The organism is Nocardia carnea NBRC 14403 (assembly GCF_000308515.1).
Classification (GTDB): Bacteria; Actinomycetota; Actinomycetes; order Mycobacteriales; family Mycobacteriaceae; genus Nocardia; species Nocardia carnea.
This window is the reverse complement of sequence record NZ_BAFV01000065.1, coordinates 57672-106950: the sequence shown is the minus strand read 5'-3', so window position 1 is coordinate 106950 and position 49279 is coordinate 57672. Positions and strand designations below refer to the sequence as shown.

Below are 49279 nucleotides of genomic sequence, written 5' to 3'. Positions count from 1 at the left end.
GTACTCGAGGGCCCGGTCGGTGATGTCGACGCTGAGGTGATAGCCCTCCTCCGGCGTCGAGGGCTGCTCGACGGGGTGATTGTCGTGCACCAGATCCGGATACCACTGGTTGGTCTCGGCGCCGAGGAAACCGTAGAAGCGCTCGAAACCGCGACCGACCGGCCAATTACGTTTGGTGGAAGCGAGATTCATCTCGTCCTCGGCGCACAGATGCCATTTGCCGACCATCGCCGTGCTGAAACCCTGCTCCACCAGAACCTCGGCCAGGGTCGCGCACTCCGGAGGAATATGGCCGTTGGCACCCGGGAATCCCACCGCGCACTCGCTGATGCACGCCATGCCGTTGGTGGTGTGATTGCGGCCGGTGAGCAGACACGAGCGGGTCGGCGAGCACAGCGCGGTGGTGTGCCATTGGCTGTAGCGCAGGCCTCTCTCGGCGATCCGATCGATATTCGGTGTCTCGATCGGGCCGCCATAGCAGCTCATGGCACCGAACCCGACGTCGTCGAGCACGATGTAGACGACATTCGGTGTACCCGGCGCTGCTTTGGGCTGTTCGTAGGGCCCCCAATCCGGGACCGAATCGCGGATATCGAGATTGACCACACCGCGGAATGGCGTTGCCATGGGCGCTCTCCTCACAGATGGACCCCCGTATGGATGGACCCCCTCGAAGAGTGATAACTGATAGTTATCTGATTCTTGACATACTGTCGCTGAGTTGTTGCCGAAGCTAACCGAGCCTCCGGGCCGGCGCGTATATCGACACCGTGCGACTACGACGTCGCGCGCGCGGTCGGGTCGTGCCCGAGTAGCGATATCGGCACGATATGCCGACCCTCTGACACGTTCGACCATACGCCTCAGCCGTGGCAAATACCGTGATAATTCTGAGTATTTCACCTTCGCTGGAGGAAAATCGGCATCACAGCAGTGTGGAAGATCTACGTAGATACGCGATACTCGTCGACGGATGGAGAGTGGGAAGTATGAGTGGTCGACCCGCGAACGGACTCCGAGGTAGCGACCATCGTCCGGCCACGATCAGCACAACCGGCGGTGATGCCGATAGTTCGCCAGCGGCCCCCGTCGAAGCTCGGACACTCGGTGGGCACGAGCAGATGGTGTGGATCGAGGGCGGCACGTTCACCATGGGCTCGGACAGCCACTACCCCGAGGAGGCACCGGCGCACCGAGTCTCGGTCAGCGGATTCTGGATCGACCCGCGCCCGGTGACCAACAGTGAGTTCTCCCGGTTCGTCTCCCGCACCCGCTACGTCACCGTCGCCGAGCGGACACCCACGGCCGCCGACTACCCCGATGCCGACGCCGATCAACTCGTCGCGGGCTCCTCTGTATTCGTCAAGCCGGATCGCCCGGTGCGCATGGACCACCCGTATCAGTGGTGGCATTGGGTTCCGGGCGCGGACTGGCGGCATCCGCAGGGGCCGGGTACCTCGGTCCGCAAACGGCCCGACCATCCGGTGGTGCATATCGCATGGGACGACGTCGTGGCCTACGCCGACTGGGCAGGAAAGCACATACCGACCGAGGCAGAATGGGAGTACGCGTGCCGAGGGGGCCTGGAACGCGCCGAATACGCGTGGGGTGACGACTTCGAGCCGGGGGACACGGTGATGGCCAACACTTGGCACGGCGAGTTCCCCCACCACCACATACGGGCCGACCGATACGAAGGGACCTCGCCAGTCGGTTCCTTTCCCTCGAATGGATACGGGCTGGACGACATGGTCGGCAACGTGTGGGAGTGGACCCAGGACTGGTACACCGCCCACCAGGGCCAAGAACATGCCTGCTGCGTCAACGTCGATCCGCGCGGCGGCACCGAGGAAGGCAGCCGCGATCAGGCGCAGTCGCTGATCGGGCGCCGCGTCATCAAAGGCGGCTCGCACCTGTGCGCCCAGAACTACTGCCGACGGTACCGGCCTGCGGCCCGCATGGCCCAGGCCGTGGAGACCTCGACTTCACACCTGGGTTTCCGGTTGATCATCCGGCCGTGAATCCACGGGGTCGACAAACCGGAATTCACATTCACTCGCGCACGCTGTTCAGCGCGAACTCGGTGATCCTCCGGCTGGGGGTCGCCGTAGTATCGGCCGAATTTCGGGCGGATATGGCGGAACCCGCTGTTAGTGGTGGGGTTTGAGGTTGTCGCGCTGCGGGATTGGGTTGTTGGTGCTTTGCTGGCTGGCGTCGTGGTCGGTCGGTGTGGTGGAGGGTGAGAGTTCGTGGCGACGCGGGTGTTCGCGGACGAAGAGTTGGAGCGTCTGCGGGAGTTCCCGGAGATCGGTCGGGAGGAGTTGTTCCGGTTTTTCACGTTGACGCCGGCGGATGTGGCGTTCGTGGATCCGGGGCGTGGTCGGGGGCCTGCGGATCGGTTGGGGTTGGCGATCGCGTTGTGCACGTTGCCGTGGCTGGGGTTCGTTCCGGATCGGCTGGTCACGGCGCCGCCGGTGGCGGTGGCACGGTTGGCGGGGCAGTTGGGGGTCGATCCGGTCGAGATCGGCTCCTACGGCCGTCGCGCGAAGACCCGGACCGAGCATGTGCGGTTGGTCGCGCGGTATCTGGGCTGGCGCAGCGCGGGGGCGATGGAGTTGAAGGAACTCGACGAGTTCCTGCTGGCGCGGGCGTTGGAGCACGATTCCCCGACGCTGTTGTTCCGGTTGGGGTGCGAGTTCCTGGTGGCGGCGCGGGTGATCCGGCCGGGGCCGGTGACGGTGATCGAGCGGGTCGCGCACGCTCGCGCCCAAGCCCAGGCCGAGACCTACGATCGGCTCGCCCACGAGTTCACTCCCGAGCGGTGCGCGCAGTTGGACGGGTTGCTGGTCAACGACGCTTCGATCGGGATGTCGCGGTTGCGGTGGCTGTCGACCGGGCCGGTGGAGGCGTCCGCGTCGGCGGTGCGCGCGGAGGTGGACAAGCTGGGTTTCCTGCGCGGTCTCGGCGCTGATGAGCTGGATATGTCGGTGCTTCCGGCTGAGCGGCGCCGGTTCCTGGCCACGATGGGGCGCCGGTTGACCGGCCAGGCGCTGGAGCGTCGTGACCCGCAGCGACGGTATCCGATCCTGCTGACGGTGCTGGCGCAGTCGGGCACCGATGTGCTCGATGAGGTGGTGGGGTTGTTCGATCAGGCGATCTCGGCGAAATTCGGTGCCGCCGAACGCCGGATGCAGCAGGAGCTGGCCGAACGCGGCAAGACTGGCGAGGACCGCCAGGCCCTGCTCGACGATCTCCTGGCGATCGTCACCGACCTCGGGATCGGTGACGAGCAGATCGGCGGGCTGATCCGCGGTGAGCGTATCGGGTGGGAACGGCTACGCGCGGCGATCGCGCAGGCCAAGCCCCGACTTCCGCGTGATCACGGGCATCTGGCCGCGCTCGACGCCTCGTATTCGTATCTGCGCCAGTTCACTCCGGCGGTGCTCTCGACGGTGCGGTTCGCGGGCGGGACCGCGGCGACGGAGTTGCTGATCGCGGTGCACATGCTGCGCGAGTTGAACGCGACCGGCGCCCGCAAGGTCCCCGCGGAAGCCCCGACCGGGTTCGTGCCCACGAAATGGCGCGGCTACCTCGACGAAGCCCGCAAATCCGCGAGCGCCACCGCGTATCGGCACTATTGGGAGCTGTGCGTGCTGCTCGGGTTGCGCGACGGGCTGCGTAGCGGGTATGTGTTCGTGCCCGGCTCACGCCGCTACGCCGACCCGGCCGCCTACCTGCTCACCGCCGAGCAGTGGGAGCCCCAGCGGGGCGAGTTCTGCCATCTGGTCGGCAAATCCGCCGACCCCGCCCAGGCGTTGGCGGCGGCGACCGACGAACTGCACACCGCGGTCGCCGAGCTGGAGGTGGTCCTGGCCGGCGGTGACGGCCCGGTCCGCCTCGACGAGGCCGGGGATCTGGTGATCTCGCCGCTGACCGCCGAGGACGTCCCGGCCGAGGCGATCGCGTTGAAGGCCGAGCTCACGGAAATGCTGCCGTTCGCCCCGATCGTGTCGCTTCTCATCGAGCTGGACAAACGCACCCGCTACCTGGACTGCTTCACCCACGCGAGCGGAAAACAGGCCCGCACGCCGGAATTGAAACGCAACCTGATCGCGGTCCTGCTCGCCTATTCGACCAACCTCGGACTCACGCGGATGGGTGAGGCGTGCGGGACCACCTACGACATCCTGGCCTGGACCAACGCCACCGATCTGCCGATCACCGAGCACGCGACCGACACCCACGGCGTCACGCTGGTGAACTTCGGGCTGTTCGACCTGCTCGGGATGCAGCTCTCGCCCCGGATCCGGGACCTGGGACGCATCACCCTCTACCGGCCGGGCCCGCGCGCCGACGCCGAGGCGCGGTTCCCGCGCACGGGCCCGTTGATGACGCGCAAGCTGAACACCGAGTTGATCGCCGAACACTGGGACGACCTGCTGAGGTTGGCGGGATCGCTGAAGTTCGGGCACGCCACCGCCTCGCTGCTGGTCGGAAAACTCTCGGCCTCGGGCCGCCAGAACGCCCTCGCCGCGGCGCTCAAGGAATACGGGGCGCTGCGGCGCACGATCTACGCCGCGAAATACCTCGCCGACCCGGACTACCGGCGCAAGATCTCGCGCCAGCTGAACAAGAGAGAATCCCTGCACGCGCTGCGCCGCGACCTGCTCTACGCCCACGAGGGCATGATCCGGGCGCGACACCTCGACGGGCAGACCGAACAAGCCTGGTGCCTCACCCTGGCCACGAACGCCGTGATCGCCTGGACCACAGAGTATTACGGTCTCGCCGTGGAGCAGATTCGGCGGTCCGGCCGCCGAATCGATGACGATGTGCTTGCCCAGTTCTCCCCGGCGCACAGCGAGAACATCAATTTCTTCGGCGCGATCGAGGTCGACATCGACGCCGAACTCGCCGCACTCGGCCCAACCGAATATCGGCCGTTGCGGGTCCGCGACACCCTGTTCTGATCGCCGCCGCGGGCGGGATTCACAGGGCTTGCAGGGTGTAGAGCGCGGCCGTGGTCACGACGGTCGCGCCGAGGGCATAGCGCAGTGTCGGCGTCCATCTCGGGCATCGGCTCCGGATCCGACTGGCGAGCCCGACATATGCAGAAGTCAGGACTTACTGCGTGCGAAAAGAATCGCTTGCTGAGCTTTCGCATCCGGGTCGAGCAGCATCTGGGCCTCGACCACGAATCCGGCCTCGCGCAGCCAGGACGCCACCTGGTCCGGCTGACGGCGGTGGACATGGACCTTCATCGGGTGACCGCCATAGCCCTCCGTCTTCAACAGCGACTCGTCGCCGACGTGAAACAGGAGTTGCAACGGTCCGCCGGGACGCAATGCTCGGTGGAAGCGCCCGAATACAGTCGGCACCTCGTCGTCTGGGATGTGGATCAACGACTGCCAGGCGAGCAGGCCGGCCACCGAAGAGACGGGCAGGTCCAGTTCCGTCATCGAGCCCACCTCGAACCGCAGGCCGGGGTGGTCGCGCCGGGCCACGTCGATCATCGCCGGGGAGAGGTCGATACCGAAGGCGTCGACACCGAGCTCATGCAGGTGGGCGGTGACTTCACCGGGGCCGCAGCCGACGTCCGCGACCGGTCCGCCGCCGGCGGCCCGCACGCTGTCGGCGAACAACGCCAGAGCCGCGCGAAGGTACTGGTGTCCGGCGAGGGCGCCGCGCACTTGGTCGGCATAGCTGACCGCGACCGTGTCATAAGAGGTTCGGGTGTCGGCCAACCAGTCATCCGTGGTCATGACCGGCACGATATTCCATGATCACGACCTCGTGGACGGCCGACGCAGACAGACCGATCATCGGCCCGCCGAGTGGCCCGGAACTCCGCCGCGTTTCCGCGGACCGCAATGCAGGAGAGCGGGGGTCGAGGAGCATTTCCGCCCGATCCGGCGCTAAGGAGTTACCGCAGACAATCGCCTATTATCTGCGGTAACCTCGGTGGCGGGCTGGCGCTATATCCGGTAGTGAGCGGGGTGACTCCGTAAATTATCTGCGGTAGTGCCGATCGGGGTCCGTAGACTTGGCGGAAGGGCTGATCGTGGGACAGGTGCGGGCGCTGCCGGCGCGGGGTGTGCGGTTGAAGGACGCGGTGGCGAACTACCTCGCGACGGTCCCGAGCGCCAACACCCGTCGCGGTTACGCGATTGCCCTCGACCAGCTCGTGCGGGATTTCGGCGCCGATTCCGATGTTGGGCTGTTGGAGGCCGAGCGGGTCGGCGGCTGGTTCACCTTCAAGTGGGGTGGCCGCTCGGCGCAGACGTTCAACGTGCGCCTGGCCTCGCTGCGCGCGGCGTGCGAGTATTGGCGCAAGCAGGAGTGGCTGGTCGGTGATCCTCTGGTGCGGTTGGTACCGCGGAAGGTTCCGCTGGATCATTCCCGGGCGATGACCCGCGATGAGGTCGCACAACTGCTGGCGGCCGACGTGCCGCTGCGTGAGCGGGTGTTGTGGACGATGCTGTACGAGACCGCCGCCCGCGCCGATGAGCTGCTGATGCTCGACATAGGAGATCTGGACACCGCCAATCGGTGCGGCACCGTCACCCGTAAAGGCGGAGCCCGCGATATCGTGGCCTGGCAGAGCGGCACCGCCCGCCTACTGCCCAGGCTCCTCGCGGCCCGGAAGACCGGGCCGGTGTTCCTGACCGACCGCAAAGCCAAACCCGGTGTCGCCGCGGGCGATATCGACCCGGCGACCTTGCGCGGGCGGTTGTCGTACCGGCGGGCATTGGAACTGTTCGAGCATCACACCAGCGACTTCCCACGAGGACCGTTCACTCTGCACCAGCTGCGTCACTCCAAGCTCACCCACGCCGCCGAGGACGGGGCGTCCACACCGATGCTGATGCGGATGAGCGGGCACACCTCGATACGGTCCCTCGGGAAATACTCACGCCCGTCGGCCGAAGCGCTGATCCGCTGGCAAGCCCAGACCGACCCCGCTGCCCGCCGCCGACGCTGAGGTCGATGGCGAGGTCTTCGAGCATCCAGCCGGGCGTCTCGTTACCGCGTTGTTCGTTTCAGCTGTGCTCGTCTGTCGTGGCGGAACGGAGAGTGTCTGTTCGGAGCCGGAAGGGAGCGGCGCCTGAGGGGTTGAGAAGAACATCGGCGGCGGGCGGGATGATGTCGGTGAGTTTGCTGCCGTGGACCGGAGTCCACCGGTCGACGTCGATGTGTGCTTTCTGTGGCTCGGCGGTGGCGACGACGACGCAGGGTGTCTTGTCGGGGGCGGTGCCCAGCAGTGGCTGGTTGTGCACGTCACAGCCGATTTCCACGAGCGAGTCGCGGATGGTGTTGACGAGTTCGGTGCCGAGTTGTCCTCCGGCGGCGATGCGGCGTAGTAGGGCGTCGATCGGATCGGTCGGCACGGTCGGGGCGCTGGGGCGGTAACGCGGATTCGGCCGAAACGGTCCCGTGCTGCCGTCGTCGTGTAGCTCCCAGCCACCCACGATGACATCTGCGGGCGGGGAAGCGCCCGGGCCGGCCTGGTCCCATCCGGGATCGATCAACACGAACCAGTTGTTGTGCCGGACAGCTTCCGGTGGCGGATTCCCCACAGTTCATCGTCCTTATCTCGGTTCCAGGTCCTGCACCGCCACTGTCTCATGACATCCTGCCCGGTGAGCCGGACCAGGCGTTGCCCGACGCTGTCTGAACGGACCGGCACCCGATCTCTCGACAGCCCGGCGCATGAGCCGCGGTCGGTCACTCGACGCGACTCCAGCACCCGACCTACGATTGCGCGCCCGGACGTTGCGCACGTAGCCTGAGGCAATGCCCAGGTGGTGCCTGATTTCTGCCTTTCGTGTGAGTCGGTGACGCGGGTGCGATCGTCCCATGGTGTGCGGAGGGTGGAGGCCATGGCATTCTTGCCCAATCCCCAGACCACACCGTGAGCGGTGTTGCCGGTGGGCTGTCGATCGGCGCGGAGCCGGCCCGAGTGATGGTCGAGGCGACCGAGCTGATCGCACGATCGATCAATGACGGCGCTCGTGCCATACACAACCGGGCCGGCGGTCTTGCAGCCGGGGTCCGCGGTGCTGCGCACGGCCCTGAAAACGCCGATGCAGTCGGCGCCCACATCATCAACCGGTACAGTTTCAGCTCCACTGACGACCAGGGCGCCACCCACTACTTCCAGGACATACGTGTCGAACCGTTGGTGGATCACGAGGGCAGAACGGTCGGAATTTCGTTCCCGACCAAAAGCGCAGCGGAACAAGGCGTTTCGGACGAGGAAGCCTATTCGACGTGGGCGCGGATGCCGAACCAGCTGGCCGAAACCGAATTCTTCCCCGGGCACCGGGTCACCCCAGCTGACGGGGGTGAACCCTATTGGGAGGACACAGGACCTTCCCAGCGGGCCCCATGGGCCGATGACGCCAGGGACGGGATGCTGTATGTGCACGCGCACGCAGGCCCGGACGGGTTCAGGATACTGGCCAACGCCGGTACCGAAACCGATCCCGACTGGAAACTTCTGGCACTTCCCGGGGGATCATTCGGGCAGTTCCTTGCGGCGAACGAGGATCTGCGAGCCGCTTCCCTCGCAGGACCGGACAAACCGCTGATGATGCTGGCCTGCACTGTCGGTAACCCGGTATACGCTCACGCCGAGCAGGCGGCAGAAGTCATCCACCGCGCCGGTATGAACCACGACGTGTACGCCATGGTCGGCATCAACTCTATTCGCTACAAAGCCGAAAGAGGCACAGCGGAAATCGGTGCGGAAGTGCCGGACGGCACCATGCCCTCCGATGCCATTACCGTCATCCGCGCCCCGAACCGGCCACCCGCGCCCTGACGAAAACCGGAACGTTGATAGGGCACGCTGGGCAGTTTCCGCGGCCCTCGTCGCCGGCATCCCCGCCGCAGTGGCAGCCCTGGCTCCCACTCGCAGTCCGCCCCGAGCGATCGCTACCCTCTCGGCCACTTCACCTCGCCCAGCGGTGGTGAGGCCGTGACTCAATCGTCCCGCTCGGGCGCATTGGGATCCCGTAGCGGCCGGTGGGTGCCGCCGAGGTCGGGTAGGTGGAAGGCATAGTGGCCGTCGATGCCGATATGGGTGCGGATGAACGCCGACAACCGGGCCGAGTCCTCATCGCGCACCGGATGAGCCCGTTCCGGGAAGTTCGCTCGGCTTTCTGGTCAACGCGGGCCTGGAGGCTTTCGTGCAGGCGGCGGCGACCGAGATGCTGCGTGGCGTTCGCCTGAATGCGGTCAGCCCCGGTTGGGTGCGCGAAACCCTGCTCGGCTCGGGTATGGATCCGGCTGACGGTATCTGTCGCCCGGGTATATCTGGACGCCGTGGAGGGCATCGTCCACGGTCGTGTGCTGTCCGTGGGCATGCCGTGACCGCACCTGCTCCTCCACCGCGGCCCACCCGGCAGTGACGTGACAAGCCCCTCGGCAGATTGCTACGGCAAGGCCGAATCGGCCAGAGGGGTTGCGGTAGCGATCGCCGGTAGCTTGTCGAGTATGGATATCGAGGGACCCAGCCGGACAGCGCTCGTGACTGCCTACGCTCGTGCCTATCATCAAATTTTCGACCGGCCGAGGATTCTCACCGATCCACTGGCGACACGTCTGCTGGGTGTCGGTGTGGACGAGCTGGCCGAATTGGGCCGGCCGGCGGCCGATCGTGCTGGTGGCGGCGGTCTGGGTGTCCTGCGGCTGGGTGTCGGTGATCGGCCGCGCCGCCTGTTCTTTGCTGCTCGTGCTCGTTTCGCCGAGGATCGTGTGGCCGAGGCCGCCGCTGCCGGCGTGGAACAGGTCGTTGTCCTCGGCGCGGGCCTGGACACTTTCGCTTACCGCAACCCGCATCCCGGTCTGCGTGTCTTCGAGGTCGACCACCCCGCTACTCAAGCGTGGAAACATCAACGCCTCGCCGAATCCGGTATCGACCTGCCCGAGCGGGTGACTTTCGTGCCGGTCGATTTCGAAACCGACACACTGGCAACACGATTGGAGGACACCGGATTCAGCCGGACCGATCCGGCCGTTTTCGTGTGGCTCGGTGTCGTCTACTATCTGACCCCGGACGCCGTTCGCACCACCCTCGAATACATTGTTCGCCAATCCGAGCCGGTCGAGGTGATCTTCGACTACCTGCAGGCGGCAGATACCAACAAGGATCGTGCACAGCTGCAGGCGCGCGCCCATCGAGCGGCCGCTGTCGGCGAACCCTGGTTCAGCTATTTCACTCCTGACGATATCGCCGCACAGCTGCGCACGCTCGGCTTCACCGACATCGAAGACCGCCCCGCCACGGACCTCATCACTGGTTATCTTGATGGTTCCACGGAATTCGCGGGTGAACCACCCGAGGCACTGCGCCCGGTACGCGTACTGCGGGCGAGCCGCTGAGGGTTCCCCGCCAGTTTCTTGCCGGCACGGCGTCCGGCCGACCGGTCGCTGGTGATTCTGGAGACTCTGAGTCGTTCGCGCCTGCTGTTCGGGCGGGCCCTGCTCCGTCGGTATCCCTGTCAGAGTCCGAGTTTGGTGACGGCGTTGTCGGCGAGGGGGTCGGCGGTTCTGATGTAGCGGTGGACGGTGCGGGGGTTGCTCCAGCGGCCTTGGCGCATGATTTCACGGTCGGCGGCGCCGCCGAGGGCGGCTTGGGTGGCGAATCCGGCGCGCAGGGAGTGGCCGGAGAAAAGGGTGGGGTCGAGTCCGGCGCGGGCGGCGTAGCGTTTGACGATTTCGGCGACGGCGCGGCCGGAGAGTGCGGTGTCGCCGAGTCCGCCGTGCCGGTTGACGGCGGGGAACAGGGGTTGCGCGGCAGTGAGCCGGGGGTCGGGGTGGTAGCCGTGGCAGCGGTGGATGTGGGGTTCGGGCGCGGGTAGTTCGTCGATCCAGGTGCGGACGTTGTGGGGGTTTTCGCTGTGCACGGCGAGTAGGCGTAGCCAGTCGGCGCAGGCGCAGATGGGGCAGGTGTGTGCTTGGCTGCCGCGGGGCAGGGCGACGTGTTGTTCGGTGATGCCGGTGGGGTCGGTTTTGGTGGTGGGCAGGTGGATCAGCAGAAGTGGTTCGCCGGTGGCGTGGTCGGTGCCGAAGTGGATATCGGCGATGCGGAGGGCGGCGAGTTCGCTGCGGCGGAGGGCGCCGGCGAAGCCGAGGAGTAGGAGCAGGGTGTCGCGGCGGCGGGCGGGTTCGCCGGGCCAGCCGGGTTCGGGGAGGCCGGTGAGGAGTTCGCCGAGGGTGTGCAGCAGGATCGGGCGTTTGCGGTGGGGCCGGGTGCGGCGGGTGCGGCGGATTCCGCGGAGGGTCAGGCGGACGACGTCGCTGCGGGTGGGTGCGGGGAGTCCGTTGGCGGCGTGGACGGCGGCGATGGCGGCGGATTTACGTTCGAGGGTGGCGGGGCTGTAGGCGTGGCGGCCGTTCGCGTTGCGGGCGTCGGCGGCGGCGGCGAGGTAGACGGCGACGTCGAGGGGGTCGGCGGGGAGGGCGGTGCGGTTTTCGCGGGTGCACCAGGCTGCCCAGGCGATCCAGTCGGTGCGGTAGGCGCGCAGTGTGTTGGGGGATTGGGAGGCGGTGAGGTAGCGGCCGAGTGCGGTGGCTTGTTCGGTGTCGAAGCGTTCGCGGACGTTGCGTAGTGCGGCGGTGTCGACAAGGACGCTGGTGACGCCGCGGCGGAGTTCGGTGCGCACGGTGTCGGGTAGGTCCACGGCTGGTTCGGTCACTGTTCTCCTCGTCGGTAATTGCGTCACACAATCCGTTACGTTTGTAGTGACGTAACGAAACGTATTGATCGGGAACGAATCTTCCGCAACCCTACCTGCCTAACCTCCGATAATGTTCACTTATCGGAGGTTAGGACCGACTGCGTCCTCAGGGACCCGAAACGCCCACTTCGCGTTTCGTTTCGTGTCATTCCGTTTGATTTAACGAAACAAACGCTACGATTTTCGGGTGCCGACAACCTGCAACTATCCCGGCTGCACGCAGCCGATCCCACGCCCCTCCGGCCCCGGCCGCCCCTCGGAATACTGTGACCGCCCCGAGCACACCCGATGGCGCGCCTGGCGCGAAAGGCAACGGCTACAACAGGAAGCCGAACCCCATCCCGATTCCGTCACCGTGACGCAAACCGGCCCGGTCACTGCCGCCCGGCTCCGCGCCGACGAACTGCTCACCCAATTCCGCACCCTGGCCGAACAACTCGGCACCACCCTCAACGCCGCAGTAACCGAAATGTCGACACTGGCCGACCCCTCAGCAGCCGAAGCACAAGTCCAAGCCGTACAAGCCGACGCCGCCCGCCGTATCGCCGAAGCCGAAATGGCCGCGGCTGCCGCCGAACAGGCACGCCGCGACGCCCAGCAGGCACGGATCCACGCCGAGGAAGCAGCCGAGGACGCGGCAGCCACCGCAGATACTGCCGACGCGCGCATCGCCGAAGCCCGATCACAGGTCGCAGCCGCCGAAGCCACCCGCGACGACGCACTTCGCGAAGTGGAAACCGTCACCACTCGCGCCGCGGATGACGTTTTCGCGGCCCGCTGCGCGGCAGAGGAAGATATCCGGGCCGCACGGAACGAGGCCGCCGCGGAGGTCGAGCGGGTTCGCGCCGAATGCGCCGCGGAAATCGACCGTGCCCGCCACGCCGCCGACGCCGATATCGAACGCGCGGACCGGGAGAACACCCAGAAGGTCAAGGCCGCCACCGCCGACCGGGACCTGGCCCTGCAGCGGGCCGCCGATACCGAGCGCGCCCTGGAACGAGCCGAACGGGCGGCCACCGAACGTGAGGAAGCAGCCCGGGAAGCGCGCACCGAATTGCAGCGGTTGCGGACCGAATACGATACCGTCCGGCAGGATCTCGTCGATGTCCGTCGCGTCGCGGCCGCGGATCTGGCCGCCGCCCGCGCCGAGGCCGCAGCCGCCGTCGAGCAGGTGCGTACTGAGACTGCGCAGCGTATCGAGGCACTCGATCAGGCGCGGACGCAAACCTTGGCCCGTGCGGAACGTGCGGAACAGCAACTGGACACCCTGCTGTCCGAACGGGCGGCGCCGCACCCACAACCGGATCCCGTGTAGAGGCATTGCCTTCGCAGGATCACGTCCATTCCCGGGGGCCGGCTCAGCGCGGCCCAGGGTTCACGTTCGTTGCCGGGGCCCGTCGAGGACGACATCGCAGGTCTCGGCGCCGGGGTCGGTGAATGCCAGCAACCCGTGGGCTTCCTCGGTCACTGCCGCCGCGTCTTCTGCGGTGAACGGGCGACCGTAGGGCCGGATAGTGATGGTCGCCGTTCCGGTGCCCCGGGTGATCGTCCAGTCTCCTGCGGTGAATCCGTCGAGCAGCAGGATCTGCGGGGCGGGTCGCTGGGTGCGGTATCCCTGCCGGCTGTATTCGTCGGTGATCACCCGGGTCCGGTCCGCATGGGAGAGCAGCAGGTTGTCGAAGTCGTACAGAAACCTGGGCGGGGCCGGAGTATCGCGGTCCGGGCGTACCGCGTCGGGGAGGTCGAACAGTTCCTGCCCGTGCTGGTCGCGGAAAACCATGAGTTCCGGCCGGATCCGGTCCACGATCTCGCGCAGCCTGGTGAGGCCGGACCACATCTGCACGTCCTTCACACCGGCCGGGCCGAAGGCGGCCAGATACCGCAGAATCATCTGTTCGAGTGAAGCAGTGCTCGTCCGGTCCGCGCCGAGCCATGCATCGGCGGTGGTGTGTGCGATGGGCCCGCTACGTCCCCACACGCCGCGTGGCGGCACCTGCACCAGCGGCACTTGGTTGCGGATGGCGTAGACCAGTGAGGCGGGTGCGCGGCCGGGCCACCGCTCGGCGAGTAGTACGCCGAGCTGCTTGTTGGTCAACGGTTCCGCCGCGAGGAGCTCGATACCGTCGGCGACCAGTTTCGCCATATCGATACCTTCGATCGGTGTGCCGTGGGTGTGGTTGCGGTAGAGGTCGCGATCCAATACGGGTTGGATCAGTGGCCGCAGCGCACGCGCATCCTGCGGGGTGACCAGGTGAATCGTTGAGCGCATCAACGCGATGCGAATCAATGTACGGGCGGTGAGCAGGTCGGCGGCCTGTTCGGGGACGAACCCCGACAGTCGTGACCACAATCCGACATACCAGGTGTGCGGGGTCTGGGCTTGTAACCCGACCAGATGCTCCACCGCGTCGACGACCGGCAACTCGGAACGCCGTAACAGCAGCTGCCGGTCGAGCGTCGCGCGATTGAGCGCCCGGCGGTCGAGGACTCGGGTCATCAGCGGAAACCTTTCGACAGAACAACGGTGTGGTGGCGCGACGCGACGCCACCACACCCGTGGCTGCCCGGTCGAACGTGTTCCAGAACGCTACCGTGCCCCCATGGCCGAGGACCCACTGTCACATCTACGCCGGCTGTGCACCGCGCTGCCGGAAACCACCGAACGGCTCAGCCACGGCGAACCCACCTGGTTCGTACGCGGGAAGAAAACGTTCGTCAGCTACGCCGATCACCATCACGACGACCGGCTGGGTTTCTGGTGCGCGGCCCCGCCGGGCGCCCAGGAGGCGCTGGTGGCGGCGGAACCGCAGCGGTTCTTCCGCCCACCGTATGTGGGCCACCGCGGCTGGCTCGGGGTGTATCTGGATGTTCCGGTGGATTGGGCGGAGATCGCCGAGATCGTCACCGACGCCTACCGGGTGGTGGCGCCGAAAACGCTGGTGGCTCTACTCGACGAGCTGTAGCCGGTTCTACGGGGTTGCGCCGCCGGTAGCGGTCACCGCCGATTCCTGCTCGGGGCTGCGGCCGCCGAGGTGGCGGGCGAAATGCTGTTCGATCGCGCGATACAGCAGGACCTGGTTTTCCGGGTTGTCGAAGCCGTGTCCCTCGTCCTCGGCGACCAGGTACTCCACGGGGACACCGCGTTCACGCAACCGGGCGACGATATTGTCCGATTCGGCCCGCACGACGCGGACATCGTTGGCGCCCTGGGCGACCAGTAGCGGGGTGCGGATTTCGTCGACCATGGTGATCGGTGAGCGGGCCAGCATATCGGCTTCCTGCTCGGGGATTGCGGGGTCGCCGACGTAGCGGTACCAGTTGTTGACGCTGTAGGCGCGGGTGAACGGCGGCAGGGTGCGCAGGAAGTTGGCGAGATCGGAGATACCGACGTAGTCGACAGCGGCGGCGAAACGGTCTGGGGTGACGGTGACCCCGACGAGGGCGGCGTATCCCCCGTAGGAGCCGCCGTAGATGCCGATGCGGGCCGGGTCGGCGTACCCCTCGGCGACAGCCCAGTCGACTGCGTCGATGAGGTCGTCGTGCATCGCACCGGCGAATTCACCGATCGCGGCCGTGACATGGCGTTTCCCATGGCCGAGCGAACCGCGGAAGTTCACCTGCAGTACCGCGTACCCGCGGTTGGCGAGGAACTGCACATCGTTGCTGTACCCCCAGGAGTCGTGGTACCAGGGCCCGCCGTGCACCACCAGTACCAGCGGGAGGTCCCGCGGCTCGACACCGACCGGCAAGGTGAGGTAGCCGTGCAGCGGCAACCCATCACGGGCCGGGAAACCGACGGGTTGCATGGGGGCCATGGTGTCCGGGTCGCGGTCCGGGAAGGAACGGAACAGCAGGCGGGCCTCGCCGGTGGTGTTGTCGTAGAACCAGGTGACGCCGGGGTCGCGGTCGTGGACGAAGGTGGCGATCCAACGCTGCCCGGAGTCGTCACAGGACAGGGTGCCGAGCACACCGTCGGACAGTTTCTGCAACTGGGCGTGGATTTCGGCGAAATGGGGGTCGAGGATCTCGATATGGGGGCGGTCGGCCACGAAACGGGCGGCGAGGATTTCGCCGGTGCGCCGATGGGTGTGGACCGGCGGCGGGAGCACGCCGGGCAGCATCATCCCGCTGAGATCCAGGTCGTGACCGTCGACGGCGGCGACGACGGTGTCCTCCCCGGTCTCATGGTCGATGCGTACCAGTCGCAGGTCGTCGCCGTCCTGGAAGGAGCCGACGAGCAGGCCTTTGCCGTCGGCGGTGACCTGCTGGGGGTGAATACTCATCGGGTGCTCGGCGCCACCGAGCCGGCGCAGCGACCGTATCGCCCCGGTGGGGTCGATCGCGGCGACCTCGACCGCACCGTCGGCGGTGAGCGCGGTGCGGAACACGGGCGCACCGGCGCGGTCGAGCAGTACGGTGGCTGTCGGATCGTCCTGTTCGAGATGCAGGGTCGTTTCGCCGGTGGCGACGTCGATGCGGAAAATGTCGAAGAACAGTGGGCGCCGGTTCATGGTGACCAGCACACTGCCGGGTTTCGACGGCAGGTCCTCGGCGCCCACCACCCGTGACCCCGGGTCGAGGGGAGTGAGATCGACGGCGGGCGCTGCGGGGTCGTCGAGGTCGACGCGGAAGAGGTGCCAGTCCTCGTTACCGTCGGTGTCCTGCAGATAGAGCAGCCAGCGCGGGTCGTCGGTCCAGTGGTAGGTGGTGATCCCGCGGCGGGTGTCGTGGGTGACGGGGACCGCGTCGTCGTGGGTTGCGTCGATACCGCGGACCCAGACGTTGCGGCGCCCGCGGTGTGGGGCGAGGTAGGCGATTCGGGTGCCGTCGGGGGACATCGAGGGGTTCGCGAACTCCGGGTCGGCGAAGAAGGTGTCGATATCGATCAGTGCCGGCCGCTGGTCGGTCGGGTCTCCGGTCATGGTCACTGTGCACTCCGCTCTGTTCCGGGTCACGCTGTCTTCACCGACTCAACACTGTGACGCAAGGGCATACTCAACCCTGTCGCAGCGTGTTCCCGGCCACGTTGCACTCCGAGAACCCGGGCTTACATGCGCAGTGGGAGCCCGGCTTCGATCCGCGCGATACGGTCGGCGTGCACGAGATGTGCCCGTTCGAGCAGCGCGACCAGTTCGGTTTCGCCTTCGCGGATCCGCCGCCGGTATTTGGCGGGTAGCCCGGCGAGTGTTTTCTCTTCGCCGAGCATCTTGCTGTAGGTGCGTTCTCGCAGTTTCTGATCGGCTTCGTAGCCGAGGTCGAGGTAGCGGGTGGCGTGGCGGCGAGCGTTACCGACGGCGGTTTGCGCGCGCCCGGCGGGGCTGAGCAGGGACGCGACGACGGTGACCACCAGTATCAGCACGATGAGGGCCAGTGACAGGCCGGTGGAGATCTCGGTGACCGGTACCGGTTCGCCGTGGTTGATGAACGGGACGTTGTTTTCGTGCAGGGCGTGCAGAACCAGTTTGACGCCGATGAGGGCCAGGACGGCGGCGAGACCGAAGCCGAGGTAGATGAGGCGGTCCAGCAGCCCTTCGAGCAGGAAGAACAGTTGGCGCAGGCCGAGCAGGGAGAACGCGGTGGCGGTGAAGACAATGAACACGTTCTGGGTGAGTCCGAAGATGGCGGGGATGGAGTCGAGGGCGAACAGGACGTCGGTGCCGCCGATGGCGACCATGGCGAGCACCATCGGGGTCATATGGCGGCGGCCGTCGATGGTGGTGAACAGTTTGTCGCCGTCGTAGATGTCGCTGGTGCGCAGGAAACGCCGGGCCAGCCGCAGGACGATATTGTCGCCGGCGTGGCTGTCCTCCCCTTCGGGGCGGAGCATGTTCCCGGCGGTGAGGAGCAGGGCGGCGCCGAACAGGTAGAACACCCACGCGAACCGGTTGATGAGGGTGGCGCCGACGAAGATGAATCCGGTGCGCACCACGAGGGAGAACACGATGCCGACGAGCAGCACCTTCTGCTGGGCGACGCTGGGGACGCGGAAGGTGGTCATGATGATGAGGAAGACGAACAGGTTGTCCACCGAGAGCGCTTTCTCGGTGATGTAGCCGGCGAAGTACTCCAGGCCCATATCGGATCCGCCGAACCCCCACACCGCGAACCCGAAGGCCACCGCGACACCGATATAGGCGGCCGACCATACCGCGGCTTCGGTGAGTGACGGGGTGTGTGCGGTGCGGACGTGGAAGAAGAAGTCGAACAGCAACAGTCCGGCGATCAGTGCGAGGGTGCACCCCCATACCAGCGCGGGAACGGTCACGACGGTCTCCTGACTGGTGCCCTCGATACGTGTCTCGCTGCGACTGTAGTGCCCGGACCGGGCCGGTGGCGCGGTTTACCGCGCGGTGTCGCCGGGCCCGGCGGTGTCGATCCGGGCCCGTACGGTGACCCGGTTCGCGCCGGGATCGTAGGCGAGCGGCGGCGGGTGCACGGCGGCCGCGGTTCCAGGGCAGCGCGCGGCCGCCGGTGATAGGAGCGGCCCGGCGGGCGGTCTGCGACAGGCGGGTAACGGCAACCGCTGGGCAATCGGGCCGACCGGCCCATATCATTCAGCTATGCCGACCTACGAGGAAGCGGGGGCCGCTCCGGTGTTCGGTCACGGTGTACGTCAGACAGTGCTGGCGATGGGGGTGTGTTCGGTGGTGATCGGGGTCGCGACGGTGGTGTGGCCCGATAAATCGCTGGGCGCGGTGGGGAATCTGTTCATGTTCTCGCTGCTGTGCGGCACGGTGTCGTTGGCGACGGTGGCGTTCGGTAGCAAGCTGGGCCGTTTTCCGCGGACTCTGTTGTTCTTGGCGGCGGTGGTGTCGCTGGTGACCGCGACGCTGTGTTTCCGGGCGGGGAACTGGACGCTGCTGCTGGCGATGTGGCTGGGGTTGGCGTGGTCGGTGCGGGGTATCGCGCATGCCGTGGCGGGAGTGTGGGACGACGACGAGGTGACCGGGCAGGGGAAACAGGAGCTGTTCGGTCTGGCGACGTTGGCCGCGGGTCTGGTGATCGCGGTGGCCCCGTTCGACAGTATCGAGATGCTGGCTGCGGTTGCGGGTTGTTGTATGACGGCGTTCGGTGCGCTGGAGGTGTGGACGGCGCTGCGTTCACCGCTGGCGGTGCGGTCCCCGGAGTCGGATGCGTTGACACCGGAGCAGCATCTGACGTCGGTGATCGCGAGCGCGGGAGGTTCGGGGGGACGCGCCTCGGACTGAACCGCCGGATCGGTCCGGGTTTCGCTACTCTTTCCTGCTATGGCGATCATTGCGAGCCATCGGATCATGCGCCTGCGTGCTCTTATCGAGCACCCCAATACCGGGGCCGACGAGCGGGCGACCGCGCAGCGGATGCTGGATCGGCTGCTGGCCCGTAGTGGTGGCGCGCCGGTCGGTGACCGCACCTACGGCGACCGTCATCACCGGGTCGGTAAACATGCGGATCTGCCGGCGGTGGCGGAGATGATCCGGGCCGATATCGCACTCGGGCGGATCATGTTCGCGCCGCAGACGCGGGTGGGTGAGCCCGCGATCCGTGACCCGCTCGGCGATGCGCCGGTGCAGATCGAGATCACCGTGGCTCTGCCGCATCACGCGTGTATCGATATCACCATCGACCAGGTGCCGCGGGAGTGGGGCTGGGTCGTCGAAGACGGTATCGAACGGGTCAGCCCGCAGTTGCAGGAGCTGGCGACCGAACTGGCCGATATCATGAACGGCAACAACTTCGACGGCAGCGATATCGCGAAACGGTTCTTCGGCCGGGTCCGTATCCCGGAGCTCACTTTGGTTTGGTAGATGCCGGCGGCCGGGCCACGCGTCGGACGCCGGATCAGTCCGTTGTTTCGCGGACGTCTTTTCCCTGCTCGGCGAATGCTTTGAAGTCCTGCATATGCTGTTGCGACTGCTTGCGGAAGGCGCCGGGCATCAGAAATACCATCAGCTTCATCACAAAGCCGTCGAACCGGTATTCGTTCTCGCACTCCCACAGCGTCGTTTCCGGGCCGGCTTCGGTGAGCCGGTCGCGCACTGCGCTCCACATGCCCTGGCCGACGATTTCGCGGTCGAAGTGAACGACACTCGTTTCCGGGACCTCGCGAAGGTCTGCCGGTTCCCGGCGTGTGATGGTCTCGGTGCACTCCATCGTCCGCCCGCTCGACTCCATCACGACCCGCGATGTGGTGCCGAGCTGCCCGTGCTCTCCGCTCAACGGTTCGTGCAGTACGACGCCGCGCAGCCATTTCGGTAGGTGTGCCGGGTCGGCGAGCAGTTGGACCACCTTCTCTCGCGGCAGGGCGATCTCGATGGAGTCGGTGTATTTCATGGGCGCATCGTTCTTTCCTTGAAGTCAGGGGCAGACGTGAGGTCTCCGGTGGGATGCCAGAGGATGCGATCTCTGTGCGATCCCGGGTGCGTCGATGAGCTTACGCAGGGTGTGGGCAGCCCTGTGCCGCCGATACGTCTGCTCAGGTGTTGCGGTGTTCGGAAGTCTGGGCGATCTTCTGATAGGCGGCGGTCAGTTCGGCCAGCACGCCGTTCTCGGGTGCCGGGTGCCGGTGCAGGTGGATGTCGCGGAGTTCGTTCATGAAACGCTGCCCGAGTTCGGGTCCGCCGTCGGCGAGCAGGCGGGCGCGGATGGCGAGTTCGGGGGTGGTGGGTAGCCAGCGTGCACCCCAGGCGCCGAGTTCGGTGATCAGGGGGACGAGCTGGATCGCGGCTTCGGTGAGGTGGTATTCGACTTTCTGCCGGTGGCTGGGGTCGTCGTCGCGGGTGAGCAGTCCGGCGTCGACGAGTTTGGCGAGGCGGGCGGCGAGCATATTGGAGGCGATTCCTTCCATGGAAGCACCGAGCAGTTCCCGGAAGTGGGTGTTGGTGCTGAACATGAGGTCGCGCAGCACGATCAGGCTCCACCGGTCGCCGAGGAGTTCCATGGTCATGTTGATCGGGCAGCCGGATTTGCCGGGCGTCACGGGTAACACCTCCGGAGAAACTGGTTGCATCATGAGATCAGTCTAGGTTAGGTTCACAACCAGTTGCAGAATGAAATCAGAAGGAGCCGAGGATGAGCCCACTCGTACGCGTACAGAATTTCACCGTCTCCGCCGACGGCTACGGAGCCGGTACCGGCCAGAGCCTCGATCGGCCCTTCGGCCACGCGGATCCCGGAGCCATGATGGCGTGGGCGGGCGCCACCGCCAGCTGGCCCAACCGCACCGATCCCGGCGGCACCCGCGGCCTCGACGACTACTTCACCCGCGATTTCGCCCGCAATATCGGCGCGGAGATCATGGGCCGTAACAAGTTCGGCCCGCAACGCGGCCCGTGGGAGGACTACGACTGGCAGGGCTGGTGGGGCGGCGAACCCCCCTTCCACACCCCCGTGTTCGTCCTCACCCACCACCCGCGCCCGTCGTTCACTCTCTCCGATACGACCTTCCACTTCCTCGACACCACTCCGGACGAGGCGTTGAAACAGGCCTTCGCCGCCGCGGACGGTAAAGATGTGCGGATCGGCGGGGGAGTGACGACCGTCCGCGAATTCCTGGCCGCGGACCTGATCGACACTCTGCACGTCGCTGTCACACCCAACGATCTCGGCGACGGCGAACGCCTCTGGGAACGGCCCGAGGAACTGCTCGACCGGTTCCACCTGGAAAAGGTTCCGAGCACCCGCGGGGTCGTGCACCACCTGTTCTGGCGCCGCTGAACAGCACGATGCCCCGGGCATCCGAAGACACCCGGGGCACGTTGTCCGGCTACCCGGTAGACCGGGTGCGCGGGATCAGGCCAGGTCGAACCGGTCCGCGTTCATCACCTTGTTCCAGGCGGCGACGAAATCGTGCACGAACTTCTCCTTGGCATCGTCGGCCGCATACACCTCGGCGACGGCGCGCAGTTCGGAGTTGGAGCCGAACACCAGGTCGTAGCGAGTGCCGGTCCATTTGACCGCGCCGGTCGCGGCATCGCGGGCCTCGAAGGTCTCCTGGGTTTCGTCGGTGGATTTCCACTCCACACCCATATCGAGCAGGTTGACGAAGAAATCGTTGCTCAGGGCGCCGACGTTGTCGGTGAGTACGCCGTACTTCGACTGCTTGTAGTTGGTGCCCAGGACGCGCAGGCCGCCGACCAGCACCGTCATTTCGGGTGCGGTGACGCCGAGCAGGTTCGCGCGGTCGATCAGCAGGTGCTCCAGCGGCAGCCGGTGGCCCTTGCCGATGTAGTTGCGGAAACCGTCGGTGCGTGGTTCGAGCACCGCGAACGAATCCACATCGGTCTGCTCCTGCAGAGCGTCGTTACGGCCCGGGGTGACCGGAACGGTGACCTGCACACCGGCTTCCTCGGCGGCCTGTTCGACACCGGCGGCGCCGGCGATCACGATCAGGTCGGCAAGCGATACCTTCTTGCCGCCGGTCTGGGCGGCGTTGAACGATTCCTGGATCTTCTCCAGTGCACCCAGCACCGTGCCCAGCTGCTCGGGCTCGTTGACATCCCAGCTCTTCTGCGGTTCCAGCCGGATCCGGGCACCGTTGGCGCCGCCGCGCTTATCGCTGGAGCGGAATGTCGATGCCGACGCCCAGGCGGTGGACACCAGCTGCGGCACGGTCAGGCCGGCGGCCAGGACCTGCTTTTTGAGTGCCGCGATATCGGCGTCGCCGACAACCTCGAAGTCCACGGCGGGGATGGGGTCCTGCCAGATCTGGATCTCGGCGGGGACCTCGGGGCCGAGATAGCGTTCGATCGGGCCCATATCGCGGTGGGTCAGCTTGTACCAGGCGCGGGCGAACGCGTCGGCGAACTGCTCCGGGTTGTCCTTGAAACGGCGCGAGATCGGCTCGAATTCGGGGTCGAAGCGCAGCGACAGGTCCGTCGTCAGCATCATCGGCTTTTTCTTCTTGCCCGGGTCGTGGGCGTCGGGGATGATCTCCTCGGCGTCCTTGGCGACCCACTGGTTGGCGCCCGCGGGACTCTTGGTGAGTTCCCATTCGTAGCCGAACAGGATCTCGAAGAAGTCGTTGGTCCACTGTGCGGGTTTGGTGGTCCAGGTGACCTCCAGGCCGCTGGTGATGGCGTCACCGGCCTTACCGGAGGCGTGGGCACTCTTCCAGCCCAGACCCATCTGTTCGATGGCTCCGGCTTCGGGTTCGGCGCCGACGAGGTCGGCGTCACCGGCGCCGTGAGTTTTGCCGAAGGTGTGGCCGCCGGCGATCAGCGCGGCGGTTTCCTCCAGGTCCATCGCCATCCGGCCGAAGGTTTCCTTGATGTCCACGGCCGCGGCCAGCGGATCCGGGTTGCCGTTGGGGCCTTCCGGGTTGACGTAGATCAGGCCCATCTGGACCGCGCCCAGCGGGTTCTCCAGGTCGCGTTCGCCGCTGTAGCGTTCGTCGTCGAGCCAGGTGGATTCGGGGCCCCAGTAGACGTCCTCGTCGGGTTCCCACACGTCGGCGCGGCCGCCGGCGAACCCGAACGGCGTGAAGCCCATGGTTTCGAGGGCGACGTTGCCGGCGAAGATCATCAGGTCGGCCCAGGACAGTTTTTTGCCGTACTTCTTCTTCACCGGCCACAGCAGCCGGCGGGCCTTGTCCAGGTTGCCGTTGTCGGGCCAGCTGTTCAGCGGAGCGAACCGCTGCTGACCGCCACCACCGCCGCCACGGCCGTCGATGGTGCGGTAGGTGCCGGCGGAGTGCCAGGCCATCCGGATCATCAGCGGGCCGTAGTGGCCGAAGTCGGCGGGCCACCAGTCCTGCGAGGTGGTCAGCACCTCGGTGATGTCCTTGCGGACCTCGTTCAGGTCGAGGGTTTCGAAGGCCGCGGCGTAGTCGAAGTCGGGTTCCATCGGATCCGAGGCGGGCGCGTTCTTGCGCAGGATCTTCAGGTTGAGCTGGTTGGGCCACCAGTCACGGTTGCCGGCACCCGTGGTGGGGTGTTTGGCCGCGAACGGGCACTGGCCTGTGGTGGTCTCGGACACTGCTTTCCTTCCGGTTGACAAGGGGTCACTGCGGGCTGGACGACATGGAGCAGGTGGGGCACAGGCCCCAGTAGACGACCTCGGCTTCTTCGATGGTGAAACCGTGGTCGTCGGCGGCGGTCAGGCACGGCGCCGCTCCGGTGGCGCAATCGACGTCGGTGATGGCGCCGCAGGAGCGGCAGACGAGGTGGTGGTGGTTGTCGGCGACGCGGGTTTCGTAGCGGGCCACCGAACCGGTGGGCTGGATACGGCGCAGCAGTCCCGCGACGGTCAATGCCCGCAGCACGTCGTAGACGGCTTGCTGGGAGACGGCGCCCAGGGTGGCGCGTACCTGCCCGATGATCGTGTCGGTATCGGAATGTGGGTTGTCGTGTACGGCGTTCAGCACCGCGAGCCGTGGGGCGGTGACACGCAGCGCGGCGTCGCGCAGCATGATCTCGAACTCCGCGGTCGTGGGCACGGCAGGAAGCTTACCGCTTTTCTGGACTCAATCAAGTATCAGTATCTATCCAGAAAAGGCCCGGAATTGCGGTCCGGCAGGTACCATCCGCGCAATACCGACGGCGCGCGGGGGAGCCCGCCCCACTCAGGAGGTGGACGATAATGCGTCTCCCGATCTGCCGCAGGACAATCGCCACACCGGTCGTTCTCGCCGTTCTCGCCGCGCCCGCAGTCGCCGCCGTCCCGGCTGCCGCACAGCCCTCCTATTACGCCCCGGAGATCACCCCGTGCGATCACCTGTTCCGCAGCCCACTGGACGCACCCCGTCGCGGCACCGCGGTCTTCTGGAGCCCGTTCGGCGCCACCGGGATCGTCTGCTACGACAACGGGACGGGGATGGCCGACTACTACCAGCGCGACCCGTGGGGCGCCTGGCACGACATGAACGAGCTGACCCCCGGCCACTTCTTCTACAGCGTTTTCACCACCGGCATCCCCGACGCCGCGCAATGGCGCTGATCCGATATTCCGCGACGGCACCCGCACGCTCGTGAGGGCTCCCCAACCCCGCACAGAGCGCAGAAAATCGATACCCATTGCGCCCGTCCTCAAAACTTGCTTATCATTGCCTTCTCAAGCTGGTCGTCAGAACGCGAGCGCGCTCCGGCGACTGCCGGACCGGATATCGTCACCGACCGGTCGGGCGAAACCGATGAATCCTCCAATTGTCGGGGTTGCGGGGAATCCATAGCCCGAATTCGACGACAGTGCGGTCGCCGAATTCTGCTGGAACAAACTGGTACATAGGCACGCCACTTCCGAGAAGGCGATCCAGTGCAACCAATGAATTCCACGACGGTCCGCTTCCTGCCCGCCGCACCCAATACGGGGCCGAGACACCGCTGTGACCTGCGAACTTACTGCCCGCCGGGCAGGGGTTGCCAGAGCGCGCCACCGACGCGCACCGGGTCCGCCGGGAGTCCGCCCTGGAGTCGGGTTCGCCGGCAACGCCTCGTCCCGGGATTCACGGCCGCCCGTACCGATGACCGTCCGGTCATCGTGCGCGACGACTCGCGACCCTAGCCGCCGATAATTCACGACGGCCTTCTACACGAATTCGATAACCGTCAGGTCTCAATACTCGAAGGTGATCCATTACGGGTTGACCACAATTATCCAGCCATTGCCGAATGCCGCATAAATCGCGAACCAATTCCGCACCGGCGGCATTCGGTGCCATTTCGATGAAATTCACTTCGGCTTTCCGGAGTGATTGACGAATTCTTGCGGTGCGGGGGCGGTCTCGACGTGTCGACCGGCCCTCGAAACGACGAAATTCATGGAGGTCAGGTGACCCAGTCCGAGCGCAACCTCGACAGCAGCCGGGAACAGTCGGTTTCCGCGCCGGGCGGCGCGGCAGAGTTCCCCGGCCCGGTCCCCGGTAACGGCGCACACCCGCACAACGGCAACGGCAGCCACAACGGCGCCTCGCCGAGCCCGCGGACCGGCGAGAGGCTGCGCCTGTCCGCGGCGCAGCGCGGGATCTGGTTCGCCCAGCATCTGGCCGGGTCATCCCCGATTTCGGTGGCGCAGTATGTCGAAATCGCCGGCCCCATCGACCTCGATGCGCTGGTCGCGGCCTGTGATACCGCCGGCCGCGAGTTCGGTTCCGCCTATGTGCGACTGGTCGAGGAGGACGGCGAGCCGTATCAGATCGTCGACGAAGGACTGCCCTCACCGGTGTCGGTGCTGGATCTACGGGGCCACGACGACCCCGTGGCGGCCGCGCACGACCTGATGGTCCGCGACTATTCCGCCCCGCTGGACCTGCGCAGCGACCGCCTGATGAAATGCGTTGTCTTCCATGTCGGCCCGGACCACTACCTGTGGTACCAGCGCGCCCACCATATCGTCCTCGACGGTTTCGCCGCGGTGACAATGCTGCAGCGGATCACCGAGCTGTACAACGCGTGGGTGACGGGGGAGCAGCCGCCGGCCTCCACGGCGAAGGATCTCAGCGAAATCGTGGACCAGGACCTGTCGTACCGAGGTTCGACACGGTTCGACAACGACCGCAACTATTGGACCGAACACTTGGACGGCGCCCCACCCGTGGTCAGTCTCGCGGGCCGTGTCGGCAAACCCACCATTCATCCGGCCCTGGTCAGCGCCGACCTCCCGGATGTCACCGCCCAACTGCTGGACCGGGTGGTAGCCGACCGCGGAACCAGCGTCACACCCGTGATCGTCGCCGCGTTCGCCGCCTATCTCGCCCGGATGACCGGCAGCGACGAAGTATTGCTGAGCCTGCCGGTGTCGGGCCGGCATTCCGCGGTGCTGCGCCGGTCCGGCGGCATGGTCGCCAATGTGGTTCCGTTGCGGGTCCCCGTCGCCGGCCGCGGCACCGGCGCGGTGATCGACGCCGTACAGGGCGAGCTGACCAGTGCCCTGCGGCGGCAGCGATACCGGCAGGAGGACATCTTCCACGATATGGGGATCGCCCGCGACGAAACCGCGTCGTTCGGCCCGGCGGTCAACCTGATGATGGTGGACAACGAGATCGTGCTCGGCACCACCACCGGCCGGTTGCACGTACTGACCTCGGGCCCCACCGCGGACCTGTTCGTCAATATCTATCCCGGTGCGGGCCGCGACAGCACCCAGATCGATTTCCAGGGCAACCCGAGCGCCTACAGCAGTGACGAACTCGCCGCCCACCACACCCGGTTCCTGATGTTCCTGCACGAATTCCTGGCCGGCGGACCGGAACACCCGGTCAGCACCCTGCCGCTACTGGAACCGGCGGAACGGGCCGCGCTGCTGCCCGTACGAGGACCGCAAAACACCGGCGACCGGCTGCTCCCCGATATCCTCACCGAAGGCGCCCACCGTGATCCCGCCGCGACCGCGATCGCCACAACCACCGAAACACTCACCTACCGCGACCTCGACACCCGTTCCTCGCAGCTCGCGCGGTACCTGATCGGCCGCGGCTGCGGGCCCGGCACGGCGGTGGCGATCGTACTGCGCCGCTCCGCCGAGACGATCGTCGCGGCATGGGCGGTCGCGAAATGCGGTGCCGCGATCGTGCAGGTCGACCCGGACTATCCGGCGAAACGTATCGAGCACATGATCACCGACAGCGCCGCCCGGACGGTGATCACCCTCGACGCCCTCCGCGACCGGCTACCGGCCGACGCGCCGGCACTGCTCGCCGACGACCCCGCAACCCGGCAGGCCTGCGCGGACAACGATCCCGGCCCGGTCACCGACGCCGACCGCACCCGCCCGCTGCACACCGGCGACCTCGCCTACCTCACCTACACCTCCGGTTCCACCGGTGTGCCCAAAGGCGTGCAGGTCACCCACCGCGGCCTCGCGAACCTCGCCGCCGACCGCAGCGACACCTACGGTATGACCTCGCGGTCCCGGGTGTCCTATGCCCTCTCACCGGCTTTCGACGCCTCCTTCGAACAGTTCCTCACCTGTTTCGCCAACGGCGCCACACTGGTGGTGGTGCCGCCGGAGGTAATCGGCGGCGAACGGCTCACCGGGCTGCTGGCCGACCGGCACATCACCCATCTGACGCTGACACCGGCGATGCTGGCGACCGTGGACCCCCATCCGCTCACCGACCTGCGGGTAGTGGTGGTCGGGGGTGACGTATGCCCGCCGCATGTGATCGAAAGGTGGTCGCGGCACTGCGCGATGTTCAACGAATACGGGCCCACCGAAACCACGGTGACCGCCGCGGCCGCCCGGATCCGGCCCGGCCGTGACCTCACCGCCGGCGGCCCGATCCGTGGTGTGGCGGCGATGATCCTGGACCGGGCCCTGCAACCGGTGCCGGTCGGCACCGCCGGAGAACTGTATCTGGCCGGGCCCGGCCTGGCCCGCGGCTACAACCGACGGTTCCCCGATACCGCGGCCCGTTTCGTCGCCGACCCCCACGGTGACCCGGGACAGCGTATGTACCGCACCGGCGATCTCGCCCGCTGGACCGTCGAGGATTCGCGGGTGTCGCTGGAACTGCTGGGCCGCAGCGATTTCCAGGTGAAGATCCGCGGCTACCGGATCGAACCCGCCGAAGTCGATGCCGCCCTCACCGCCCACCCGGACGTCGACCTGTCGGTCACCGTACCGGTGCACAACAATGCCGGCGCGACCGTCCTGGCCTCCTACGTCGTCCCCGTCGACGACCACCGCGCCGACCCGGAGCAGCTGCAACGGTTCGCCCGCGAGTCCCTGCCACCGCATATGGTGCCGGCGGTGATCGTGCCACTGGACCGGCTGCCGGTGAACGCGTTCGGCAAACTGGATCGTGCCGCGCTCCCGGAACCGGAATTCGGGGCGGCCCCCGCCGGGCGCGCCCCGGAAACCGCCCGCGAAATCCTGATGGCCGGCCTGTTCAGTGAGATCCTCGGGGTACCGCAGGTCGGCGCCGACGACAGTTTCTTCGCTCTCGGCGGCGACAGTATTCTGTCGATCCAGCTGGTGTCGCGCGCCAAAGCCGTGGGCCTGGGGTTCTCCACCCAGGACGTATTCGAGCACAAAACCGTCGCCGCCCTGGCCGCTATGGCCACCGAAGCCGGTGGCGCGCCGCAGTTGCGGGAACTACCCGGCGGCGGCACCGGCCCGATCCCGCTGTCGCCGATCGTGCACGCCATGCTCGGCCGCGGCCACTACGACCGCTTCGCCCAAGCCACGCTCGTCGAACTACCGGATCGCCTCGACCCCGCCCATCTCGTGCGCGCCCTGCACACCCTGCTGGACCGCCACGACATACTGCGCGCGACCCTGCACGTCACCGCCTCCGGTGAACACCGCCTCGACGTCGCGGCCCCCGGATCCGTCGACGCCGCCACCGTCCTCACCGACCGGACGCTGCGCGACCGCGACGCAGGCGAAATCGACCGGCACCTGCAGGCGGCCGCGGACCACCTCGACCCCGCCGCCGGTGTGCTGGTGCAGGCCGTCCGCATGCAGGACGGCACCGGCGCGGCCCCGGACCTGCTGTGGCTGGTGATCCACCATCTCGCCGTCGACGCGGTGTCATGGCGGATCCTGCTCGCCGACCTCGCCCATATCTGGCTGCAGGTGTCGACGGGCGAGGACCCGCAGCCCGGCGCGGGCACCACCTCGGTCCGGCGCTGGGTACACGGCCTGACCGAACAGGCCTCCGCGCGGCGCCCGGCGGAACTCGCACGCTGGACAGAGGTGCTCGCCGGCGGTGACCGGCTGCTCGGGTCACGGCCACTGGACCCTGCCCGTGATGTCATGGCCACCGCCGGCCGGATCCGGTTGCGTATCCCGGCCGATATCACCGAAGCAGTACTCACCACCCTCCCGGCCCGCTTCCACGGCAGCGCCAACGACCCACTGCTGGCAGCGCTGGCGCTGGCGTTGGCGCAATGGCGGGCCCGCCGCGGCGGCACCGCCGGCACGGAACTGATCTCCCTGGAAGGCCACGGCCGTGAAGAGCAGGCGGTACCGGGTGCCGATCTCAGCGCCACCGCCGGCTGGTTCACCACCCGGTTCCCGGTCCGGCTCGAAATGTCCGGCGTCGATCTCGACGACGCCTTCGCCGGCGGCCCCGCCGCGGGGTCGGCGATCAAACAGGTGAAGGAACAACTGCGCACGGTCCCGGACAACGGGATCGGCTACGGGATGCTGCGTTACCTCGATCCCGTGGGCAGCGCCGAACTCGGGAGCGCGCCGGAACCCCAGATCAGTTTCAACTATCTGGGGCGGGTGGGTGTCCGCGACCACTCGGGGGCGTGGACACCCACCACCGAATTCACCTCGCTGACCGCGACCACCGATCCGCGGATGGCACTGCCCGCGGTAGTGGATGTGAACGCGATCGCCGAATCCGGCCCCGACGGCCTCGAACTCGACGCCACCTGGGAGTTCGCCCGCAACATCGTCGACGCCGACGCGATGGCCGAACTCGCCGACCTGTGGGTGCAGGCACTGCACGGCCTGGCCGCGCATCTGCACACCGATTCCGCCGGCGGTTACACACCGTCCGATTTCCCGCTGGTCACGGTCTCGCAGGCCGATATCGACGGCTGGTCGCGGGAATTCCCGGCAATGACCGATGTGTGGCCGCTGACCGCGCTGCAAACCGGGCTGCTGTTCCACACCCTCTACGACCGCGACGGCGACGACAGCTACATCGTGCAGGCGACACTGACTTTGGCCGGTCAGGTCGATCCGCAGCGGATGCGTCAGGCCGCGCAAACGCTGATCGACCGGCACGACAGCCTGCGCACCGCCTTCGTCGAAACAGCCGACGGCCCCCGCCAGATCGTGCTGCAGAACGTCCGCGCCGACTGGCGCGAAACCGACCTCACCGCCCACGATCCCACTGCCCGCGACCGCGAACTCCACCGCCTCACCACCGAAGCGGCGGCACCGTTCGACCCGGCCCGCCCGCCGCTGCTGCGCTTCCAGCTGCTGCGCACCGGCGCCACCGAATACCGGCTGCTGATCACCGACCATCACCTCGTCCTGGACGGCTGGTCGATGCCGCTGCTGATCCATCAACTGCTCGTCCTCTACACCAACGGCGCCGAGGCAGCTGATCTCGCGGCTCCACGATCGTTCCGCGACTACCTGCAGTGGCTGCACACCCAGGACGACGATGCCGCCACCACCGCCTGGCAGCGGATGCTCGCCGGGGTGGACAACCCGACCCGGGTCACCGGCCGCCCGGACCGTACGGGCAGCGCCGCCGGCGGTGAGGTCGGGCTCGACCTCGATACGGCGACCGCCGCCGCGGTCCTCGACCTGGCCCGCTCCCACGGTGTCACCGCCGGCACCACCGTCCAGGTGGCGTGGGCGTTGCTGCTCACCGCCCTGACCGGACGATCCGATGTGGTGTTCGGTAACACGGTGTCGCATCGCCCGCCGCAACTGCTCGGCGTCGAACACATGGTGGGCCTGTTCATCAACACGCTGCCGGTGCGGGTCCGGTTCGACCCCCGGGAAACGGTCGCCGAACTGCTGATCCGGGTGCAATCCGAACAGGCCGCGATGCTCGAACACCGCCATATCGGTTTGGCGGAACTCCAGCACGCCACCGGTATCGCCGATATGTTCGACACCGTCACGGTGCTGGAATCGTATCCGCTGGACCGGGAAGGCCTGGCCCGCGACCTCGACGCCGCCGGACTGCAACTGGTCGATCTCGACGCCCAGGACGCCACCCCCTACCCACTGAGCCTGCAGGTCACCCCGCCGCGCCCTACCGGCGACGACGCCGGCACCTACACGATCACCCTGCGCTACGCCGCCGACCGGTTCGACACGGAACAGGCCGGCTCCCTGCTCGCCCGATTCGAGCAGATCCTCACCCAGCTCGTCACCGACCCCACCACCCACACTGCCGCCGTCACCCCCGGCCGCGACCCCGAAACCCGTGCACCGCTGCCGGCCACCGGCGCGCCCGCCGTCCCCGAACGCACCCTGCACGACATCCTGACCGCCACCGCCCACCGGTACCCGGACGCGGCCGCCGTACGATCCGGCGACACCACCCTCACCTACCGTGTCCTGCAGCAGCGCGCCGAGGACCTCGCCGCCCTGCTCACCGATCGCGGCGCCCGCCCCGAAACTTTTGTCGCCCTGGCACTCCCACGGTCGATCGATCTGGTCGTCGCGATCTGGGCGGTCGCGAAAACCGGGGCCGCGTTCATCCCGCTCGATCCCGCCAACCCCGGCGACCGGATCGCCGGGATGCTCGCGGATTCGGGTACCGGCCTGGGTATCACCACCGTCCCCGTGGCCGCACACCTCCCCGGCACCGTCGACTGGCTGACCCTCGACGACACCCACATGCGGCGCGCGGCGCCGACCCCCACTCGCGCGGCGACACCCGGGAACACCGCCTACCTCATCTTCACCTCCGGGTCGACCGGCACCCCGAAAGCGGTCCAGGTGACCCACCGCGGTCTGGCCGATCTCGTCGCCGCCCACACCGAAGCCTTCGCCGCGGACTCCACCTCCACAGTTCTGCAGGTCGCCTCACCCGGATTCGACGCCAGCGTCTCGGAACTGCTCCTGGCCCACGGCAACGGCGCCTGCCTGCTGATCGCACCCCCCGACGTGTACGGCGGCACAGACCTCACCGAACTACTACGCATCGGGCACGTCACCCACGCCATCATCACCCCGTCCGTGCTGAACACCCTCGACCCCGCACGGCTACCGGACCTCACCACTCTCGCGGTCGTCGGTGAAGCCACCGGCGCGGACACCGTGCACCGGTGGGCGCCCGGCCGGCGCCTGATGAACCATTACGGACCGACCGAAACCACGATCTGGGCCACCGGATCCGCCGCCCTGCAGCCCGGGGAACCGGTCACCATCGGCGGACCCGTCCACGGCATATCGGTCACGGTCCTCGATATGTGGCTGCGGCCGGTACCGGCCGGGGTCGCGGGGGAGCTGTACCTCGGCGGACCCGCCCTGGCCCGCGGCTATTTCGGCCGGCCCGCCACCACCGCGTCCCGTTTCGTCGCCGACCCTTACTCCGCCCACGGTGAACGCCTCTACCGCACCGGCGATTCCGTGCGCTGGATCCACGGCCGCACCGGACTCGAACTCGAATATCTGGGCCGCAACGACCAACAGGTCAAAATCCACGGCCTGCGCATCGAACCCGGCGAGATCGACACCCAGCTCACCCGCCATCCCGCGGTCGCGAGCGCCGCCACCATCACCCGCACCGGCCCCACCGGCGAACCGATCCTCGTGTCCTACGTCGTCCCCGCCCCGGGTGCCACCCTGGACACGACGGCACTCCACGACCACCTCGACCGCACCCTCGCCCACTACATGAACCCCGCGGCGATCATCGAACTCGGCGACATGCCCGTCACCGCCACCGGCAAAGTCGACCGGAAAGCGCTACAGCACCACGAATTCACGACACCCGATGTCGCGGGCCGCGCCCCCGCCACCCCCGAAGAACACACCATGGCGGACCTGTTCGCGCAGGTCCTGCACCGGGACAACGTATCCGCCGACAGCAACTTCTTCACCCTCGGCGGCGACAGTATCGTCTCCATGCGCCTGGTCGCCTCGGCCAAAGCCGCCGGCCTCGTCCTCACCCCCCGTGAAGTGTTCGAAGGCAAAACGGTGGCCGCACTCGCCGCCACCGCCCGCCACGACCTCCCGGCCACCGACACCGGCGCCGCGCAGCACCCGCTCGTCACCCTCGACGAACCCGAGATCGACGCACTACGGCAACGCTATCCCGGCCTCACCGACATCTGGCCCCTGTCGCCGATGCAATCCGGTATCCACTTCCACTCCACCTTCACCGGCGAGGACACCGGCACCACCGACAACTACACCGTCCAGACCACCATCGGATTCACCGGCGATATCGACACCGACCGGCTGCGCCGCGCCGCCCAGGCCCTGATCGACCGCCACGACATCCTTCGCGCCGGATTCGTCGAAACCGCCGCCGGACCACACCAGATCGTCGTCGAACACACCGGCACCGTATTCCGGGATATCGACCTGACCCGCGACGATCCGCGCACAGCCGCCGAGATCGCCGCCGCCGACGCCGCCGCCGGTTTCGACCTGTCCGCGCCGCCACTGATCCGGTTCACCCTGCTGCACCTCGAACCCGGCGTGCACCGGCTGCTGGTCACCAACCATCACGTCATCCTCGACGGCTGGTCGATGCCGCTGCTCATGGGCGAACTCCTCGAAAACTACGGCACACCGGAACGGATCGGCGCCACCGAACCCGCGCCGTCCTACCGCGACTACCTGACCTGGCTGCAACACCAGAACCCCGCCGCCTCCAAATCCGTCTGGGCGCGCGAATACGCGGACGTGGATTCCCCGACCCGCGTCGCCCGCGCAACGTCCACCGCGAGCACCGCCGCCGAAGTGAACGCCGACCTACCCGCCGACCTGTACGGCGCGCTACGCGACGTCGCCGCCGACACGGCCGTCACCGTCAACACTGCCGTCGCGGCCGCCTGGGCGCTGAACCTGCGCGTCCTCACCGGCGACACCGACATCGTCTTCGGTTCCGCGGTCTCGGGCCGCCCACCGGAACTACCGGACGTCGACCGCACCCTCGGCATGTTCCTCAACACCATCCCGATGCGGGTCCGGCTCGACCCGGCACACACACTGCGCGACCTGCTGACCCGAATCCAGGACCAGCACGCCCGCATGCTCGACCACCACTACATCGGGCTGCCCGAAATCCAGCGCGCCGCGGGCGTCACCGAACTGTTCGACACCGCGATCGCGTTCCAATCGTTCCCCGTCGACCGCCCCGCCCTGCAGCGACTCGTCGAATCCGCGGGCCTGCACATCGGCGAGATCAGCGGCGTCGACGCCACCCCGTTCCCGCTGAGCCTCGTCGTCGCCCCCACCCACGACGGCTCACCCGGCCTGCGAATCACTCTCCGCTTCCTGGAAGACGGCTTCGACAGCGCCCACGCCCACCACATCCTCACCCGGTTCGTGGACATCCTCACCCGCATCGCCCGCGACCCCGCCACGCGACTCGGCGCGCTCGCACTACCCGACGTACCGGCACCCGACCACCCCGGCACCGCCCACCACACCCCCGACACACTCGCCGGGATCCTCACCGCGACCGCCGCTACCGCACCCGCCGCGGTCGCCGCACACTACGGCACCACGACCCTCACCTACCGGGAACTCGACGAACAATCCAACCGCCTCGCCCGCACCCTGCTCCGCCGCGGCGCCCGCCCCGGCCGGATCACCGCCCTCGCACTCCCACGGTCCCTGCCCGGTGTCGTGGCCCTGTGGGCGGCCGCCAAAGCGGGGACCGCGTTCGTCCCGATCGACCCGAACCTGCCCGCCGGGCGCATCGAATTCCTGCTGTCGGATTCCGCGGCCCGCCTCGGCATCACCGATACCGCCACCGCGCCGAACCTGCCCGCCGGAATCGACTGGCTGATCATCGACGACGAAACCACCCACCGCAGTGTGGCCGCCGAATCCCCGGAACCGGTCACCGACACCGAACGCGGCACCCCACTGCACCCGGACCGCGGCGCCTACGTCATCTACACCTCCGGCTCCACCGGCACCCCCAAAGGTGTACGGGTCGGGCACCGCGCCCTCGCCGACGTGGTCGCGGCACAACACCGCACCCTGCACGTCGACGAACAGTCCACAGTCCTGCAGGTCGCCTCGCCCAGTTTCGACGCCAACCTGTTCGAACTGCTCATGGCACACGGTTCCGGCGCCCGCCTGGTCATCGCACCCCCCGACGTGTACGGCGGCCGCGAACTCGCCGACCTCATCCGCCGCGAACACATCACCCACGCGGTCATCACCCCGTCCGCCCTGTCCACCGTCCCCGCCGACGACCTCACCGGCCTGCGCGTCCTGGCCACCGCCGGCGAACCCGTCGGACGAGAACTGGTCGACCGCTGGGCACCCGGCCGCACCATGATCAACCTCTACGGCCCCAGCGAAACCACCATCTGGGCGACCGCCGGCGAACTGACCGCCGCCACACCGATCGGTATCGGCCGCCCCGTCGGCCCCGTGGCCGCCGCCGTACTCGACACCTGGCTACGGCCCGTACCGCAGGGCGTGGCCGGCGAACTATACCTGTTCGGGCCGGGCCTGGCCGAAGGCTACATCGACCGGCCCGGACTGACCGCCACCCGGTTCATCGCCTGCCCGTTCGACACCGGTAGCGCCCGCATGTACCGCACCGGCGATATCGTCCGCCGCACCCCCGGCGGCGACCTCGAATTCGTGGGACGCAACGACTTCCAGGTGAAAGTCCGCGGTTCCCGCGTCGAACTCGGCGAAATCGACGCCGTCCTGTCGGCCCGCCCCGACATCACCTTCGCGACCACCCTCGCGCACCACGGCGACGGGGGACCGGCACGACTGGTGTCCTATGTGGTGCCCGCACCGGAAGTGAACGTCTCGGCCGACACCCTCACCGCCGCACTCGCCGCCGCACTCCCCACCTACATGGTGCCCGCCGCGATCATGGTCCTCGACGACGTACCGCTCACCGCCCACGGCAAACTCGACCGCGACCGCCTCCCCGAACCCGCATTCGCCGCCCGCGAATACCGGGCCCCCGCCACCTGGCCGGAAGAACTGGTCGCCGACACCTACGCCCAAGTCCTCGACATGCCCCGCGTCGGCGCCGACGACGACTTCTTCGCCCTCGGCGGCGATTCCCTCAGCGCCTCACTGGTGGTGGCCCGCATCGGCGCCGCCCTCGGCGTCCGCGTCCCGGTCCGGGCCCTGTTCGAAGCGCCCACCGTCGCCGCCCTGGCCCGCCACACCACCACCCTGCGCAGCGGTGACCGCATACCGCTCACCGCCCGCCCCCACCCCGAACCCGTACCGCTGTCGCTGGCCCAGCAACGCATGTGGTTCCTCAACCGGTACGAACCCGACTCCGCCGCCTACAACATTCCCGTGATGCTGCGCCTCACCGGCCACCTCGACACCGGCGCCCTGCACGACGCCCTCACCGACGTCATCGCCCGCCACGAAGTACTCCGCACCATCTACCCCGAAACCGCCGGCGAACCCCGCCAACAGGTCCTGACCGACCCCGCCCCGCCCCTGCACACCGTCCCCGCCGACGCCGCCACCCTGACCGATACCGTGACCGCGTTCGTACGCACCGGATTCGACGTCACCACCGAAGTCCCGCTCCGCATCGGACTGTTCGACCTCGGCACCGGCGACTACATGCTCGTCCTCGTCGTCCACCACATCGCCGGCGACGGACAATCCATGGGGCCACTGGCCCGCGACGTCGTCACCGCCTACGCCGCCCGCGCCGGCGGCCACGCACCCCACTGGCAGCCACTACCCGTCCAATACGCCGACTACGCACTCTGGCAGCGCGAAGTCCTCGGCGCCGCCGACGACCCCGAATCGCTGCTGTCGGCCCAGCTGCAGTTCTGGCGCGACACCCTCACCGACGCCCCCGACCGCCTCGACCTCCCCACTGACCGGCCCCGCCCACCGATCGCCTCCCTCGCCGGCGGCCGCATCCCCGTCGCCATCGACGCCGCCCTGCACACCAAGCTCCTCGACCTCGCCCACACCCGCGGCTCCTCCCTGTTCATGGCCGTACACGCCGCCCTCGCCGCCGTACTCGCCCGCCTCAGCAGCAGCGACGACATCGTCATCGGCACCCCCGTCGCGGGCCGCGGCGAACCCGGCCTCGACGACCTCGTCGGCATGTTCGTCAACACTCTCGCCCTGCGCACCCCCGTCGACACCGGCGAATCGTTCACCGACCACCTCACCCGTACCCGCGACACCGACCTCGCCGCTTTCGAACACGCCGACGTACCGTTCGAACGCGTCGTAGAAGAACTCAACCCGCAACGCGCCACCGACCGGCACCCCCTGTTCCAGGTGATGCTCGCCTTCCAGAACCTCGCCGGCACCGGCGTCGAACTCCCCGGCGTCACCGTCACCCGCGCCGATATCGACACCGGACTGTCCCAATTCGACCTGCAACTGATCCTCGCCGACACCTACGACGACGGGGGAGCAGCCGGCGGACTCTCCGGAACCCTCACCTACGCCCGCGACCTGTTCGACGACACCACCGCACACCAATTCGTCACCCGACTGCTGCGCGTCCTGGAAGCCGTCACCACCGACCCCGCGGTAGCCGTCGGCGATATCGACTGGCTCGACACCAGCGAACACCACGACCTGCTCACCCGGATCGGACCCCACCCCACCGGCCCGCAGCCACCCGCCCTGCTCCCGGACGTATTTGCCGCCGCTGTCCACGCCAACCCCACCGGCGCCGCCCTCCTCGCCGGCGACACCGAACTCACCTACCGCGACCTCGACACCCGATCCAACCAGTTGGCGCGGCTGCTGATCCGCCGCGGCGCCGGACCCGAACACCCCGTCCTCGTCGCCACCGGCCGCACCGCCGAAGCGATCGTCGCCTGGTGGGCCGTCGTCAAAACCGGCGCCCCCTACGTCCCGGTCGACCCCCGCTATCCCACCGGCCGCATCGAACAAATGGTCACCGACTCCCACGCCCACCTCGGCCTCACCCTCACCGCCACCCGACCCCAACTGCCCGGCAACGTCGACTGGATCCTCCTCGACTCCCCGGACGCACACCCGCACATCGACACCGAATCCGCCGAACCCGTCACCGACACCGACCGGCTCCGGCCACTACGACCCGGCAACACCGCCTACATCGTGTTCACCTCCGGCTCCACCGGCCGCCCCAAAGGTGTCGCCGTCACCCACACCGGAATCGCCGACTTCGTCACCGCACAACGCAGCGGCACCCCGCCGGACTCCAGCGACCGCGTCCTGCACTTCGCCTCCCCGTCCTTCGACGCCTCCCTCCTGGAAATCCTGCTCGCCGCCGGCCGCGCCGCCACCCTCGTCATCGCTCCCACCGGCATCTACGGCGGCGACGAACTCGCCGAATTCCTCCGCACCCACCGCATCACCCACGCCTTCGTCACCCCCGCCGCCCTCGCCTCCGTCGACCCCACCGGACTCGACGACCTCCGCACCGTCATGTCCGGCGGCGACGAAGTCCCCGCCGACCTCATCAACCGGTGGGCCGGCACCGACCGCGCCGGCACCCGCGAATTCCGGGTCCTGTACGGGCCCACAGAAACCACCATGGTCGCCACCGCCACCGCCCCCGTACACCCCGGCGAACGACCCACCATCGGCACCCCACTCCCGGGAATGCAGGCCCTGGTCCTCGACGACCGCCTCCGGCCCGCCCCCGTCGGCGTCACCGGCGAACTGTATCTCGCCGGCCCCGCCCTGGCCCGCGGCTACCTCAACCGCGCCGCCACCAACGCGGCCCGATTCACCGCCTGCCCCTACGCCGAACCCGGCAGCCGCATGTACCGCACCGGCGACCTCGTCCGCTGGAACACCCACGGCGACCTCGAATTCGTGGGACGCAACGACTTCCAGGTGAAAGTCCGCGGCTACCGCGTCGAACTCGGCGAAATCGACACCGCACTCGGCGCCCGCCCCGATATCGCCTACGCCGTCACCATCCCGCGCCGCGACGGCACCGGACCCGTCACCCTCGTCTCCTACGTCGTCCCGGCCCCCGGCGCCGACCTCTCCGCCGACACCCTCACCACCGCACTCGCCGACACCCTCCCCGCCTACATGGTGCCCGCCGCGATCATGGTCCTCGACCGGATCCCGCTCTCACCCAACGGCAAACTCGACCGCAAAGCCCTGCCCGAACCCGTCCTGCAAGCCAAACAATTCCGGGCCCCCGCCTCCCCGGTCGAAGAGATCGTGGCCGGAGTTTTCGCCGACGTACTCGGCCTCGACCGCGCCGTCGGCGCCGACGACGACTTCTTCGAACTCGGCGGCAACAGCCTCGTCGCCACCCGCGTCGCCGCCCGCATCGGCGCCGCCCTCGACGCCACCGTCCCGGTCGCGATGATCTTCGACGCACCCACCGTCACCAAACTCGCCGCCCGCGCCGAATCCCACGCCGACACCGGACGCGTAGCACTCACCCCACAACCCCGGCCCCCGCATATCCCGCTGTCCTACGCGCAGCAGCGCATGTGGTTCCTCAACCGGTTCGAACCCGACTCCGCCGCCTACAGCATCCCCATCGTCATCCGCCTCACCGGCCACCTCGACACCGACGCCCTGCACCACGCCCTCACCGACGTCATCGACCGGCACGAAGTGCTGCGCACCTACTACCCGCACACCGACGGCGAACCCGCACAGGTCGTCCTGCCCGCCGACCACACCACACCACCCCTGCACCCCACCCCGATCGACGACACCGACCTCCCCGCCGCGCTCGCCGGATTCGTCGCCACCGTCTTCGACGTCACCAGCGAAGTACCGTTACGCGCCCGCCTCTACAACACCGGCCCCGACACCTGGGTCCTGGCCGTCGTCATCCACCACATCTGCGGCGACGGATCCTCCCTCGCCCCACTGGCCCGCGACATGATGACCGCCTACCAGGCCCGAGTGAACAGCCGCCCACCCACCTGGACACCACTACCGGTCCAATACGCCGACTACACCATCTGGCAGCACACCGTCCTGGGCTCCGAACACGACCCCGGCTCGCTGCTCCGCGCCCAAATCGACTACTGGACCACCCAACTCGCCGACCTGCCACCCCTACTCGAACTACCCACCGACCGGCCGCGACCCGCGATCCAGACCTACACCGGCGCCGACATCCCCCTCACCATCGACGCCGGCCTCCACGCCGACCTGGACACCATCGCACGCACCCACAACACCACCCTGTTCATGGTGTTCCACGCCGCCCTCGCCGCCACCCTCGGCCGGCTCGCCGCCACCGACGATATCGCCATCGGCACCCCCTACGCCGGACGCGGCGAACCCGAACTCGACGACCTCGTCGGCATGTTCGTCAACACCCTCGTCCTGCGCACCCGCCTCACCGCCCAGATGACATTCACCGAACTCCTCGACCACGTCCGCGGCACCGACCTCGCCGCATTCGGGCACGCCGACGTACCGTTCGAACGCCTCGTCCAAGAACTCAACCCCGTCCGCTCCCACGCCCACCACCCCCTGTTCCAGGTGATGCTCGCCTTCCAGAACCAGACCGGCACCGAATTCGAACTCCCCGGACTCACCGCCTCCGCCGTCGAAGCCGATACCGCAACCTCCCTGTTCGACCTCCAGATCACCGTCTCCGACACCTACGACGCCACCGGCGCACCCACCGGAATCACCGGCGGCATCACCTACGCCACCGACCTGTTCGACCCCGCCACCGCCGCCACCCTCGCCGCCCGCCTGCATCGCATGCTGCGCGCCATCGCCGCCGACCCCACCCGGCAGGTCCACGACATCGAACTCCTCGACACCACAGAAAAAGACGCCGTCCTGCACCGGTGGAACACCACCGAACAGCCACTCGACCCGGACGAAACCCTCCCCGCCCTGTTCACCCGCGCCGCCACCACCCACGCCGACCGGCCCGCCGTCGAATACGGCACCCACACCCTCACCTACGCCGAATTCGCCGCCCGCATCAACCGCCTCGCCCGCTGGCTCATCACCCGCGGCGTCGGCCCCGACACCCTGGTCGCATTACGCATGCCCCGATCCCTCGACCAGATCACCGCCATGTACGCCGTCCACGCCGCCGGCGGGGGATACGTTCCCATCGACCCCACCCACCCCGCCGACCGCATCGACTACATGCTCACCACCGCCGCCCCCGTCGTCGACCTCACCACCCTCGACGGCATCGACCTCACCGGCTACGACGACACCCCCGTCACCGACACCGACCGCCACACCCCACTACGACCCCACAACACCGCCTACGTCCTGTTCACCTCCGGCTCCACCGGCCGCCCCAAAGGCGTCGCCGTCCCGCACAGCGCCGTCCTCAACCAACTGCACTGGATCATCGGCACCTACCGCCTCACCGCCGCCGATACCGTCCTGCAGAAAACCCCCGCCACCTTCGACGTCTCGGTGTGGGAACTGTTCGCCACCCTCGCCGTCGGCGCCCGCCTCGTCATCGCCCGCCCCGACGGACACACCGACCCCGCCTACCTCGCCGACACCATCGACGACCGGCACATCACCCTCACCTCGTTCGTCCCGTCCATGCTCGCCGCATTCGCCGACGCCGCCCCCGCACAATCCCTCACCTCCCTGCGCGCGCTACTCGTCGGCGGTGAAGCATTCGGCGCCGACGTGGCCGCCACCGCACACCGCGCCATGCCCCACACCGAACTGCACAACCTCTACGGCCCCACCGAATTCACCCTGCACGCCACCTCCCACCCCGTCACCGGCACCGACGACGGCAGCGTCCCCATGGGCACACCCGTCTGGAACGTCCGCGCCCACATCCTCGACACCCACCTCCGCCCCGTCCCACCCGGAGTAGCGGGAGACCTCTACCTCGCCGGCAACCAGATCGCCCGCGGATACCACGCCCGCCCCGGCCTCACCGCGGAACGATTCGTCCCCGACCCCTTCACCGACGGCGAACGCATGTACCGCACCGGCGACCGCGCCCGCCGCCTGCGCACCGGCGAACTGGAATACCTGGGCCGCACCGACTTCCAGGTGAAACTCCGCGGACTGCGTATCGAACTCGGCGAAATCGAAGCCGTCCTCGCCGAACACCCCACCGTCGCCCGCGCCATCGCCGCCGTACACACCTCCACCACCGGCGACCGGCTCATCACCTACCTGGTCCCCGCGGCCGGCGCCGCCGTCGACACCGACGCCGTCCTCGCCCACGCCGCCACCGAACTACCCGACTACATGGTGCCCACCACCGTCATGGTGCTCGACACCGTACCGTTCACCGCCTCCGGCAAACTGGACCGCACACACCTACCCGAACCCGTCTTCGCAGTAGGGGAGTTCCGGGAACCCGAATCCTGGCTGGAAGGAGAAGTCGCCCGAGCCTACGGACACGTCCTCGGCGTGGACCGCGTCGGCGCCGACGACGACTTCTACGCCCTCGGCGGCAACTCCCTGAAATCGGTACAGGTGGTCAGCGAACTCCGCAAAGAACTCGACTACGAAGTCCCCGTCAGCTGGATCCTGTCCGACCCGCGCCCCGCCGAACTCGCCAAACGCATCGAAACCGGCATGCGCACCGGACACGTCACCAGCGAACCCGCGGGCCCGGGATTCGATGTCCTGCTACCCATCCGCACCACCGGCACACAACCCCCGCTGTTCTGCATCCACCCCGCCTCGGGCCTGGCCTGGAGCTACCGCCCCCTCGGCGAATACCTCACCGGCGACCGGCCGATCTACGGAATCCAGGCACCACAGCTCAGCGGCGCCGACCCGGGACCGGCCACCATCGACGACACCGCCCGCCGCTACCTCGACGAAATCCGCACCATCCAGCCACACGGCCCCTACCACCTGCTCGGCTGGTCCCTCGGCGGCCAGATCGCCCACGCTATCGCCGTCGAAATACGTGCCGCCGGCGAAGAAGTCGCACTACTGGCCCTGCTGGACGCCGAAGCCGACGGATTCGACCGATCGGCCGTCACCACCGTGACCGCCGGCGAACTCGTCGCCAACCTCGGCCCCGTCATGGGTATCGATTTCGTCCCCACCGACGCCACCGCCGAGGAAGCCGCCGCCCTGATCCGGCAGAACCTGGGGGAGGAGCTCGGTATCGACGCCACCCTCATCCAACGCATGACCGACGCCTACAACCAGTCGATCCGCGCCGCCGCCGAATGGCAACCCCGGATCCTCGACAGTGACATGCTCTACTTCACCGCCACCGGCGAACGCCGCGCCGCCGCCACCGGCCACCGAGGCTGGGAACCGCACGTCCGCGGCCACATCACCGATATCGATATCGACGCCACCCACCTGGCGATGACCGAACCGGCGGTCCTGGCCCGCATTGCCCACGTGCTGAACGACCAACTCGACCGAGAAACCGCCGGACACAATGGATGACCGCGCCGGGTGTGGGGGTCCGGGCGGGCCTCCACACCCGGCGCCCGAATTCAGCTCAGGGGAGACCTGTCACCGCGCCGCAGAGCCCGCGCTGTGCCCACACCGGCGGCGGCGATCACAGCGGCAACCGCGATGAACACAACCTGCGGCCGGCCCAAGGTGTCGTCACCGACCGGTAGATACACCGCGATATTGATCAGCCAGTGACCGACCGAAGCGACCAGCACACGCTGAACGTAACTGCCCTCACTCAGGTATCCGAGCACAACAGCGAACGCCATCGTCGATACGACGAAGCACACCGCGGTCACCGGTCCTGCCGCGAATGCCTGAACATGCCATAGCGCCCAGGTCGCCCCGGTCACCGAAATCGCCGCGAAACGGGTCATCCGGGATTCCAGCATCGGCTGCATAAGTCCCCGCCACCCGACCTCCTCGCCGGTCGCACCGAGCAGCTGCAGTAGCAGGAATACCGTGAAGGGAACAGTCCCGGCCGCCGCAGGCCCAGCAAGAGCCGCCCCCGAAGCAAGGACTGCTCCGGCGACCAGCAGCCCGAACACTACGGAGGTACCGACCACTGCCACGATATTCATCCCTGTTCGCCGGGCGGAAACCGGCGCGGGGGACTGTCGGGCAACGGTCCGCCGGAATATCAGCCATGTGGCGAGCGCGCCCAGCGCCGGAGCGAACTGGACCAGGGACAGCGCCGCAGGAGCGACACCCGAATGGGGTTGCACGACAAGCAGCGCGACCGAGGCCGCCAGCGTGCCCGCCACATAGGTACCGAGAGCCGGCCAGACTTGGGCGGTAGCTGATGACTGTGGTCCGCGGACAAGGCCGGGACGCACGTCGCGATTCGACATTGGACTCACGTTCTCACAGTGATCGGCCCGCGCCGGTTCGTGCATCACCCTGGAGTGCTGACTTCGCCTCGGTGCCCGGCGGCACGCACCCCGCCCCGTGTCGACTCGCCCCTTCCTGCTGGACAGCGGGGTTCACAGGGGGAGCCGGCTGCCGCGGGGGACGTCCCACAGACCGTCTCCTGGAGACTACTTGACGTAATGTAGATTATCGGCATTCTTCGGAAGGCCGGGTCGGAGACCGAACACCGAGCCGTAGCGACCCATGTGCAATCCGGGAAAAGGTGAGAGTGATCCGGGAAGAGTTGAGAGTAGCCGGTGAATCCGGGAAGGGTTGAGAGTCGTTTCGCATACCGACGGCTTGGGTGAATATTCATGCATGCTTGGATACGTCACTGTGACGCAATGGGATGCGTGTGACTGATGTGGCCGTGCCGGGCACTCTCATCTTTTTCTGGATTCGATCGATGCGACCGTCGACTGAGGCTGCCGAGTGATTGGCAACCACTGCGCGGTCGATCGTGCGCCACCTTCCGGACTCTGCGTGGTCTCCATGCCGGAGGTCCGGAACGCCTGTGACCTTCCGGATCTCTGTGGGTGGTCGGCTGCCGCCAGGCTACTCCCCTGGGTGTTGTTGTGCTGCAACGGGTTTGCCGATAATAAGTAATTATGTCAAGTAGAGGGTTCGGCGCCGCAGGATCCCCTTCTTCCGTGGACGAGATTTCGGCCCGGTCGACATCTCGTGCGCTTCATGCTCGGAGCCGGACTCGCGAGGTGAATTTCGTCGTATGACAGGGGTGGTCGGTTGGTGTGAGGAGATCGCGCTGCTGCGGATTCAGGGCAAGAGTGTGCGGGAGATCGCGCAGGTCCTGGGCCGTAGCCCGTCGACCATTTCCCGTGAGTTGCGGCGCAACGCCGCTACCCGCGGCGGCAGACTCAACTACCGCGCCTCGGTTGCCCAAGTGTGACAGTCGCGTGCGGTGCTTCGGGGGCAGCTGTGGCGTAGCCCGCCAGGCGAGCTGCCCCAGTTGTGTGCACGCCGGCGAACTCGGCATGTTCGAGATGCTCGTTGGCCGGGTCGATACGTTCGGTGTTCTTCAGGTGAGGCGCGATCAGTGCTCGCAGCGCCTTGCCTTGCAGGATTACCAAGGTCGGTTCGAGGATGTGGACCGTCGCGGCGAGGTGCGGTCGGCATGCCTGGTCCATCGACGGTATCTGCGCGGCGCAGTATTCATCATCTCTCCAGAATGGATGGATGTGTCTCGTCCTAAGCTATGGGGATTAGATCGACAACGTGAGGTTCCGGGCGAATGACGTCAAAATATATAGATGCGCATATCTGATTACCGTAATCTTTATTTCGTCAGCGAAACTGTCGTTCTACTACCTAACGTCATGCGACATGATCTGGCCCGCCTGCCGACCTTGCGTCCCCCTGACATGCTCGAATCCACCGCGGCAAGCGCACCTCGGACTTGGGGCTTCCGCGTTCAACCCGAAACGTAGACAACGTTTTTCAGGTTCCACTCCCCCGTGCCCGCGGTTCGCGTATGACCGCCGCAGCCGCCGACCGGGCCGACTCCCCAGGCCCTGGCTCGACCTGGTGTGCGCCACGTTCGCTCTACAGCTCGCGCCAGCGGTGATCGAAGCTCTCGCAGCGATGAGCGTCGACTTCAGCATAACGGAAACGAGCTGCGGGACTGGCTGGCCAACCCGCAGTTCACGCCTATCCGGCCACAAGGGGCTGCTGCACGATCAGGTGACAATGTCACCTGATCGTGCAGCAGCCCCTCTCCTGGTAGCACAGTGGTAGATTCTCGGTTAACCTCTTGAGCACCACCTGTGCATTTTCAGGATCCTGTCTCCGTGGTTTCTTACTAACTTGCCGCAGTCAGATGTATCTCGCAGTCGTGCTCTGACTCGTCACCGTGAGTTGGACACCAACACAAACGTACCTCCACAGTCGCACCTCGCTGCGGCTGCTCTGTCTCCTGACGCATAGGGAGACGTACTGATCGTGCGTACGGCACGACTCTGATACCGGCGACAGCGAAGGAACCGTCGCTGCCCAAGGGCCTCTGTGTTCATGACCAATGGCAGGCGAGACGCCCGGGTCGGCCGATTTAGCCTACGGGTGTTCGCCCTCGTAGAGCCGAAGGGGTCAGCGCAATGGCCACGGACCGTACCGGACACTCGCGTATGTCGGCAGCGGCGGCTGTCGTGGTGGGAACTGACGGCTCCGATGCCGCGAGCCGGGCGGTGCGCTGGGCCGCCGAAACTGCGTCCCTACGTGGCCGCGAGTTACTTATCGTGCACGGACTCGATCTCATGGCTGCTTCGAGCGCGCTCGGTATCTACGATGTGACGGTCCCCGGGGTTCTCGAAAACATCCGCCGGCGCGGGGCCGACTATGTTGCCGCGGCTGTCTCGCTCGCCGGCACCGTCGACCCCGCGCTGCGGATCCGGACCGAAGTCGCCGAGGACGATCCGTCGCGGCTGTTGCTCGCCCGATCGGCCGACGCGCATATGGTCGTTCTCGGAGCCTCGGGCGATAGCGGGACGTTCACCCATCTCGGCTCCACGCTGCTTGCCGTCACCGCGCACGGTCACGGCTGCATCGTGGTCGTGCGCGGTGACGATACCGACCGGCACACCCGCGCGGCGCTGCCGGTGGTGGTGGGGGTCGACGGGAGCCGGACCAGCGAAGCCGCTGTCGCGGCTGCGTTCAATGAGGCAGCGGAGCGGTCGACCCGGCTGATCGCGGTGCACGCCTGGAGTGATCAGCGGTTCGACCGGTTCGCGGGATATCCGAATGCGATTTCGAATCCCGATGTGGCCGCCGCGGCTCATACCGTTGTGGCTGAGCAGCTGGCGGGTTGGCAGGAGAAATACCCGGAGGTCGACGTCATCCGCAAGGTCTATCTGTTCGGTCCGCGCCACCAGCTCCTCGCATGGTCGAAGGTGGCGCAACTGGTGGTGGTCGGCAGCCGCGGGCGTGGTGGATTCCGGGGTCTGCTGCTCGGTTCGACCAGCAACGCGGTGGTTCAGCACGCGAGTTGCCCGGTCATGGTCGCGCACGACGCTCGGTGAACAGCAGGAAGGACATGATGAAGGTCGACGATATTCTCACCACAGCGAAGGACTCGATGAGTGTCCGGCGAGTGTTCGCCGATCCCGTCGAACGCGACGGGATCACGGTGATCACGGCCGCGGCGGTCTCCGGCGGGGCGGGCGGTGGCGCCGGTACCGATGAGGAAGGGAAAGAGGGGTCCGGCGGTGGCTTCGGCGTCGGAGCCAAGCCCGTCGGTGCCTATGTGGTCGCCGACGGCCGCGTGCGCTGGCAACCCGCCGTGGACGTCAACCGGCTCATGACCGTCGCTGGATGCGTTGCGGTCGCGCTCACCTTTGCCGGACTGCGTCTGGCACGGCTGCGCGCACGTCACCATGCAGAGGTGTGAGTCCCGAGGGGGTTGAGACGGTGAGCGCGGCGGGCGCCGCGCATAGCGCTCCCGGCGACGGCGGACGGGCAGCGCCGAGGGCGCCGTCACCGCACCGAGGATGGCCAGGATCAGGAATATGACCCGACGCTGTCGGTGCCGGTAGCGCGCCCCTCTTACTCGTGCTCGCCTGCACTGTCATTGTGTGCAGGCCGGGCGCGGACGACGATCAGCGGAGTGTCCACCGAATGAAGCAGGGCGTCGCTGGTGGAGCCGAGCAACAGACCCCGAAATCCGCCGCGGCCACGGCTGCCGACGACGACGAGTTGCGCGTCGGCCGAGGCGTCGTGCAACGAACGCGCGGGCCGGTCCACGCGGACAATCCGCTGCACCGCGACATCGGGATACTGTTCGCGGTAGCCGGCCAAGGTCTCGGCGAGCGCCCTGTCGGCGGAGTTCCGGACGTCGTCCCAGTCACGGATCGGGAAATCGAGTCCGCTGGTGTCACTCCACGAGTGCATGGCGATCAGTCCGACGTTGCGCCGGGCCGCTTCGTCGAACGCCAGCGCCACCGCCGGCGCGCTGTTGTCGCTGCCGTCCACTCCCACCACTACCGGTCGCCCGGCCGAGACCGAGTCCAGCGGTGCGTCGGCGTGGATGACCGCCACCGGGCACCACGCGTGCCGGGCGACGGCTGTGCTCACCGAGCCGAGCAGCCCGCGCTGGAACGCACCCAGGCCGCGACTGCCGACTACCACCATCCGGGCCGAGTGCGATCGCTTGATGAGCGCCGTGGTGATGAGCAAGGAGGTCACCTCGGTGCTGATGATCGGCGCCTTGCCCGGCGAGGCGGTCCGGGCCACGTGCTCGGCCTCGTCGACGACACGCTGACCCTGGTCGTACAACCAGCGCAGGTCGTTCTCGGTCATCGTGGCCTCGGGACCGAATCCCGACGGAATGGCCCACGAGTTGATCAGATGCAGCCCACAGCCGTGCATACTCGCCTCGACCGCTGCCCAGGCCACCGCTCGATACGAACTGGGTGAGCCGTCCACCGCGGCAACGACATCGGCTGCGCTGTGGTTCCCGAAAGCGGGTGCCGTGCGTTCGGTCATGCTCTGCCTTCCTCGCGGTTGGATCCCGTCCTGTCCCAAGGATCTCGTCGATACGTGTTTGTGGGGCAGAGAAGAAGGTCATCGAGGCCGTGGCGCAATGCCCGGGCCGCGCCCGGACCCCGGGGATTCAGGGTCGGATGATGCAGCGGAACCCCAGGTGACCGGTCGAGGTTTCCTCGGATTCCCCTTGGCGTGCCGCGGCCCGGTAGCGGAAACAGTAGTTCGGTGCGCAC

The 49279-nt window shown here is 67.6% G+C and carries 30 protein-coding genes and 1 pseudogene (1 of these 31 running past the window's edge); 16 read left to right on the top strand and 15 right to left on the bottom strand.

Translation table 11 applies throughout. The features are described 5' to 3' along the window. On the bottom strand, window positions 1-627 hold a 627-nt coding region (locus tag ON22_RS23215), incomplete at its 3' end, for a sulfatase-like hydrolase/transferase (RefSeq protein ID WP_043740531.1). Window positions 628-1121: 494 nt separating this feature from the next. Between ON22_RS23215 and ON22_RS23210 the strand changes: the two genes are divergently transcribed. Together ON22_RS23210 and ON22_RS23205 are read left to right on the top strand one after the other, a co-directional pair. After that, window positions 1122-2021 carry a formylglycine-generating enzyme family protein gene (locus ON22_RS23210; RefSeq protein ID WP_051157984.1) on the top strand — a complete coding sequence of 300 codons (900 nt, stop codon included), beginning with the start codon at window positions 1122-1124 and terminating at the stop codon, window positions 2019-2021. 228 nt (window positions 2022-2249) lie between these two features. Further along, entirely contained in the window at window positions 2250-4970 is a 2721-nt protein-coding gene (locus tag ON22_RS23205) for a Tn3 family transposase (RefSeq protein WP_033242886.1), read from the top strand. Window positions 4971-5117: 147 nt separating this feature from the next. Here the strand turns inward: ON22_RS23205 and ON22_RS23200 are convergent, their stop codons facing one another. Continuing rightward, the gene (locus ON22_RS23200) at window positions 5118-5762 is read right to left on the bottom strand and encodes a class I SAM-dependent DNA methyltransferase (protein ID WP_033242887.1); all 645 of its coding nucleotides are present in this window, start codon (window positions 5760-5762) and stop codon (window positions 5118-5120) included. A 281-nt stretch (window positions 5763-6043) separates the two neighbouring features. Between ON22_RS23200 and ON22_RS38115 the strand changes: the two genes are divergently transcribed. Further along, entirely contained in the window at window positions 6044-6982 is a 939-nt protein-coding gene (locus tag ON22_RS38115; RefSeq protein WP_231508313.1) for a tyrosine-type recombinase/integrase, read from the top strand. A 58-nt stretch (window positions 6983-7040) separates the two neighbouring features. On the opposite strand, the gene ON22_RS23190 is transcribed toward ON22_RS38115, so the two are convergent. Then, the gene (locus ON22_RS23190) at window positions 7041-7577 is read right to left on the bottom strand and encodes a type VII secretion system-associated protein (RefSeq protein WP_051157983.1); all 537 of its coding nucleotides are present in this window, start codon (window positions 7575-7577) and stop codon (window positions 7041-7043) included. Window positions 7578-7912: 335 nt separating this feature from the next. Here ON22_RS23190 and ON22_RS23185 point away from each other — a divergent pair, with 335 nt between their 5' ends. Next, on the top strand, window positions 7913-8824 hold the full coding sequence (locus tag ON22_RS23185; RefSeq protein ID WP_156052238.1) for a hypothetical protein: 912 nt from the start codon (window positions 7913-7915) through the stop codon (window positions 8822-8824). A gap of 161 nt (window positions 8825-8985) precedes the next feature. On the opposite strand, the gene ON22_RS36835 is transcribed toward ON22_RS23185, so the two are convergent. Beyond that, a complete protein-coding gene (locus ON22_RS36835; RefSeq protein WP_033242889.1) occupies window positions 8986-9129 on the bottom strand; it encodes a hypothetical protein in 144 nt (47 codons plus the stop codon). 369 nt (window positions 9130-9498) lie between these two features. Here ON22_RS36835 and ON22_RS23175 point away from each other — a divergent pair, with 369 nt between their 5' ends. Beyond that, window positions 9499-10386 carry a class I SAM-dependent methyltransferase gene (locus ON22_RS23175; RefSeq protein WP_033242890.1) on the top strand — a complete coding sequence of 296 codons (888 nt, stop codon included), beginning with the start codon at window positions 9499-9501 and terminating at the stop codon, window positions 10384-10386. Between the two features lie 119 nt (window positions 10387-10505). Here the strand turns inward: ON22_RS23175 and ON22_RS23170 are convergent, their stop codons facing one another. Then, window positions 10506-11702 carry a tyrosine-type recombinase/integrase gene (locus tag ON22_RS23170; RefSeq protein ID WP_033242891.1) on the bottom strand — a complete coding sequence of 399 codons (1197 nt, stop codon included), beginning with the start codon at window positions 11700-11702 and terminating at the stop codon, window positions 10506-10508. A 229-nt stretch (window positions 11703-11931) separates the two neighbouring features. Here ON22_RS23170 and ON22_RS23165 point away from each other — a divergent pair, with 229 nt between their 5' ends. Continuing rightward, on the top strand, window positions 11932-13059 hold the full coding sequence (locus ON22_RS23165) for a hypothetical protein (protein ID WP_033242892.1): 1128 nt from the start codon (window positions 11932-11934) through the stop codon (window positions 13057-13059). A 60-nt stretch (window positions 13060-13119) separates the two neighbouring features. On the opposite strand, the gene ON22_RS23160 is transcribed toward ON22_RS23165, so the two are convergent. Continuing rightward, a complete protein-coding gene (locus ON22_RS23160) occupies window positions 13120-14241 on the bottom strand; it encodes a winged helix DNA-binding domain-containing protein (RefSeq protein WP_033242893.1) in 1122 nt (373 codons plus the stop codon). A 103-nt stretch (window positions 14242-14344) separates the two neighbouring features. On the opposite strand from ON22_RS23160, the gene ON22_RS23155 reads away from it, so the two are divergent. Beyond that, window positions 14345-14707 carry an MmcQ/YjbR family DNA-binding protein gene (locus tag ON22_RS23155; RefSeq protein WP_033242894.1) on the top strand — a complete coding sequence of 121 codons (363 nt, stop codon included), beginning with the start codon at window positions 14345-14347 and terminating at the stop codon, window positions 14705-14707. 6 nt (window positions 14708-14713) lie between these two features. Here the strand turns inward: ON22_RS23155 and ON22_RS23150 are convergent, their stop codons facing one another. Together ON22_RS23150 and ON22_RS23145 are read right to left on the bottom strand one after the other, a co-directional pair. Beyond that, window positions 14714-16666, bottom strand: coding sequence for a S9 family peptidase (locus ON22_RS23150; protein WP_174375621.1), 1953 nt, complete (start codon window positions 16664-16666; stop codon window positions 14714-14716). Window positions 16667-16791: 125 nt separating this feature from the next. Next, the gene (locus ON22_RS23145) at window positions 16792-18009 is read right to left on the bottom strand and encodes a TerC family protein (protein WP_033242895.1); all 1218 of its coding nucleotides are present in this window, start codon (window positions 18007-18009) and stop codon (window positions 16792-16794) included. 295 nt (window positions 18010-18304) lie between these two features. On the opposite strand from ON22_RS23145, the gene ON22_RS23140 reads away from it, so the two are divergent. Together ON22_RS23140 and ON22_RS23135 are read left to right on the top strand one after the other, a co-directional pair. Further along, window positions 18305-18952: an HdeD family acid-resistance protein gene (locus tag ON22_RS23140; RefSeq protein ID WP_051157982.1), complete on the top strand. Its 648-nt coding sequence runs from the start codon at window positions 18305-18307 to the stop codon at window positions 18950-18952. 39 nt (window positions 18953-18991) lie between these two features. Beyond that, complete coding sequence (locus tag ON22_RS23135) at window positions 18992-19531, top strand: hypothetical protein (RefSeq protein WP_033242896.1); 540 nt, start codon at window positions 18992-18994, stop codon at window positions 19529-19531. Window positions 19532-19565: 34 nt separating this feature from the next. On the opposite strand, the gene ON22_RS23130 is transcribed toward ON22_RS23135, so the two are convergent. Both ON22_RS23130 and ON22_RS23125 read right to left on the bottom strand, forming a co-directional pair. Then, the gene (locus ON22_RS23130) at window positions 19566-20057 is read right to left on the bottom strand and encodes an SRPBCC family protein (protein ID WP_033242897.1); all 492 of its coding nucleotides are present in this window, start codon (window positions 20055-20057) and stop codon (window positions 19566-19568) included. A gap of 142 nt (window positions 20058-20199) precedes the next feature. Beyond that, window positions 20200-20736 (bottom strand): winged helix-turn-helix transcriptional regulator, encoded by a 537-nt coding sequence (locus ON22_RS23125; protein WP_051157981.1) that lies wholly within the window; start codon window positions 20734-20736, stop codon window positions 20200-20202. Window positions 20737-20795: 59 nt separating this feature from the next. Between ON22_RS23125 and ON22_RS23120 the strand changes: the two genes are divergently transcribed. Then, window positions 20796-21440, top strand: a complete 645-nt coding sequence (locus tag ON22_RS23120) for a dihydrofolate reductase family protein (RefSeq protein ID WP_033242899.1) — start codon at window positions 20796-20798, stop codon at window positions 21438-21440. A 75-nt stretch (window positions 21441-21515) separates the two neighbouring features. Here the strand turns inward: ON22_RS23120 and katG are convergent, their stop codons facing one another. Both katG and ON22_RS23110 read right to left on the bottom strand, forming a co-directional pair. Next, a complete protein-coding gene (gene katG / locus ON22_RS23115; RefSeq protein ID WP_033242900.1) occupies window positions 21516-23699 on the bottom strand; it encodes a catalase/peroxidase HPI in 2184 nt (727 codons plus the stop codon). Window positions 23700-23724: 25 nt separating this feature from the next. Further along, window positions 23725-24132 carry a Fur family transcriptional regulator gene (locus ON22_RS23110; RefSeq protein ID WP_425339828.1) on the bottom strand — a complete coding sequence of 136 codons (408 nt, stop codon included), beginning with the start codon at window positions 24130-24132 and terminating at the stop codon, window positions 23725-23727. A gap of 170 nt (window positions 24133-24302) precedes the next feature. Between ON22_RS23110 and ON22_RS23105 the strand changes: the two genes are divergently transcribed. Beyond that, window positions 24303-24659, top strand: coding sequence for a hypothetical protein (locus tag ON22_RS23105; protein ID WP_174375620.1), 357 nt, complete (start codon window positions 24303-24305; stop codon window positions 24657-24659). Between the two features lie 831 nt (window positions 24660-25490). After that, the gene (locus ON22_RS23100; protein ID WP_033242902.1) at window positions 25491-43634 is read left to right on the top strand and encodes a non-ribosomal peptide synthetase; all 18144 of its coding nucleotides are present in this window, start codon (window positions 25491-25493) and stop codon (window positions 43632-43634) included. Window positions 43635-43684: 50 nt separating this feature from the next. On the opposite strand, the gene ON22_RS23095 is transcribed toward ON22_RS23100, so the two are convergent. Next, entirely contained in the window at window positions 43685-44497 is an 813-nt protein-coding gene (locus ON22_RS23095; RefSeq protein WP_157170432.1) for a CPBP family intramembrane glutamic endopeptidase, read from the bottom strand. Between the two features lie 785 nt (window positions 44498-45282). Between ON22_RS23095 and ON22_RS23090 the strand changes: the two are divergent. From ON22_RS23090 to ON22_RS23080, 4 genes and pseudogenes are all read left to right on the top strand, one after another. Then, window positions 45283-45456 (top strand): annotated as a pseudogene (locus ON22_RS23090) (helix-turn-helix domain-containing protein); the annotation flags it as partial. A 91-nt stretch (window positions 45457-45547) separates the two neighbouring features. Beyond that, window positions 45548-45808 carry a hypothetical protein gene (locus ON22_RS36830; protein ID WP_156052239.1) on the top strand — a complete coding sequence of 87 codons (261 nt, stop codon included), beginning with the start codon at window positions 45548-45550 and terminating at the stop codon, window positions 45806-45808. Window positions 45809-46663: 855 nt separating this feature from the next. After that, a complete protein-coding gene (locus ON22_RS23085) occupies window positions 46664-47584 on the top strand; it encodes a universal stress protein (protein ID WP_051157979.1) in 921 nt (306 codons plus the stop codon). 17 nt (window positions 47585-47601) lie between these two features. Then, window positions 47602-47952 carry a spore germination protein GerW family protein gene (locus tag ON22_RS23080; RefSeq protein WP_033243125.1) on the top strand — a complete coding sequence of 117 codons (351 nt, stop codon included), beginning with the start codon at window positions 47602-47604 and terminating at the stop codon, window positions 47950-47952. Between the two features lie 155 nt (window positions 47953-48107). Here the strand turns inward: ON22_RS23080 and ON22_RS23075 are convergent, their stop codons facing one another. Further along, the gene (locus tag ON22_RS23075) at window positions 48108-49046 is read right to left on the bottom strand and encodes a universal stress protein (protein WP_051157978.1); all 939 of its coding nucleotides are present in this window, start codon (window positions 49044-49046) and stop codon (window positions 48108-48110) included. Window positions 49047-49173: 127 nt separating this feature from the next. After that, window positions 49174-49279, bottom strand: partial view of a formylglycine-generating enzyme family protein gene (locus ON22_RS23070; RefSeq protein ID WP_033242905.1) — the end only. It continues 791 nt past the right edge of the window; the window shows 106 of its 897 coding nt (coding positions 792-897); its start codon lies off the right edge, out of view; it ends in the stop codon at window positions 49174-49176.

Coding starts and splice junctions, on each gene's coding strand:
- ON22_RS23210 (WP_051157984.1), top strand. CDS start 1,122: ATGGTGTGGATCGAGGGCGGCACGTTCACCATGGGCTCGGACAGCCAC.
- ON22_RS23200 (WP_033242887.1), bottom strand. CDS start 5,762: ATGACCACGGATGACTGGTTGGCCGACACCCGAACCTCTTATGACACG.
- ON22_RS23175 (WP_033242890.1), top strand. CDS start 9,499: ATGGATATCGAGGGACCCAGCCGGACAGCGCTCGTGACTGCCTACGCT.
- ON22_RS23160 (WP_033242893.1), bottom strand. CDS start 14,241: ATGACCCGAGTCCTCGACCGCCGGGCGCTCAATCGCGCGACGCTCGAC.
- ON22_RS23155 (WP_033242894.1), top strand. CDS start 14,345: ATGGCCGAGGACCCACTGTCACATCTACGCCGGCTGTGCACCGCGCTG.
- ON22_RS23150 (WP_174375621.1), bottom strand. CDS start 16,666: ATGACCGGAGACCCGACCGACCAGCGGCCGGCACTGATCGATATCGAC.
- ON22_RS23140 (WP_051157982.1), top strand. CDS start 18,305: ATGCCGACCTACGAGGAAGCGGGGGCCGCTCCGGTGTTCGGTCACGGT.
- ON22_RS23135 (WP_033242896.1), top strand. CDS start 18,992: ATGGCGATCATTGCGAGCCATCGGATCATGCGCCTGCGTGCTCTTATC.
- ON22_RS23130 (WP_033242897.1), bottom strand. CDS start 20,057: ATGAAATACACCGACTCCATCGAGATCGCCCTGCCGCGAGAGAAGGTG.
- ON22_RS23125 (WP_051157981.1), bottom strand. CDS start 20,736: ATGATGCAACCAGTTTCTCCGGAGGTGTTACCCGTGACGCCCGGCAAA.
- ON22_RS23120 (WP_033242899.1), top strand. CDS start 20,796: ATGAGCCCACTCGTACGCGTACAGAATTTCACCGTCTCCGCCGACGGC.
- ON22_RS23110 (WP_425339828.1), bottom strand. CDS start 24,132: ATGCTGCGCGACGCCGCGCTGCGTGTCACCGCCCCACGGCTCGCGGTG.
- ON22_RS23105 (WP_174375620.1), top strand. CDS start 24,303: ATGCGTCTCCCGATCTGCCGCAGGACAATCGCCACACCGGTCGTTCTC.
- ON22_RS23095 (WP_157170432.1), bottom strand. CDS start 44,497: ATGTCGAATCGCGACGTGCGTCCCGGCCTTGTCCGCGGACCACAGTCA.
- ON22_RS36830 (WP_156052239.1), top strand. CDS start 45,548: ATGTTCGAGATGCTCGTTGGCCGGGTCGATACGTTCGGTGTTCTTCAG.
- ON22_RS23085 (WP_051157979.1), top strand. CDS start 46,664: ATGGCCACGGACCGTACCGGACACTCGCGTATGTCGGCAGCGGCGGCT.
- ON22_RS23080 (WP_033243125.1), top strand. CDS start 47,602: ATGAAGGTCGACGATATTCTCACCACAGCGAAGGACTCGATGAGTGTC.
- ON22_RS23075 (WP_051157978.1), bottom strand. CDS start 49,046: ATGACCGAACGCACGGCACCCGCTTTCGGGAACCACAGCGCAGCCGAT.